Raw genomic sequence first — 57,671 nt, 5'->3', positions numbered from 1 at the left:
TAATCCTACTCCACCGCCTGCTCAAGAAGTTGTTATCGTAGCACAACCCGCAAGGTAACTGATTAATTAGCCACCTGTTTCTTATCCTGATTGAGTTCAAATAGATAGCCGTCCAGATCGGGAAAGTATACCTGTACAATGCCATCAAAGCGACCTTGCCGATGGTAAGGTATATTTTTTGATTTCAAGTACTGCTCCGACAAAGGCGCTAGCGAACCAAAACTACCCGGCTTTGTGCTCCAGCAGGTGTTTCGACGGTTACTGTATACCGGCCAGGCGCTAATCCACGCAGGCTTAAGGTTCGGCTATAATCGCCAGGAGCCAGGTTAAGCTCATTGATTACCTTGACTTGCTGGCCGAGCAGATTTGCTAAGGATAACGTGACTGATCCTCGTTCGGACTGCGTAAAATCAACGACCAGCGTTTCGGTGGTTGGATTAGGATAAACACGCAACCCCATTGAGGCAGGCTCTGTTGTTGCCGTCACAATGGAGTTTGTCGTTGATTCGATAGTTTTTAAAATCCAGTTGTTTGGGTCAATAACTACGTTCGTGACTACTCCTTTGCCGGATATTGTAAATGTTTGGTCGGCCTGATCATTGAAGACAGTCACCGTTGTATCACCCGCAGCCGACTGAACCAGCATTTGAACGGGCATCGTAAACGAAGCCGGATTGCTAGATTTTGTGTTGCTTTGTTGTAAGCGCACCGTAACGGATTTGCCTCCGCCAGTAATGGTTGCCTTGTAAGTCGGATAGCCTTCGCCGTAAATCCATTGTTTAAAGAAATACGCTAGATCTTTGCCGGAGACTTGTTGAGCAACCGCCTGAAAATCTTCTGTAACGGCGGTATTGTAAGCCAATGCGGGTGTAGCGGCATACGTTCGTAACGTGCGATAAAAGGTACTATCGCCCACTATACCTCGAAGCATGTGTAACACGACTGCCCCTTTTGCATAAGTCCTATTACTATTGAAAATATTATTCACGTTACTGATGTCCTGGACATAAATACTACCGGTTGCCAGGCGGGCCGCTGACATAAACGAATTCATATAGGATTGATACCCGGCCGGGCCATTGGTAGACTCTGTATATACGGCTTCGCCATACGAAGCAAAACCTTCATTAAGCCAGATATTCTGCCAGTCACGGCAGGTGATTTTATCGCCAAACCATTGGTGAGCAAGCTCATGGGCAATCACGGTAGGAATGAGCGATCGGATTTCCATCGATGTAATGGTTTGATGTTCCATTCCTCCGTTTCCATAGGCAAATTGAGCGTGGCCATATTTCTCCCGCAGAAATGGATAAGGCCCAAATCGGTTGGTAAGCAGTTGGAGCATACTGGGTGTCAGCGCGAGATTTGTCTGCACACTGGCCAGATTTTCGGGATAGATATAGTGCGTAACAGGCATTGTCTGACTCCCATACGTAAAAGGCGTGTCGTATTGCGCATAGTTTGACACCGCTATCGAAATCAGGTATTGGGCAATTGGGTAGCTGTTTTTCCAAAAGTAAGTTTTGGTACCGTCAGCGTTGCTTGTCGTACTAACCAATTTGCCATTGGAAACGGAGACGAACTGCGCTGGAGCAGTAATACGTACAGAGGAGGAGTCAGCTTTATCGGCAGGGGTATCTCGGCAGGGAAACCAATCAGGAGCGCCATAAGGCTCACTTAAACTCCAGATAACAGGATCACTAGTTGTCTCGTGTTTGTCAAATTTGAAACTTCCCTGAGCACTGCTATTTGGAACACCTTGATAAAATACTGTTATCGTCAATGCTTGTCCAGTCGCGAGCGGTTGAGAAGGCGTAATGGTTAACTTATTTTGAGCGTGCTGAAACGTCAGTTTCTGGTTACCCACTTTTACGGAATCAACTCGCAGCCCTTCACCCGTTGTGGCAGTGGTTGAATTTAGGTCCAGGAAAAAACTGTTCAGTGTAGCTACTGTGCTCTTCAGGGTTATGGTTGCAGCACCTCGCAGACTGGCAGGAGAAGTGGTTAGGCGAAGATCGAGACCATAATATGTAACGTCGATAGACGCATCACCGGGGTAAGCGAGTCTTGCTTTAGGGTTGGATGCTAGCTGGCCGAAATAGCGTATTTTCCCAGCCTGGCAGAATTGCCAACCCTGCGTATCGAACTGGGCAAAAGAGATCAGCGGCAAAAAAAATAGAAGGCAGAAGGATATGTTTTTCATGAAGTTGTGTCCGTATTGACTTAACCACTAAAGCCGCAGTTGGTTAAGCGTCTTCATCATCTTCTTCGGGGCTTAGGAAGGCTGGCAATTTAGGTGTATCCTCTGTTTTTGCTTTTAAGGCTTCCAGCTTTTTCTGATCGGCTTCGGGTAACTGAAGTTGCCAGCCCATCGAACTGGCCAGTTGATACATCATGTACTGAATCTGATTGTTGGCAATTTTAGGCAGGTCGCTCTGCATGGCCCGATCGTTCATGGCCTGTTTGGCTTCTTCTAAAATTTGCGTGTAATCAGCTCCGCTAAAGTGGTTGAGAATACCGGCCTGAATATCGTAGAATTTGTAATCGGTATCGATGGATAGAATTTCGGGTTGGGGAAAGGCTTCGATAATCAATTTCTTTTCACCGTTATCAGGTGCCCGAAATCGTACCTTGGCAAAATCGAACCCTACTAATACTTTCGACTTGGCGATGACCATCGCTTTTTTAGGGTCGTTCAGGAGATACAATATCTTTTTCTGATCCTGATAATTGTAAATTTCCGAGAAATAGCCTTCAGCCATAACGACCTTAAACACTTTTTCGATGCGTTCCAACAAGAGAACAGAATCCCGCTGCACTTCGGTCGTGCCCGTATTTTTGCGCAATGCATTGGCCAGAGCAACACCGCCACCTGCTCCAACGAGTAATAGTAAAATGATGGTTAAGAAATCCATGTAGATGGTTAGTGCATCACTGCTTGTACAGTGACTGATTTGGGCGCTTTACTAATCAAATCAGCCAACTGCTGGACATAATCTTTTTTTAGATGCTCGTATTGTCGAACTCCTAGGCTATCATTGGACTGCCTGGAGCGGTCAATTGCATTGTCGACATCGCTCATCAACCGAAGAAGATGCTCAAAGGCTTTCATATAGTTTTGTGTCAGTTCCTGTTCGTTCATTGTATTTGAATCGTTAGAAAGCCTTTCGAGTGTTGTACAAAGGTATCGTCCGGTTTAGTCAATGAGTAACGCGTCATCCATTGCTCTCTGTCTTGCTTTGTTTTATGGGCGAAATCTGGGTGATTTTCAGGGTATACAATCACAAAATAAGCATCAAGGCCCTCTCGTTCCCACTTGTCAGACCATAAATTATCCAATACATGGTGGTGAAGATTATAAAGCTGATACGGAATAAAGCTGACCAGATCAATGTCTTTCGGATTTTGCTTCAGGGTTACAAAACTCCCATTTATCCACTGAACAAAGTCTTGGCCAATTTCGCTTCGTAGCAATTTATTATATTTTAGCCATTCATTAAAAAGTTGCGGCCGGGTATTCGAACTAGAAAATGGCGCCACAAATCTCTCATAGAAAATAGACGTAGTGACTTCTATTGCTTCGTTGGGAGTTAGTAGGCCGTTGTCAGTGAAACTCAGTACTGTTTCCATAAATGCACAAGAAGGTGCCTAATTTTGGCACCTTCTTGACATGAAAAACCATACAAAGTAACTTACTTCGCGTAAGCCACAGCCCGCATTTCCCGAATAACGGTTACTTTAATTTGACCCGGATACTGCATTTCTTTCTCGATTTTCTGTGAGATTTCGTACGAAAGAACTCCGGCGCGTTCGTCAGAAACGTGATCGGCATCTACCATAATCCGCAGTTCACGACCAGCCTGAATAGCGTAACACTTGGTCACGCCGGGGAAGTTGCCCGCCAATTCTTCAAGTTCTTTCAGGCGCTTGATATACGACTCCATCATTTCGCGACGGGCACCCGGACGCGAGCCAGATACAGCATCGCAAACCTGAACGATCGGCGAAATCATACTGGTCATCTCAATTTCGTCGTGGTGAGCACCAATGGCGTTAATGACTTCAGGATTCTCCTTATATTTTTTGGCCAATTCCATACCCAGAATAGCGTGGGGGAGTTCGGCTTCTTCGGGCCATACTTTGCCGATATCGTGGAGCAAGCCTGCGCGTTTGGCTAATTTCGCATTTAGCCCTAACTCCGCAGCCATAGTGGCGCAAAGCTTGGCTACTTCGCGCGAGTGCTGAAGCAGATTCTGACCGTAACTCGATCGGAAACGCATCCGGCCTACCATTTTAATCAGTTCGGGATGGAGTCCGTGTATACCAAGGTCAATAACCGTGCGCTCACCAATCTCCACAATTTCATCTTCGATGTTCTTGCGAGTCTTGGCTACAATCTCTTCAATTCGGGCGGGGTGTATGCGACCATCCTGTACCAGACGGTGTAACGATAGACGGGCAATTTCACGTCGGACAGGGTCAAAACCCGAAATAATGATGGCTTCAGGCGTATCATCAACAATGATTTCGACACCCGTGGCTGCTTCTAAAGCGCGAATATTACGGCCTTCGCGCCCAATTACTTTACCTTTAACATCATCTGATTCGATGTTAAAAACCGACACACAGTTTTCAATAGCATGTTCGGTAGCAGTGCGCTGAATGGTTTCGATGACGACCTTCTTGGCCTCCTTGGTGGCGGTCAATTTGGCTTCTTCAACGATATTTTTAATGTAAGAAGAGGCACGGGTTTCAGCCTCAGCCTTGAGGGTGTCAATTAGTTGCTCTCTGGCCTGATCGGCTGAAAGGCCAGCAATTTTTTCGAGTTGAGCCACCTGGTCGGCCAGCATCCGTTCGGCTTCCTGCTGTCGACGATCAACGTCTTCACGACGCTTATTAAGGGCCTCTATTTGCTGTGAAAGGCTATTTTTCTGCTGACCCAGCTCGTTGCGTTGCTGATTTAATTCACCTTCACGATTGCGTTGCTGATCGGCCTGTTGAGCGAGCTGTTGTTCCCGTTGTTTGAGCTTACTCTCGTTTTGTAAAAGTAGATTTCGCTTCTGATTAGTTGTTTCTTCAAACTCTGTTTTCAGCTTCAGATATTTCTCTTTAGCCTCCAGCATTCGTTCTTTCTTAATCGTTTCGGCCTGTAATTCAGCATTTTTTAAAATGGATGCTGCTTTCTCTTCCGCTTCTTTTTCGTGCTTTCCACGAACCGTTGCCATCATCTGACGGCCAATCACTATACCAATACCACCCCCTACGAGGGTAGCAAGAATTGTTAACCAAATGTCCATCGGACTATATCGTTAGGGTTGAACAAATAAACCATCAACCTGCTGCGATACGAGTACCGAATTAGTAATGAATAATTTATAATGTAGAATGTAAAATGGTTTTTGTGTGAAAACTGACCTTATTAACGTTCATTGTACATTACTCATTATTCATTGGATCAACCCGTAATGACCGGCGTGACGACCTGGTCTAATTGAGTTATTTTGTCAAACACCATTTGTTGTAATCGCTGCATCTGTCGTTCTCCTCTGAGCTTGGTAACCAAGCAGTCGAAGGCTATCATTGCCAGAGCTTCCTGCGTTTCAGCAAAGCCCTTTTCCCGGTATTGTTTCAGTTCCTCCTGAATCAGCTTGGCGGCTTCGCGCACAACGGCTTCTGCTTCCGGCTCTACATACAATTTGTAGACACGGTCGGCAATTTTTACGCGAATTGGCAGTTCTTCCATCGCTGCAGTCGGCTCAGATGGGGATTACTCCCCGGAGCCAATTTGGGTTTATGACAAACTACTCAAATGAGCAATGTACCGTTCTATTTCCCGGATATACTCGTCGAGTTGTTGTTTTAATTCAGCATTCGTATCTATATCAGACAAGTTGTCTTGTACAATTATACCACTATCTTTTGAATTTGGTGTATTTTTTTCCTGAATAGGTGGTTTTTTCATAGCTTGTTTAGCACTCTTTGCTCCAATCCAAAGCTTGCCGGAAGAACCGTATTTTCTCTTTTAAGTAGCCTTACAGGCTTATTTATGGCGATGTAACTAGCTGTAAGAAAGTTGAATGCCTGCGTGAGTTACTCTGCTTTGGTAATGTTATTTTACCTTACAGGCACAAGTTTACCAAGTGAATTAGACTGGAGCAGGTTTGTGTTTATTCTTTTATTTTTTGGCATCTCATGCCCGTTATTGTATTACTAATTGACGTTCTGTTGACAAATGCAGCTTAGATGGCTGCATTCGAAATACTTAGCTGGATTGTCTTCGAGCTTTACTTTATCGTGGCCTTTCCTGAATAGAAGGCTCTGCTTCTTGTGCTATTCATGCGCCACATATTTTTCTCCTGATTTAATGGCAATGGGGAGCGTGTTTTCGGCAGGAGGTAGGGGGCAGGAGTACTCTGGGTTATAAGCGCAATAGGGATTATAAGCCGAGTTGAAATCCAAAATAGCCCGATTCGCGCTCATTTGGTTTGGGTTTAACTCCAGATAACGACCACCCCCATAGGTCTCTTTGTCAGAAGTAGCATCCCGAAACAGAATCGAATAGGTATTCTCGAGTTTTACGATTAGTAACCTACAGGTTTCGCCATTCAAGCTAAAGACAGCATGGGCGAATTTGTCGTAAACCTCTTCTTTTCCATCACTCATATGAACCACCAATTTCTGCGTTTTATCGGCGAAGGGTTCTAACCGGGCTATGACCCGATAGGTTGGATCTGGAGCGTAATAGCGCAGCCCCGTAAAGGCTGCTTTGTCTTTAATTGGTGATTCGCCATCGGTACGAAAGAACTGGTCTTTCTTGGTACGTTCAGCATCAATTTGCTGGCGGTATGTCTCGGGCTTAATGGACTCATCTAACCCATCGGCAGAAGTAATACTTCCCCCATCAAAAAAACTATAGTATAGCGCAATGAGAACAACCAGAAAGAGCCCTGTAAGGAAAAACTTATTTTTTAACATAATCTCTGGAAATAAATGACTAGTAACCGATTAGTAAATGGAAGTATAGTATATATACCGCAGCGTTTTAAGAAACAAACATTTTTTGTGAAGTAATTTCCCTCATTCCATAGCGAAAAAATAATTTTAATAATAAAGAATTCATAATCTTTTTGTACTAAATAGAGAATAAAGGTGAACTCTTAGTTGAAATTCTCTCATGTGTAGATTGTAGCGCTTTTAGGTACTTATACTTATGGTAGTTTTTAATATATTTATGATCGTCAACTAAACATTCGAGTTTTACCGTATCTTACTCAGTGAATGGCACAACTTCACGAATTAAAAACATTTACATCCGGAAACGGTAATCTGACCGTTTTTGAAGGCATTATTCCAGGTACTATTCAGCGTGTATTTTACATTTACGCAGCCGGCAAAGCGGCTCGTGCGGGCCATCGGCACATAAAGTCCTGGAATGCCCTGATCTGTTTAAGTGGCAGTTGCCGGGTATACAACCATAATGGGCGCGAAGAAACAACATTTGAGTTAACAAACCCACGTCAGTGTCTGGTTCTGGAACCCGAAGATTGGCATATTATGGATGAGTTTTCGCCTGATGCCATCCTGCTAGTGGTTTCGAATGAGCTATACGATAAAGACGATTACATCTACGAGCCTTATCCGAATAGTAGGCAGATCGACAAAGCGATTATGGCCGATTCGCAATGATTCCTTTTTTGGATCTTACGCATGTAAATAAACCTCATCAGTTGGCTATTCAAGCAGCTGCTGAGCGAGTTATAGCCTCGGGTTGGTATATTCTAGGGCGTGAAGTCGAGGCATTTGAACGCCAGTTTGCCGATTACTGCCAAACAAAACATTGCATTGGTGTTGCCAACGGGCTCGATGCGCTGACATTGGTGCTGAAAGCGTGGGACTTTCCGGCGGGTAGCGAAGTAATCGTCGCATCAAATGCGTATATCGCGTCGGTACTTAGTATTACGCATGCCGGACTGACGCCTGTATTTGTAGAGCCCGACCCATATACTTACCTACTCGATCCGGTCAAAATTGAACAAGTCATAACTGAAAAGACGAAGGCTATTCTGCCAGTTCATTTATACGGACGTTGTTGTGACATGGGGTCAATCAATTCACTGGCGAAACAGTATAAACTCAAGGTGCTCGAAGATGCGGCCCAGGCGCATGGGGCTACTTATGCTGGTAAGCGGGCGGGTGATCTTGGCGATGCTGCTGGCTGGAGTTTTTACCCAAGTAAAAACTTAGGAGCTTTAGGCGATGCCGGGGCTATTACCACGAACGATGATGCATTGGCCGATCGGCTTCGAGCCTGGCGAAACTATGGCTCTTCACAGAAATACATCACCGATTATAGAGGCCATAATAGTCGATTAGATGAGCTACAGGCTGCCATACTTTCGGCGAAACTACCATATCTCGAACGTGAAAATTCCCGTAGGCGAACCATAGCCAGATATTACTTGGAGGGTATTCGAAACACCGACATACGGCTACCTCCAGCCGATCAGCTCGATCAGGATGTCTGGCATTTATTTGTAATTCGACACCCCCAGCGTGACGATTTACGAACCTACCTGCGTGATCGGGGTATTGGTACAGATGTCCATTACCCGATTCCTCCGCATTATCAGAAAGCTTATGAATCGTATGCGCACTTAGTGCTCCCAATTTCCGAGCAACTGCATAAGGAGGTCCTCAGTTTACCGCTCAATCCTTCATTGACTGACACTGAGGTGAATTATATTATTGATGCGATTAATGAATTTAATAAAGAGATCTTAATGAGCGAAAGAGTGCAAGAGTGAAAGAGCGTTTGGTTGATGTAGCCATTTTACTCTTTTGCTCTTGCACTCCGCCCCGGCGGCCCGGTTTCGCTCTTTCACCATATGAACCTGTCTGTTGTCATTCCCGTCTATAACAGTGAGCGAACGATTGGTCCGTTGGTTGATCGATTGCAGACGTGTTTGGCTGGGCAAGTGTTTGAAATTGTACTCGTCAATGATGGCAGTGCCGACGGTTCAGAGATGCTTTGCCAACAACTGGAGGCCAGGTTTACAAACGTTAAGTTCGTGTCGCTCCGTCGAAATTTTGGGGAGTTTAATGCCGTTTTGTGTGGCCTCAACCATACGCATGGCCAATATGTCGTTATCATCGACGATGATTTTCAAAATCCACCCGAAGCGATCCTGACGCTTGTGGAATATGCCGAAACGAATGGGCACGACGTAGTTTATAGTCGCTATGCGCAAAAGCAGCATCACTGGTTCCGAAATCTGGGAAGTTGGTTGGTTAACACGTTAACCACTTATTCGATTGGTAAACCCCGAAACCTGTATTTATCAAGTTTTAAGTTGATTCGGCGTGAGGTGGTTGCGGAAATTGTTCGTTATCGCGGACCATACCCCTACATTGACGGCCTTATTTTTCGGGTGACGCGTAACGTTGGCAGCGTTGAGGTACCGCATAATGCCCGTGTTGAAGGACGCTCAAGCTATACTTTTCGAAAATTAGTTGGCTTAACCCTGAATGTATTTATTGGGTATTCTCTATGGCCAATTCGCGTGTTTACGGTGGTTGGCCTAGTTCTGTTTGGTTTGGGTTTACTTGTGGGTCTGGCCTTGTTAATAGGTTGGCTAGTCAGTGCATTCGTCATACCAGGCTGGAGTATTGTACTATGGGCCATTGTCACTGGCCTGGGTTTGCAACTGCTTTTTCTGGGCGTATTGGGCGAATATCTTGGCAAATTATTCATGGCTTATAGTGGGTTGCCGCCGTATGTAGAAAAAAAGCAAGCTGTGGCAACGCCCTCTGCCCCGACCCCTTTGACCCCATCTCCTAAACTATGATTGGCCGTTCAGAAGAATATGCGAAAATGTTCGAGCTGGAAGGCCAATTGTGGTGGTACCGAAACCTTCACGAGCGTGTTGTCGCAGCTCTTGAGCGTCAGTTTGGTGATCGCCGGGATATTCAAATTCTGGATGCAGGCTGTGGCACAGGTGGGATGCTCGATTTCTTACGTCGGCGGGGCTACACACAGCTTCGTGGCATTGATGGATCGACAGATGCGGTGGCGTTTTGCAACGAGCGTGGCTTCTCGGTTACGTTTTTGGATTTGACGACACTTGCCAGCTTTGAGCCTGAAATTCAATACGACGCCGTTATCTGCAACGATGTATTTTGCTACTTTACCGAATCCGAGTTGCCACCGCTTTTGTCGGCGGTAGCCCGCCGGTTAAAATCTGAAGGTATTTTGGTGAGCAATAATAATGCGTTTTCTGTATTTGAGGGGCAGCACGATATTGCTGTTGGCATACTACGACGGTTTGTTCTGGCCGATTTTGAGCAGCTAATGCCGCCAGCCGGATTAAAAATACAACAGGCAACGTATTGGAGCTTTGTGTTATCGCCCATGATTTTGCTTATGCGCAGCTGGCAACGACTGCAACTGCGACTCGGCTGGCAAAAGCCCGAAAATGCCCAGTCGGATGTGTACTTGCCTAGCCCCTGGCTTAACGAAACGCTGTATCAAATTGTCCAAACCGAACAAAAATTCCTGAGCCGAACCCCATTTGGTAGTTCGCTGTTTATGGTAGTCAGTAGTCAGCACCCATCTGTCAAGTAAAACCGACAGCCGACGACTATCGACTAATTACCGCGCGGGCGACCCCGTATCGACTTCTATGTTTACTGGTATTGTTGAAACAACTGGCCGTGTATCGGCAATTGAAGCAGAAGGTACAAACCTGACTTTTCGTATTGAATCGTCGATGGCTTCTGAGTTAAAAATTGATCAAAGCGTAAGCCATAATGGCGTTTGTCTGACGGTAACGAGTGTGAGCGACGGAAGTTATACCGTTACAGCGGTTGACGAGACTCTTAAAAAAACCAATTTAGGAAAGATTAAAACGGGCGATCGGGTCAATCTGGAACGATGTATGCCAGCTAATGGCCGTTTTGACGGACACATTGTACAAGGGCACGTCGACCAGACCGGAATTTGTACAAATATTCAGGATTTAAATGGTAGCTGGCTATTCGACTTTCGGTATGAACCCGACACAGCGGGCAATGTAACCGTCGAAAAAGGGTCCATTTGTATTAATGGCGTTAGTTTAACCGTTTTTAACTCGCAAACTGATCAGTTTCGGGTAACTATCATTCCATACACCCATGAGCATACCACATTTAGTGATCTCAAGGTCGGTGATGTGGTTAATCTGGAATTCGATATTATCGGGAAGTACATTAAAAAAATGCTTGGCGGCTATCAATAACCAGTTTAGGATTCTTTTCTTTGTACTATTCAGCTTACCCTATCACTAATTCACGAACTCCCGAATGACTAAAATCAGCACCCGCTCCTTTTCTGACCTGCTGATTAACGTTGGCATTATTGCGGCCCTGATGGCTGTTTTATTTCTGGCCTTCTTCTTTGTGTATCTGCCTTTTACGACCAACCACGGGCAAACGATCACCGTGCCGGATGTTACAAAACTGAGCTTCGATGAGATGCAAAACCTTCTGGAAGATCGCGACCTTCGGTACGAAGTCAGTGACTGCACGTTTGTGGCGGGAGCACAGCCGCTGACGGTCATTCAGCAGTATCCACGGGCTAACGCCAAGGTGAAAGAAGGCCGTAAAATCTATGTGACACTCGTAAAACGGGTAGCGCCTATGGTGGCAATGCCACAGCTAGAGAGCCTGACCTTTCGTAGCGCAGAACTGAATTTACAATCGTTGGGATTAGCGATAGGCGAACGAATCTATGTGCCCGATGTCGCCAAAAATGCGGTGCTTCGGCAATTGTACAACGGTAAACAAATTGCCCCCGGAACCCCCGTTCCGAAAGGAGCTAAGATTGATCTTGAAATTGGTGATGGGCTCGGAAGTACGATGTTTGAGATTCCAAACGTTGTAGGATTACCCCTCGACGAAGCGGAAGCGGCTATTCGTGGTTCTAATTTGAAAGTTGGCACGAAAATTTCCGTTGATGATCCAGAGAAGGAAGTTGGAACCGTTGTGAAACAGCGACCCGAAGCCCGATCCGGCGAACGTATCCGCGTTGGCGAAACAATGGATTTGTGGATCGTGGGGCCAATTGAGCCAGACCAATAAAAAACTTTCGGCACGAATGCCCAATGGGAATTGCTTTACTTAATCAATCGCACACAGGAATTGTTCAACGGCTTTTGCGTAGCTTTTTGCTGATTATCTGTACTTTACAGACGTTATTAGCAAGTGCGCAAACATCATTGCAACTACCATTTTTTGATGATTTTGCCACCCAGGCAGCTCGAGCTGGTTCTGAAGTGCCCGATCCTGCGCGCTGGGTACCGGGTAAGGGTGTGTACATCAATAATACAATGGCGATCGATCAGCCTACCATTAATGTGGCAACATTTGATGGGCTTAAGGATAATGGACAGCCTTATGTTAGTAACGATCCGCTGAACCAGGGATATACCGACACACTTCAATCGAAACCCATTAATCTGGCCGGCTTATCGGCAGCGAGTGGTGTATATCTCACTTTTTATTGGCAGGCCAAAGGGCTCGGGGAGTTACCCGATCCTGGCGATACACTGTCTACACCACAGGGAAGCCCTCCAATTCTTCTACCCGGCGATTCCCTTTTACTCCAGTTTAAGGATGTAAACGGTGTCTGGAAAACGGTATGGGGAAAAGTGGGTGGCAATGCCGATAGCACGTTTAACTGGGCGTCTGTTCAAATTACGGATGCTGCTTATTTCTATGATGGCTTCACGTTTCAGTTCAGCTCGTTTGGCCGACGCTCCGGCCCATTCGATACCTGGAATGTTGACTATGTTTACCTGGATAAAAACAGGAATCCTAGTAGCCCCTTTTTTAAATCAATGATCGATGTGGCCACTCAAAAGCTACTTACCCCGCTTTTGAAACGCTATACGGCTATGCCGATGTCGCAGTATAAAGTAAACGGCGCTAGCGCAAGGGAACTTGCCGATACGGTTCGATTTGTAATCAGAAACTTGATCGATGCACCTAACCCAATTTCGTCTCGCTTCAGAGTCCGTGATGAAATATCGGGGAGTATATTACAGGATACCGTAACAGTTCCTATATCCGTTCTTGGTTTGCAGCAGAGAAATGTACACCCGTACTTCAAGAATAAAGTTGATATTACAAAAGAAAAAGCGGTGTTACGCTACGAGCTAGATCTGGAAACGAGTGATGACCAGAATGTAATTTTTCAGCGTGACCCCAAGACGCTTCTGCGGAATGATACGATCTCAGCCGTAGCGGCCCTCGACAATTACTACGCCTACGATGATGGCGCCTGGGAGTATGCGCAGCAAATCAGGCAGCGAGAACAGATTGCCGTGCGTTTTATTCTGAACAAGCCTGATACCGTTGGGAGCGTTCGGGCGTGTATTGTCCCGTTTACGACGAATCAGAATGGCCAACCTTTTGTGCTTACGGTATATGCGAATCAGAATGGTAAGCCAGGTATTGCCCTGTACCAACAGTCGTTTTCGATGCAGTATCCTACCACGCGTAATGGATTCGTAGATTATAAATTTACCCGGGGTGTTATTGTAAAGGATACGTTTTATGTTGGTTATCAGCAAATTAGTAGTAGCGATACCACGCTTTTGCGGCTAGGATTTGATAAGAATAGCCCGTTTGGTGAAAATATTTTCTACAACGGTGGAACAAACTGGGAGCAGAATCTACAGAAAGCCGCTTCGGGGGCTACCGCTTCTTCCTTACAAGTGCAGGGCGCCTTTATGCTCAGGCCCGTAATGGGTGGGAAGCTGGCTGTTGTAACGGCTACCGAACCGGAAGCTGCGGTTCCCCTTCGAACGTATCCGAATCCAACAACGGGCATTATTCAGTGGGACGACCCGCGTCTGACTCGCATAGAAGTGCTAAATACTATGGGCAGGCTGGTGCATGTACTTGAACCAGAACGCGGGCAGCAAACGTTAGACTTGAGTTATCTGCCCGATGGCCTGTATTTAATTCGGCTTTTTGCCAAACAGCAGACAACCGTGCAAAAGTTAATCATTCAACATTAAACCCGTCAATCGTCGTTAATTATCAACCTTTACTAGCCAACGACTAACAACTATTGACTACCAATTAATCATGGACATTACCGTACAGGAATTAAAAGAACGACTCGAAAAAGGAGAGAAGTTAAATCTGTTTGACGTTCGCGAACCCGACGAATACGAAGACGACAACATTGGCGCAACGCTTATTCCGTTGGGCGATTTGCCGTATCGCTTAGATGAACTTGACGGTCTGCAGGACGAAGAAGTAATTGTGCATTGCCGGTCAGGGAAACGAAGTGGTATGGCACAACAGATTCTGGAACAGAATGGCTTTAACAATGTCCGCAATGTAATTGGTGGAATGCTGGCCTACCGGGCACAGTAAGATTATAATGTATGATGTAGGATATATGATCTATCTCTCTCAACATATCATATATCCTACATCATACATAGCTAAGAATCCTCTCTTTATCACTAGGGCTAACCCATTGGTAATTTCCCTGATTACGGAACCAGGTTAGCTGCCGTTTGGCATAGCGTCGAGAGTTACGTTTTAGCAGGCGAACCATCTCCTCGTAATCATATTGGCCGTCCAGATACGGGAAAACTTCCTGATAGCCAACGGTCTGAAGCGCCGGTAAATGGCGATAAGGTACAAGGGAGGCTACTTCATCGAGCAGCCCTGCCGCAAGCATAGCGTCCATTCGGGCATCAATTCGGGTATACAACTCTTCACGTGGCCGCTCAAGAGCAATTAGTACGGATCGAAAAGGTCGTTCGGTAGGTTGTTGCCGACGGAATGACGAATAAGGCTGCCCAGTTGTTAGGCAAACTTCAAGTGCCCGTGTCACGCGAATTGGATTCTGTAAATCTGCCGTTTGGGCATATACGGGGTCGAGTTCTCGTAATTCTTCCTGTAGTACAGCTAATCCTTCCTGTTGTAGTCGATTGAATAAATGTTCGCGAAGGACGGGTTCGACAGACGGAATATCATCAAGGCCAAAGCAAACCGCATTGATATACAGGCCTGTACCTCCCGATAAAATAACGACGTCTGTTCCCTGAAATAATTCGTTTAGCAAAGCAAGGCATTCGCGTTCGTACCGTCCGGCATTAACCGGATCGACAATTGAATGCGAATTGACGAAATGATGGCGTACTCCGTCCATCTCTTCGAGAGTGGGTTTAGCGGTACCAATGCTGAGCTCACGATAGAGTTGTCTGGAGTCAGCCGAAACTACATCGGTCTGAAGAGTTTTAGCCAATTGAACACATAAAGCGGTTTTACCAACAGCCGTAGGGCCAGCTATAACAAGCAGTGTTTTCAAACGTTGTCCAGATTAGAAATCCGACAAAATTACATTATCTCTGGTTGCCTTCGAAAGCGCGGCCCACTCCCTCATTTTTTTAGAAAAAAAATCCATTTAGTATTCTCATTCGTTAATAGCTATACGTGAGAATATTGTTAGGCAACTTGTGTCAGCGGATATGAGCTAAACGACTACTTCCAGGCCTCTTTTTATCGGTTGGTTAGATGATAAAACTTAGGGGCTAAAACGATAGTATCATCTGGGTGAGGAACCGATATCTTTATCGATTGTAACTCACGCTTGCTAAGCGTTAAGTAGTGCCGGATTAACCTATTTCGGTTTGAATTTTTCGCTTGGTTATCCAGATTGATTAGCAGATAGTTACACAAACTATTTCTATTTGTATCGTTACTAAAAACAGTTTGTGTTATAGATTAATTACAAATATCTATATTTGCTCATATTGTTGCAAGTGCCTTTTAATCAATGCTTTACCTACCAAAAGGTTAGTGAAAAAACCTCTCATGAATAAACAGTTGACTACTCAAAAAAACATTGATGCTACCCAATTAGCGCTCAAAAAAACCTTAGATATTATTTGCGGAAAATGGCGATTGTATATCATTTATCAATTAGGTACAGAAGCTCGCCGATATGGTGAATTACGACGAATGATTCCTGATGTGAGTGAAAAAGTTTTGATTCAGGAACTGAAAGCATTGGTTAGTCTGGGCGTGATTGAAAAGAAGGCGTTTAATGAAGTACCTCCTCGTGTTGAATATAGCCTGACCGCAAAAGGCCAAAAAGTTTTACCAACACTGTTGGACCTGACATCAATAGGTGAAACTTTTCTAGAGCCTTAGTTAAATCAACTTTTTTCGACTTCGTGTCGTTGATGATAAACACACGGCAATTGGAGTCAATGAATAGTAAGCTATGTTGTTTTTTAGTGATCGTCCTGGGACTGACCCAATTGGCTGGTAAACACCTGGCTGTGGACAATCAGCAACATACTGATAAGACGGTAGTTACAATTCAACAAGCACATCCCTTATTGTCTGGCAATTCTGGTCATTGGGCTCCTTCCTATACGAAGACATTACGATTCAATGTATACAATTTCAACGTAACTGCGGCCGATAGCGGGCGTGTGCGCGATGTGATTGTGAAAGCGTATAGGGGGGAGTTGCTCTTAACGAACTTTCGTGTTCGGGTTGATGGCGCTGTTGTTGGGGCTGAAGTCGCAGACTTAGACAATAATCGGTTTCCTGAGCTGTATGTGTATAGTACCAGTGATGGCAGTGGCTCATTTGGGCGTGTTTATGCCTGGCAATTCCTACCCGAACGAAAAGCGGATATTATTGTACCGAACTGGCGTGCGGCATCAGTTGAGGGCTATATGGGGCACGATAGCCTATGGGTTGAACGAGATATTCTTTGTCGAAAATACCCCATTTATCAATCGGGCGATGCAAACGCAGAACCCTCTGGCGGTTATAAAATGGTTCGCTATCGACTTAAGCCTGTCAATACAAGCTTCGCACTCGTAGCTGAATAAAAAATGTATTCGTGGGCTTCAGCCCGTGTATAAGTTGGATTTATACAAGGGCTGAAGTACATGAGTATCACTAAAACACTTTAAACCCGAGCGAGAGGGTTGCAATGCCCAGGAACCCCTTGATGCCCGTGTCTTTATATACGCCACCAACGGGAGCGGCATAGCGTAGGTCGACATCTAAGAAAGGGACAGGCGTATAACCTACACCGACTTCTAATGCGTACGTAAAATCTTTCACTTCTAAATTCTGCGCTTCGTATTTGTTGAGCAGGTTTGTTGTGCCCGTACTGGCCGGAATATCCGTTTTGGGGAAAGATACGCTTGAGTTGGCGTTAATGGCGCCCGAAGTAGTTCGGGTGGCGGTAGCTTTCTGCACAAAAATAAAGTTTGGCCCAGCATAGCCTCGGAGTTTCCCGCCCATCCAGCGTTTCCCGATCAGCACGGGAACATCAACCGCCTGCAATACCGACTCCGATACAACATTCAGAGTTGCATTGAGTATGCCTGGTTGAACAGTGATGGGGAGCGCATTGGCTAAAGTAGAGCTAGCGTTTACATCGATGGTAAGAGCGCCTACCTGTTTCAGCACGAATCGATTGTACGTGACTTCAGCCTGAATAAAAAAGCTGCTGAAGTTTTTCCGTGCCCACAAGCCACCTGAATAGCCATAGCCGATACCATTATTTTTATTTTCCAGGTTAGGAACTTGAATGCTCCCCACCGTTTGGCCAGGAATGGTTGTGTAGCCGTGGGTAAACGTGGCTCCGCCTTTGATGCCAAATTCAATAGATCGAACGGTATTCTGAGCAAAGGCTGCCGACGCACTCAACAGAAGTAGCGTGGCCAATAAAAGTTGACGTAGTTTCATGAGTGAGTTTATTGTTGCAACAGTACACGACGATAGTTGGCTGGATTAACCTGTGGAACTGTCGAGCCGTATTTTGTATTGATTCCTTTAATGATTTCGTTGGCCATAAGTGCATACCCGGCAGGGGTTAAGTGAATGCCATCGAGACTAAATACGCCCCCCTGAATAAAGCTGGAACTGTAACTGACGCCGTTTTGGGTAAAACCGGTTGCTGCCTGACTTAACACCGTGTTTGGATCAACATAGGCAGCACCTTTAGCGTCTGCCTGAGCTTTCATGATACCATTGTAGGCAGTAATCGCCGTATTCAGCGCCGTTACTTCATCAGCATCCAGTACATACTGGGTAGGTAATGGATTGGTAGCGCTAAGACCATAAGGGCCAGTTTTTGTTCCAACGGCTGTACTGCCAATTTTAGCGTATTCCAGAGCGTTTGGAATCATCAGCAAATCGCCAGTCTTCGTCGCGCGAACACCCTGGGCTGTTTGGATCACTAAAGCTGTAATCGCTGGCGAAGGATTATTAAGAACTAAGTTGATTTGTGCTACGGCCAAAGGCACCGTTATCGTCGAAAAATATGGCGTTATGATAATGTTGGGAATACCCATAACAACGCCTTTGCGACCACCTTCGGCTAATTTGTTCATTGCAGCGGTGAAGTTTGTGGTGAACAGGTCAGCAGGCGTAAGGGGTGTAACACCACCACTTGTTGCATAACCAAGCGCATCATTGTTCCCTAACCAGCAGGAGTAGAACGTAGCTCCACTCAGGTTATCGCTCATATACTGGAAGTAGGTAGTTGCTGGATTCGCTACTAGTCGTTCGAAGTATTGATTCCCTTGTGTGGAGCCGTAACCAACTGTCAGTATATCCGATACCCGAATACCCGGAACCCCCAAATTCTGATTCGCATCCGTGAATTTGGTTAGTAATGGAGAACCGCCTGCTGTATTTCCCCCTCGTGCGGCACCGGGTGCTACCTGCGCAATAGACGTGATCAGGGTGGTTGGATCAGACAAAGAGGGCACGCGAATAAGTTTCAGATAACCAGAACCGGCGGCCTGAGCTTCGGTAAAGAGCGGTTGCACAAAACTGCCTCCACCAACAGTTGTAAACTGACCTGCCAGAATGCTGGGGTACGAATTAAGCTGGCTGTCGCGATAAAGACCGCCATCGGCATAGCCAGCTGTTAATGAGTTACCCACGGCCACATACTTTGTGAAATCGGCACTGCCTTTGGTTGGGGTCGGGGTTACAACACCGGCATTCGGATCAATGTCATTATTCGTGCAGGCAGTTAGCCCAACCACCGTGGTCAGCACTAACCCCCACCGAAACCTATTCTTGACTTTCATTAGTGTATATAGGTTGGTTGAAAGAAAGATAAAATTGTAAAAAAAGAACGCAAAAGTAGTGGCTTTCTGTTACCCCATGCCCATTTAATCGTCAAATCGTTACCAGAAGGCGAGAGGCTCTTAAACAAACCTTAAACCCAATCTGTTGTTTGTCAAGAATGAGTTGGCGTTATTGCCGACCATTATACATGTTTCATTAAAACTATACTAAGCCAATGGGTCTATTATCATTTTTTAAGGGAGTAGGCGAAAAGATTTTTCACAAAGACGAGGTGGTTCCACAACCAGCAGAAGCTGAAAAAGTTGAACCCGTTCGCGCTCAGGCTCTGCTTGATCACGTAAAGCAGCTGGGACTTGCTTACAATAGCTTGACGGTTAAAACAAAAGGAGATACCGTTACCATAACAGGTTCTGTAAAAACGCAGGAAGATGCTGAGAAGATCGCGCTGGCCGTTGGTAACGTTGAAGGCGTATCGGCTGTTGATAACCAACTGGTTGTTGATGCACCAGCCCCAGAAGGTAAATTCTACACAGTAAAATCGGGCGATTCGTTGTCGAAAATCGCTAAAGAAGTATATGGCGATCCGATGAAATATGGCATTATTTTCGAAGCGAATAAGCCAATGCTGAAAGATCCCGATCTGATCTATCCTGATCAGGTATTACGGATTCCTCAATTGTAGAATTATTGAGTGATAAAGTTTTAGGGTTATTGAGTGATAAAGTTTTGGGGTTCAACGTCCGCTTTATTACTCAATAACCCTATTACGTTTATTGGCCATAACATTTAGCTCTATGAACGGTTCTATTGGTCTCAACTCAACGAAGAACTCATGGCCGTTCATTTATTGTCATATCTGAAAGAACAGTTCACCCCAGCCGTAGTCGATCAATTGGGGAGTGAACTAAGCGAATCATCGGCTAGTACGCTTAAAGCGATTAATGGCGTGCTACCAACCCTTTTAGGAGGACTCACACGGCATATTCAGGCCACAGGTGGAAGTTCATCCATCGTTTCGTTTCTGGATAAAGAGGATTATGGAAAAACGCCCCTTGATGTGAGCCAGTCGATTAGTGAACATCTCATTAATTCGAAAACAACAGCTAACAGTCGTGATTTTCTGGATCATATTTTTGACGATAAGCTTCCTCGCGTTATTGAACTCATTGGTATATACAGTGGTACGAAACCGCAATCGGTATACACGATTCTGACTCAGGCAGGCATAATACTAATGGGCGTGTTAGGCCGTCAGGAGCAGGAAAAAGGACTGAGCGCCGAAAATCTGCAAACGCTGCTACTGGGGCAAGCTACCGAATTCAGACAGGCATTACCGAGTGGGCTTGACGGGATTGGGAGCCTTTTAGGTTTTAACGATCTGGTTACCCCTACAGGACCACAAACTGAAGTTCAAGGGACTGATAATCTTAGCGGAACGATTATCAATCCGAACATTCCTAAAAGCACCGAAGGGGAAAGGCGACATGAAAACGTGCGCTGGCTCCGTTGGGCACTCATTGCCATTGCCTTACTAGTCGGTTTTATGTTTGTACAGCAATGCCGAGAAAACCAGAACAGTGTTGATGGAATCAGCACGGACTCAACGGCCCGTGTCGAATCCGATGCGGTTGAAGACACATCGGCAGCCACCAAGGCAAGCATACGGCAAGCGCACGGACAAGTATCGGACTCAACAGTACCCGGTCCGCTTGGTATTCGTGACTCTACGAAGATGAAGCGGTAAGAAATAGGTACCTATCCTGCGTTCATCACTACGCCAAAAAAGTGAGTGAATCTGTCCATAGGTTGGTCGGTAAGTGTGCCAGGATTGGTTAACTTGCCGATCAATTTGCCGCTGTGGCAGTTCGCTAACTTGCTTATCTTTTATGTTTGTTGACGCCATTGAACGCGTTGATTTATTTACCCGACCGCTGCATTCAATTGTCAGACTCTACGGTCATGATGGCATTATACCCGGCACGGCTACTCTTTTTTTTGTGAACCAGGAAGGCTATGCGATCACCTGCAAACACGTTGCGGATTTAGTGGCTGAAGCCGACTCTATTTTTCGACACTATCAGGAGTTTCAGGGGGCACGTCGGAATGTGCTGAAAGAAAAAAATGCCGCTTATTTGGTTAGTCAGCTGGAAACGAAATTTAAACTCAGTGTCGATACGATTATTCGCATACGGAATAATTTTGTTGGCTGCGTTGATCAATTTCAGCAATTGCACATCGAACGCCACCCCACTCAGGATTTAGCCCTGTTACGTTTTGAAGGCTATAATCGATTACTGTATCGATCGCACGCTACGTTTCTGGGCGATACAAGTCGAATCAAACCGGGTCGTAGTTTGTGCCGGTTGGGGTATCCTTTTCCAGAGTTTACGAATTTTCGCTACAACCCATCAGTCGACGATATTGAGTGGAATACATTAGGGCGCACCAATTCCCCTTCTTTTCCCATTGATGGTATTGTAACCCGATTAGTTGGCGATGCAAACAGTGTTACGGGTATTGAAATGAGTACGCCCGGCTTACGTGGCCAAAGTGGTGGCCCTTTATTCGATAGTAACGGTTTGATTTATGGCATGCAGTCGGCTACGAGCCATTTGCACCTTGGTTTCGATATTGAAGATCATGAAGTGCTGGTGAACGGACGAAAACGAAGAGTGTCTAATTACCCGTTTTTAAACGTCGGGAAGTGCGTTCATGTTGACGTTATTAAAGCCTTTTTACGCGAGAAAGGCGTAACGTTTTATGAAGGATAGCAAGCTGCTCTACTAATTATATTACGTAAGACTTTGGGGCGTTGGCTGTATCTTTGCGCGGTCAACGCTTTTTTTATGACTCAACCCGACGCTCAACAGGCAACCCAAATCGCTCTTTCGGCTGATGCTCGTGCGCTGCTCAAACAATTAATAGCGACTCCATCGTTTAGCCGACAGGAAGAGCATACCGCAACATTAATCGAAGCGTTTTTGCGGGAAAAACAAATTCCATTCAATCGACTGAAAAATAACGTCTGGGCGCAGAATTATCACTTCGATCCTGATAAGCCAACTCTGTTACTGAATTCGCATCATGATACGGTTAAGGTAAATCCATCCTGGACACTCGATCCGTTTGAACCACTTGAGCGCGACGATAAGCTGTTTGGGTTGGGAAGTAACGATGCTGGCGGTTGTCTGGTGTCGTTGTTAGCTACTTTCGCTTACTTCTACGATCGGCCTGGCATGCGCTATAACATTGTGATGGCAGCGACCGCCGAAGAGGAAATTTCGGGTCGTGATGGACTGGAATTGTTATTGCCTGAACTTCCGCCGATTAGCTTTGCTATTGTAGGTGAACCCACCGAAATGCAGTTGGCCATCGCCGAAAAGGGGTTACTCGTACTTGATTGCACGGCTCATGGCGTGAGCGGTCATGCGGCACGTAATGAGGGAGATAATGCCATTTATAAAGCAATTCGGGATATAAATTGGCTTACTACCTACCAATTCCCGAAAGTTTCACCAACGCTTGGCCCCATTAAACTATCCGTAACCATTATCAATGCGGGAACGCAGCATAATGTTGTTCCGGATACCTGCACCTTTACAATCGATGTACGCGTAACCGAGCAGTATACCCTCGAAGAGGTTGTTGATACGATCCGGGAAAATATTGAGGCTGAGGTAAAACCTCGCTCAATTCGGCTGAAACCGTCCTCAATTCCAGTCGATCATCCTATTGTGCAGGCCGGGCTTGCATTAGGACGTCATACTTACGGTTCACCAACAACGTCTGATCAGGCCGTGCTAAACTGCCCGTCGCTCAAATGCGGACCGGGCCATTCGGGACGGTCGCATTCGGCTGACGAGTTTATTTATATTCGGGAAATTACAGAAGGAGTAACGGGTTACATCCAGATGCTGGAGCAGGTGATCTGAACAGGTAAGCGGAGTCTAATTGTCATACAACGCGGTGCTGCACAACGTGTGGAGCTTATCGCGAGTCCGCAATAGCCGCATTTTGATCGCACTTTCCGACATGTGAAGTTGCTCACTAATGGCTTTGATGGACAATCCGTCTTCGTACTTGAGTCTTAACAGGTTGGTTTCCTGTATCGATAAATCCTTCATCTTACACTCCATGAGTTGCCACTGGGTGGTAGTAGGCGAATCGGGTTCGACCGCTATGTTCAGTGTTGCATCAGATAGCAGCTCAACTGACATTCGTTTACGTTGCCGAAGCTGGTCGAGGCAATGATTATGAGCAACTGAAAAAAGCCAGGTAGCCAATGATGAGCGATTTTGGAAGGTCTTCAGTTTAAAGAACACCTTAACAAAAATATCCTGCGTAAAGTCTTTTGACGCTTCCGGGTCTTGGGTCATTGACAGACACTTCAGATAGACTTTGCCAACATACCGATTATAGATGGCTTCGAATGCATCTTTTTCCTTCGAGCTTTGGCAAAAAGTCGTGAAGTTTTTCTCTGCTAAATAAGCATTTTCCATGGTGTAATGAAGAAGTTAAGCGCTATATAGCGTAGCAGGCCAGAGTAGCCTGTACGCTATATAACTTTAAGGTACGGTAGGTAAATAAACAGATGGTAAGTATTACGAAGGCTGCTCGACTACAGGAACGAGGTCTGTAAATTAGAACAGATCGAATCCTCAAAGGTCAACTTCTGTCCTTACAAAGTCCGGTGATTTTATATCAAAAACCGGTACTTCTGTCCCAAATGCCTCATCATCATTACATAAAGTAATGATCTATTCTATATTTTCTTTGTTAGTGTATAGTAAATGTACTTCTCTCGGCTTTTGATTTAATTTGTACGAGCGAACGCGGAGGGAGACATTTTATACACTTTTCGGAATGAACGAGCAAAGTAAGAGGGATCTTCGAAACCAACCAGATAAGCTGTTTCGGATACAGAATGGCCTTCGCGTAGAAATTGAGCCGCTCGTTTCAATCGATAATTACGAATGAACTCGCCCGTTGAGGTATCGACCAGCGCCCTTAATTTCCGGTGTAAATTCATGCGGCTCATGCCACTTGCTAACGTGAGTTCTTCGGCGCCAAACGTGGGTTCATCCAGACGTTCCTCAACTAGTTGGCAGAGTTTTTCAATAAGTGGATCGGTAGGCGCAGGAGCCTCCTCAACTGGAGCAGTACTGGTAAGACTGGCTAATACCCATTGTTGTAACTGATGACGCTGCTCCAAAAGATTGCGGATGCGTAGCTGCAACTCCTGAATATGAAATGGCTTGGCGATATAAGCGTCGGCTCCTAAAGCCAAACCTTCCAGCCGTTCATTAACGGCAGCTTTCGCAGTCAATAAAAGAACTGGAATATGATTGGTCCGGGAATCTTCTTTCAGTTTCTTACAGAGGGTATACCCATCCATACCAGGCATCATAATATCACTGATAATTAAATCGGGAACCAGACTGATTGCCTGTTCCCAGCCTGCCAGGCCATTTTCAGCCTGATGGATCGAATAAGAATCCAATAAGTTATTAACAATAAAATCTCGTAACACCTCGCTATCTTCGACGACAAGTATAGATGAGGTTTTATCTGTTGGTTTCCTTTTTGAACCACGTTTTATAACAGGCTCAACTTCTGTGCTAATAGATTGTATAACAGATTCAATCGCTGTAGTTGATGAGACAGAAAGCTCGGTGGTAACGGATCGATAGGGTAAACGAACGATGAACGTGGTTCCTGAGTTTACGGTGCTATTTACCTGAATTGTACCAGATTGAAACTCAACTAATTCTTTCACTAAAGCCAGGCCAATTCCCGAACCTTCTTGCTGCAAATAATACGCTTGCCCAGACTTTAATAGCTCTACCTGGTTGTTTTTTGCCTGATAAAATCGATCGAAAATATACGGTAGGTTTTCGGCCGCAATGCCAATGCCATTGTCAGAAACGGATAACTGAATCCAGGAAACGTCTGTCGGCTCCTTATTTTTAGGAATAGACTTCGCTAAAGGCTGCGGGCTAATAGCTAAGTCGACACGTACTTTGCCACCTACAGGCGTAAATTTCAAGGCATTAACGGTCAGATTATTGATAATTCGTTCCAGTTTCTCCATGTCAAACCAGTACTGCGGAGACATGTCTTCGGCCTGAAACGTTAGTTCAATGCTCTTTGCCTTTGCCTGCGGCTCTAGTGCGGAAACGAGCCTATGGACAAAAGACTTAAGATCACCGAGGCTTTCGTTTAATTGAAGACCATTGGCCTCGGCTTTCGACAGATCAATTAACTGGTTAACCAGTTCCAGTATTTGCCCTGCATTTTGGTTGATTAAGTTAAGTTGATATTGATCATCGTAGGTGTGAAGCCGCTTCTTCAAGGTTTCTACGGGTCCCAGAATTAAGGTGAGTGGCGTTCTGAATTCGTGCGCAATATTGGTAAAGAATCGGGCTTTCATTAAGTCAACGGCCTTAAGTTGCCTGGTTTCCTGTTTGGTCAGATAGGCGTTGACCAGCATATAACCTAAGGCGGCTATACCAGCAATGTATAGCAAAATTGCCCACCAGGTGGCCCACCAGGGCGGACGAATTATGAGTGTAATCTCCCGAATATGTTTGCTCCAGATACCGGATGTATTCGATGTATTTAATTTCAGCGTATATTCTCCCCAGCGTAAATCGGTGTATTGAACGATAGGTTCACGCGGTTCAATCCATTGCTGATCTAAGCCAACTAACTGATAACGATACCGGATTTTTCCCTGATGATTGTACTGCATAGCCGCAAAATCAATCGTTATAAAGTTCTGATTATAAGGTAAATCAAGGTAGTTAATAGCTTGAACAGGCAGCGAATCGGTTAGTGGCCCAGGGGAGATTGACTGATTGTTTAGTTGAATGTCCGTGATTTGGGTAAGCGGTTGGTACGTATCGTCGTGTAATAGGGAAGGGTAGAAGGACGTGATTCCACCCAGGCCCCCCATCAGGATGCGGTCGTTTGGGAGGTGCAAGAAGTGAAACCGGTTGAATTCGTTTTCCAGAAGACCGTCTTCTTTTTTATAAACGCAGGTCTGAAAAGATCGGCGGTCCATGCGGCAAAGCCCCTGGTTAGTGCCAATCCATAAAAAGCCTTTTTTATCAGGAATTGCCGAATAGATTACATTATTGGGCAAGCCTGTTTTGGTGGAAAACCGGCGGCAAGTACCCGTTCGCTTATCAAACCGGCACAGACCATTCCCAAACGTGCCCACCCATAAAATGGTTGGATCAAGAGGATCATCAAAAAGACAAAATAGTTGGTTGCTACTCAGCGAATTTGGATTGGCTGGTTGATTTTTGTAGGAACGAATCTGCCCACTAATCCGATCGATCCGATAAAGCCCTTGCGTATTTGTAGCCAGCCATATTGCCTGTTTGTCAATCACTACCTGAAGTATAGTGCCGTCTACTCCCAGCGACGAACGAGGTTGCTGCTTCAAACTGTCGGGTGGGTTTGCTGCTCGAATGGGATGTTGAAACGAAACCCACCTGCCATTTTCATACCACATCGCCAACGATTGCGTTACTGCCCAAACACGGCCTGAGGGATCAGTTGCCATGGGTACTATTAAATCCAGCCAGGTAGAGTTTGCCAATAGATGAGCTGGAAAAGGGATCGGACTAACTTGCTTCGTGTTCAGGTCAAGCTGATAAAAGTGTCTGTCGCCCATATTGAACCACAGCTTTTTTGCTTTATCAATGGTGTAACGAAAAAAGTATGGATAGGCCTCACGAGACATTTTCGGTAATTGGGATGTTGGTACGCCTAACTCACGATGAAATAGATCTTCGTAAAAATTGAACTGATAGGGAGCAGCCTGAAACACACCGGCATTGAGGTTGTATTTAAATACACCGACTTCATTAGTACCTGCCCATAATACATTAGACTGATCGATGAACAGACTTTCAAAGCCTACTCCTTTGGGCAATTTTGCCAATACACTTATGCCCTTTGCTTCGCTGTAGTGAAAGAGTATGCCATATTGATAAAAGTATTCATTCCCTTCCGTATCTGTTACGAAAGAAACCTGGAACTGTTTTACTTTATCGGCTTCGTGGCCAGGTAAGGCAAACGATCGTGTACGGCCCGACTGAGGATCGAGCAACAGTACAGAACTGTCTAATAAGATGAACAATTCTCCACTAGGTCGTATGCTGATTCCTTTAACATTATTGTTGGGAAGGGGGTAGTATACGAAACGGTTTGTTTTCGGGTCGAGTCTGTACAAACCATTGGTAGCGCATGTCCAAATGATTCCTTGTTTGTCTTGCACGAAAATACCTGCACCGGCAAAAGTGCTTGAGGGCAAGGGGTCTTGATACTGATAGAGCTGTACTCGATACGTATCCGGCTCAATGCAGATAATTCTGTTTGAACGAAGGGAAATCCATAAACGACCTTGCTGATCAACGTAATGATGATGAATGTGGTCTTGGCCAAGCTGTTGCTTAAAAAAAGGTTGCCTCGAAAAATTGACAAATTTCTCCGTGACGGGGTCGATTATATCAATATCATTATAGTCACTGAATACCCAGATGCGTCCCTGTTTATCGAAACCCAGGCCAGAAAGGCTTAAAGAAGAAATACCCGGTTTGCCATCTGTAGTAGGCTGAAATACTTTAAACTGCTTTCCATCATAACGGCATAGGCCATCACGAGTAGCCATCCAGATAAAGCCCTGACGGTCCTGTACAATACCCGGAACAAAGGCTTGCGGTAAACCTTGTTCACTCGTTATGGCTTCAGGCTTGGGTAATGTAATGCTCTGCCCATATACCGATACCGCGTTTTTGCCAACTAATGTTAGAAAAAACAGGATCAGGAAGAGGGCGATTTGTCGATAATAAGGCAAAGCTGGGCAGAGTTATCTAGTCAAGTAAAAATAGCTCGCTATTTTATTCTGACGAGTGATTAGCGAGAGAATCAATTATAAATCATTACTGATTCTTACCAGAAAATGGATGCTGAAAGCGATTGTTGTCGTTCGATTATATCATGTAGTCGGAAAATCGCTCTAAGATACAACGGATCAATCTGTGGGCCGAAATAGACTTTGTGGTTTGTACCGTTTTGGTTGATTAATCTCATCAGAGAGATAGTTTTTACTTACTTTTAAGACCTAAATTAACCTATTCCTATGCGTTTGTCTCGTGCTTTTACTGGATTATTAATTTCCGTTGCCTTAACCCGTCTCACCGCTCAACCGACGGTTAAACCAGCTCCACGTCAACTTGCCTGGCAACCGCTCGAAACCACAGCCTTTCTGCATTTCACAGTAAATACATTTACGGATAAAGAGTGGGGGGATGGCACCGAAAGTCCGGCTATTTTCAATCCAACTAAACTGGATGCCCGACAGTGGATCAAGGCACTGAAAGAAGCTGGCTTTAAAATGGCCATCATTACGGCAAAACACCACGATGGTTTCTGCCTGTGGCCCTCGAAAATGACTGAGCATTCGGTGAAAAATAGCCCCTGGAAGAACGGAAAAGGAGACGTCGTGCGTGAGGTGGCCGATGCCTGTCGTGAATTCGGGTTGAAATTTGGGGTGTATCTCTCACCCTGGGATCGGCATGAACCGCGTTATGGAACAGCTGCTTACAACGATTACTATAAGAGCCAATTACGCGAGCTATTAACTAATTACGGCCCTATTTCGGAAGTCTGGTTCGATGGGGCAAAGGGCGAAAATGCTAAAGACATGACCTACGATTTTGCGGGTTATTGGGCATTAGTTCGTGAGCTGCAACCCAATGCCGTCATGTTTTCGGATGCAGGTCCCGATGTTCGCTGGGTGGGTAACGAAGCCGGGAACGCGGGTGAAACCTGTTGGTCGACCATCAATACGGACGGGTTGGCTCCTGGCGTGGCTGATCCGAAATACCTGAACCGGGGCGATGCGACGGGCAAGCAGTGGGTGCCAGCCGAGACAGACGTATCAATCCGACCAGGTTGGTTTTATCATCCCAAAGAAGATGAAAAGGTGCGCTCGGGGAAAAATCTGGTTAACCTCTATTATCAGTCAGTTGGGCGAAATAGCTTGTTGTTGTTGAATGTGCCGCCTAATCGAGAGGGGCTTTTTTCTGCGCCAGATCTGGCAAGTTTGAAAGAGTTTCGCAGTATTCTGGATGAGACGTTTAAGCAGAATCTGGTAGCAAAACAGCCCAAACTAACCGATAAACAGCTTGGTACTTTCACCACGCTGACCGCCAATCAACCGATCACGATTGACCTGAATGGCGAAAAGACCTTTGATCGCGTATCGATTCAGGAGAACGTCGCCAATGGCCAACGCATTGCCAGTGGCCGGGTCGAGTATTGGGATGGTTCGGAATGGAAAGCGCTCCAGACATTCACAACGGTAGGGTATAAACGACTACTGCGATTCCCAGCGGTGAAATCATCGAAGCTCCGTTTGTTTATAACCAACGCCAATGGCCCCATAGAACTGGCCGAAGTAGGCGTATATAAAGCATCGGCGCGGGAATAACAGCAGCTGAACGATAGCGCGATCTTGATCGCGCTATCGTTCAGCTAGATTGCTTCTAAATTATCCTGATTGAGTAGGGCAAATAAACTTTCAGAATTACCTTGCGTTAAGCATGTAAAGAAAGGGGCTTCATGAAATCAATGGTTGCTTTTTTGCTGGCAGGCCTAATTCTGGGAAACAGTTTGTTGCCCGGTTTTGGTATTGAGCAGTCGACCAAACTGGTTGAGCTGATTCAGCATTATAAGCACCATATAGAATCAGATCATAACCTAAGTTTTATTGATTTCATGGCGATGCATTATGGTGAAAACTCAGCTCACCAGAAGCATCCTAATCACAGCCACCACAATCTGCCGTCAACAGGGCATATGATTACTGGCTTTACAATCAATTATCTTCAGTTAACTAGTCGGGCCTATCTACCGGCAGTGCTTTCTTCCCAAACGGTGCTTTCGCGGTATACAAATCTGTATTCGTTTCTATCCGTTTTCTCACTGATTAATCCACCCAGACAATAGATCTGCGTACCTGTAGGCCAAACTGTGCCCATTCGGGTCGATAAAACGACTTGTTCTAGTCTGTTTACGTTTCCTGTTTTCCATCCTGGTACTTTATCGATTCGCCTGAAACGACCAGTTCGCTACGTCGGTCTGGCTGGCCCAATCGATTCCTGTCTATTGCTGGTCACTACGGCCTGCTTTGAGGCTATTATTATCCGACATATTTACGGTAGTCGCTATGCTGAACGCCATTATTCATTTTTCTATTCATAATAAACTCGTCATTGGGTTTCTGACGCTAGCCCTGGTGATATGGGGTGGCTGGTCGGCTACTCAGTTGCCGATTGATGCTGTTCCCGATATTACTAACAATCAGGTGCAGGTTATCACCAATAGCCCGTCGCTGGCGGCTGAGGATATTGAACGACTCGTTACATTTCCGGTCGAGGTTGGCCTGTCGAACATTCCTGGCTTGATTGAAATTCGGTCGTTTTCTCGCTTCGGCCTATCCATCGTAACAGTTGTATTTAGCGATGCAACCGATGTGTACTGGGCTCGTCAGCAGATCGCGGAGCGGCTGCAAAACGTAACGACACAGATTCCACCGGGTGTGGGTATGCCAGTGATGGCACCTGTTACTACAGGACTGGGCGAGATTTTTCAATATACAGTTGTGCCCAGGAAGGGCTATGAACATAAATATTCCCTAACTGATCTGCGAACTATTCAGGACTGGATTATCCGTCGGGGGCTGCTTGGCACTCCCGGTGTAGCCGATGTTAGTGGTTTCGGAGGACTTGTTAAACAGTACGAAATTGCCGTTGACCCCGACCGGCTTCGTAGCATGGGTGTCACGATCAACGACCTGTTTACGGCCCTGCAACAAAACAACCAGAATACGGGTGGAGCGTACATTGACAAAAAGCCCAATGCGTTCTTTATCCGATCTGATGGGCTGATTGGCTCCGCCGATGACATCGCCAATATCGTGATTCGGCTAAATGACCAGCAATTACCAGTTCGCGTGCGTGATGTTACAGAGGTGGGTCTGGGATCGGCGGTGCGATATGGGGCGGTAACGCGCAATGGTCAGGGTGAAGCCGTTGGCGCCATTGTGATGATGATTAAGGGAGGAAATTCATCAGAAGTAATCCGGGCGGTAAAACGAAAGATTGCCGAAATCAGCAAAACACTACCGGAAGGAGTGGCCATCGTTCCGTTTCTGGATCGTACCAAGATGGTTACCAGTGCTATAGGTACAGTAGAGCGTAACCTATTGGAAGGAGCAACCATTGTCATTTTTGTTCTGGTATTGCTATTAGGCAACTGGCGAGCGGGCGTGGTGGTAGCCTCCGTAATTCCATTGGCCTTGCTATTTGCTATTGCGATGATGAATCTTTTCGGCGTTTCGGGTAACCTGATGAGCCTCGGCGCTATTGACTTTGGGTTGATTGTCGATGGGGCGGTAATCATTGTAGAAGCCACCTTGCATCATTTGCACAAACGAACGAGCGAAGCCAGGGCGCCGACCGGAAGGCTAGATACCACTCTTTCTCAGGCCGAAATGGACGATGAAGTATTTGGGGCTGCCTCCCGGATTCGATCATCGGCTGCTTTTGGAGAAATCATTATTCTAATTGTGTACCTGCCTATTCTGGCGCTGTCGGGCGTGGAAGGGAAAATGTTCCGACCGATGGCGTTGACGGTAGCGTTTGCCATTCTGGGCGCATTTATCCTGTCATTAACCTATGTGCCCATGATCTCGGCCTTGTTACTGGATAAGAAAGTCGCCCATAAAATTACGTTTTCAGATAGGCTGATGAAGCAAATTCAGCGGTTCTACGAGCCTGTTCTGCTTCGTTCGTTGCGCTATCGACTGCCCATTTTATTGAGCGCTGTCGGGTTGTTGGTACTGACTGGCATTTTGTTCAGTCGTATGGGCGGTGAATTTATTCCGCAGCTCGACGAGGGTGATTTTGCGATCGATACCCGAACATTAACCGGCAGTTCGCTATCCGAAACCGTCGATGCGACCCTCAAGGCTGAGCAAATTTTGTTAAAGCAGTTTCCTGAGGTAGAGCAGGTTGTTGCTAAAATTGGATCGGGCGAAATACCAACTGATCCTATGCCAATTGAAGCCGCCGATCTGATGGCTATTCTGAAACCGAAAGATCAATGGACTTCAGCCAGTACACGCGATGAATTAGCCAATCGAATGGCTAAAGCCTTGTCGGTGGTTCCGGGCGTCACATTTGGGTTTCAGCAACCGGTGCAGATGCGATTTAATGAACTGATGACCGGAGCGAGACAGGATGTCGCGTTGAAAATCTATGGCGATGATCTTAATCAACTGGAAAAACTGGCTGGCCGGGTTAGTACCATTATTCGGAAGATCGATGGAGCTAAAGACCTGTATGTAGAGCAAATAGCAGGGCAGGCACAGATTTTAATTAAACTGGATCGGAATCAGATCGCGCGCTTCGGGCTAAACATCACCGATGTGAACCGGACAATCAATACGGCTTTGGCGGGGCAATCGGCAGGGTTGGTTTTCGAAGGTGAGAAACGCTTCGATCTGGTTGTGCGACTAGCCGCGGCTAAACGGCAGAACCTTGAGGATATTCGGACTATTTATATAGCTACCCCAACCGGGCAGCAGATCCCTTTATCCGAAGTCGCGACGGTGACGATGGAACAGGAGCCTGGCCAGATTCAGCGCGACGACACACACCGACGCATCACGCTGGGCTTTAATGTTCGCGAACGAGATGTGGAAAGTATCGTGACTGAACTTCGGCAAAAAGTGGATCAGCAGGTAAAGTTTCCGGCGGGTTATTATGTAACGTATGGCGGACAGTTTCAGAACCTGGTCGATGCCAAGCAACGATTAAGCATTGCTGTGCCAATTGCGTTGGCGTTAATTTTTGCGCTTCTCTTTTTTACGTTCGATTCTGTCCGTCAGAGTCTCCTGATTTTTATGGCGATTCCGTTGGCCGCTATCGGCGGAGTCTTCGCGTTGCTGCTGCGTGGTATGCCATTCAGCATTTCGGCAGGAGTTGGCTTTATTGCTCTCTTCGGCGTATCGGTGCTGAACGGTATCGTTCTAATTGCCGAATTCAATCGCTTACGGCATGAGGAAGGCTTAACCGATATGACAGAGATTATTCGGAAAGGCGCAGAGATTCGCCTGCGACCTGTAATCATGACTGCCCTTGTTGCTTCGTTTGGGTTCATTCCGATGGCGGTTTCTAACTCGGCAGGGGCCGAAGTCCAGAAACCCTTGGCTACGGTGGTCATTGGCGGCCTGCTCACCGCAACCCTGTTAACGCTGATTGTGCTACCAATCCTGTATTCACTCATGGAGAAAAAATCGCTTGATAATGAGGCTAAGAAGTCTTCTCAAAAAGCGCCTTCTGTTGCAACGATTATCCTATTGTTACTAGCCATATCGACAACTGGGTTTGCGCAAATGGCTCCCTTGAAAGCCATTACGCTTGAAGAGGCATTGCAACAAGCCACAACCCAAAATGCGCAACTACGGCTGGCCGGATTGGGTGTAAGTCAGCAGCAGGCCCTGCGCCGAACGGCTTACGATGCTGGTCGGTTCTCGGTGGTTGGTATGCTGGGTCAGTACAACAGCCGTCGGTTCGATAACAACCTGACAGTAACGCAGTCTATTCCGAATCCCACGCTTATGCGCCGATTGGCGGACTTGAACGACCAGACTGTGTCAGCGCGCCAGATGGAGGTGCTTGTTACTCAAAACGATGTGAAATACCAGGTGAAATCGACCTATTATGATCTGGTCTATCTTCAGCAGAAAACGCGTTTGTATCGCCAGCAAGATACCATTCTGGCGGAGTTTGTCAAGGCTGCCAATTTGCGGTACCGGGTAGGCGAAACCGGGAGTCTTGAAAAAGCGACCGCCGAAAGCCAACTAGCCGATCAGCGCGTACGATTGGCCCAGAACGAAAGTAATCAGACGGCCGGGCGAACGCGGTTGCAAACGTTGCTGTATCGGACAGAACCAGTTCATATTCCAGATCAGGTGTTGCTTAAACTGACGTTGGCCCTTCCAACGGATAGTAGTGCTCTGGCGCAAAACCCACTTTTACGTCAGTTACAGCAACAGATTCGGGTTGCTCAGGAAGCCCGTTCTGTCGAGCAGGCGCGACTCAAGCCGGATTTTCTGGTCGGTCTTTTCTCACAAACACTTATAGGAAGCCAGTTGATAGACGGGCAGGAATTGTATTTCGGTGCGGGACACCGATTTTATGGTGGGCAAATTGGCGTAACATTCCCATTAGTAAGTGGAGCTGGTCGGGCTCGGGTCGAAGCTGCCCGCGTTAGCGAACAACTCGCACAAACGCAATTACAAAGTCAGCGACTGGCCCTGCAACAACAAATAACACAGGCCGTGACTCAGTATGGTCAATTTCGCGATGCGTTAACGTATTACGAAGAAAACGGACTGGCGCAGGCAGACCTCATTCAGACGAACGCTCGGCGAGCATTTGGCAGTGGCGATATCGGCTATGTCGAATTTTCACTGGCAATTCAGCAGGTGCTCACCATTCGCCTGAATCACTTGGATTTACTGAATCAATACAATCAATCGGTTTTATACATTAACTACCTGGCTGGTAATCCATAAGCCTTCGCCATTGTGTATACTTATATGACTTTCATTCAATTACCCATTCGTCATTTCCGGCTCTTTCTGCTGTTAATCAGTCTGCTAACTGGTAACTTGGCTTGCCAGTCTACTGAAAAAACAGAGGCCGATACAGCGGTCGAAAAAAACACTGAGGCTGCTACCGCCACTGACTCTACCGAAAAATCGAACGATACCGTTCGGGTAGCGCTAACACAGGCTCAATACACGGTCGCGGGTATCCAGCTTGGAGAGCCTAGTTTACGTACCTTAAGTACGACATTGAAAGTGAACGGCTCGCTCGATGTACCGGCTCAGAATCAGGTATCGGTTTCGGTTCCATTTGGGGGTTATATCCGAAAAATCAATCTGGAGCCCGGTATGCGCATTAGCAAAGGGCAAACATTGGTGGTGCTCGAAAATCCGGAATACATTCAGTTTCAGCAGGAGTATCTGGATACAAAAGCAAAACTGGAATACGCTGATCTGGAGTTTGCTCGTCAGCAGGAATTAAGCCGCGAGAACGTCAATGCGCTGAAGGTATTTCAGCAGATTCGTGCCAATCGTCAGAGCTTGCAGGCTCAGTTGGCGGGTATGACGCAACGGCTGGCTTTATTGCATATTAATCCTGCTACGCTTACGCCTGCCACGCTCACTCGTACGATTAACGTTCCGTCGCCCGTATCGGGTTTTGTAACTGATGTGCCCGTCAATAATGGTCGTTTTATTAATCCTGCCGATGTGCTAGTGCAAATTACTGATCTGATGCACCCGCATGTTCGATTGAGTATTTTCGAGAAAGATATTAGTCGCATTCATGTAGGGCAGGTTATTCGATTTGGCATGGGTGGCGACGCCAGTTTGATGCACCGGGGCGAAATTTTCCTGATTGGTAAATCGATCGCTGCCGATCGAACCATTTCGGTGCTGGCACACCCTGATGGCTACGCCAGTGATTTTATTCCGGGGGGCTATATTTCTGCGCAAATCAATGTGAAAACTCAGCCTTTATCGGCCCTGCCCGAAGAGGCTATTATTAGTTTTGGGGGCAAAAACTACATCTATATCCTGGAGAAAAAAGAAATGAATCCTACTACCTATCAGTTTCGACAAGTGGAGGTAAAGCCCGATCTACGGGATAATGGCTATGTCGCAATCACTCTTTCGGCTGATATCAATCCTAAACAAACTCCAATTGTAGTAAAAGGAGCCTATAGTTTATTGGCCAAGTTAAACAACAGTGAAGAGTAGTAGGTATTGCAGCAGTACCATGGTGTCGGGTTCTAAAACCCGATACTGTAAGGTTCTCAAAACCTCATGAAGACCTATAGGTTTCTCGGAAAACGACTAGTAAAGAGGAATCGATCAACAAATGCCGTATTTTGGCGGTTAATTTCCTCATCTATTAATCAGTTGTAGCCGCCCGGCGGCACATTTCCTTTATGCTATATCCGCTGACGTTCGAAACCATTTTTAAAGACAAAATCTGGGGAGGCCAGAAGATCAAAACGATTCTGGAGAAAGACTTCTCGCCATTACCCAACTGTGGAGAAACCTGGGAGGTTTCTGATGTAGAAGGCAATGTATCGATTGTAAAACAAGGTAGTTTGCAGGGAAAATCGCTGCACGAATTGGTGGAGCAATACAAAGGTGAGCTGGTTGGAAAGCATGTGTATGAGCAATACGGTAATCGGTTCCCGTTGCTGGTAAAATTCATCGACGCCAACGATGACCTCTCTATTCAGGTTCACCCGAACGATGAGCTGGCTAAACAGCGTGGAACCGGCTTCGGTAAAACCGAGATGTGGTATATTATGCAGGCCGACGAGGGCGCGAAACTCAATTCGGGCTTTAATCGGGAAGTGACTAAAGACGAGTACGTGAAAGCCGTAGCCGACAATACGATTCAGGATTTATTGAACATTGAGCCTGCGAAACCCGGCGATGTATTTTTCCTGCCAGCTGGTCGGGTTCACTACATTGGTAAAGGCCTTTTGCTGGCTGAAATTCAACAAACATCAGATACGACCTACCGTATTTATGACTTTGATCGGGTAGATGCGACGACTGGACAAAAGCGTGAACTGCATACCGATCTGGCTGTCGATGCCATCGATTACCATCACTATGACCATTACAAAACACAGTACGAAAAGAAGCAGAACGAGAGCGTTAACGCTGTAAAAAGCGACTATTTTATAACCAACGTACTGAATTTCAATGAAGAAGTCGCACAAGATTACTCGCGCATCGACTCGTTCGTGATTTTGATTTGTGTAGAAGGAGGCCTCACCATTGAAACGTCTGGGGGCTATAGTCAATCACTCAAAATGGGTGAATGCGCTCTGATTCCGGCATCTATCAATAATGTAACCCTCATCCCTGACGGTGATATGACCGTTTTGGAAACGTATGTGCCTTAATGTCTGAACCAGGATTTATAGGATTTAAATGATTTCCAGGATTAGAGTTAATCGTACGTAATCTTTTAATCTTGTAAAATCATTTAAATCCTACGAATCCTGGTTCAGATAAAATGCGCTATTGCCTTGCCCTTGACCTCAAAGATGATCCGGCTCTGATTGCCGAATACGAACAATACCACAAAAAGCTCCAGCCTGCCATTGAAGCCAGTATTCGTGATTACGGCATTACGGAAATGGAAATTTACCGGATCGGGAATCGACTGTTTATGATTATGGAAACGGACGAAACCTTCTCGTTTGAGATCAAAGCGGCCGCCGATGCCTCCAATCCAAAAGTGCAGGAATGGGAGAATTTAATGTGGAGCTATCAGCAATCTCTACCCATGGCAAAGCCCGGAGAAAAGTGGGTGCTCATGAAACAGATTTTCCAGATGTGAGTGTCAATCTGGCGCGGGTATCCACCCGTGCTTTCTTATCTCGTCAGCATTTGCTGACGCAAAAACTAGTAAGCCGAACATTCGGGTCAGCAAATGCTGACAAAATGAATAGGCACAGGTAAATACCCGCGCCAGTTGCAAAAAAATTCGAGCTTCCAAAAGCTCGAATTTTTTTGTCAAAGAATGTAAAATTAACTTGACATATTGAATAGTTAGCTTTACGTTTGATGTGTCAAGCAAACTTTACATATCGATGAAAACAAAATGGCTTTTCCCGCATCAATTCCGGCTTATTGGCTGGATTATTTTCGTGCCGTCAGCTATCCTCGGGCTGGCGACCTTATATGCTGATTTTAAGATTAGTTGGTTAACTGCCAGTTGGTTAAGTGAGTCAATTACCATAACGTCCAAAGATTCGATAACGCACCTTATGGACAATCAGGATTTAACTGATGAAGTAGCCGCTATTGGCGTTATTTTCGGTCTATTACTAATTGCTTTCTCGCGAGAGAAGGTTGAAGATGAAATGATTGGGCAATTGCGTCTCGAAGCGTTGCAGTGGAGCGTTTACGTCAACTATATAATTCTGGCAATTGCTATTCTGACAGTTTACGATACCATATTTCTTAATGTAATGGTCTATAATATGTTTACAATGCTGGTAGTCTTCATTCTCCGGTTTCGCTGGCTTATCTATCGGAATAATCATACGTTGTTGGCTTTATGAAAAACCGGCTTAAAGTTGAACGGGCCGAGCAGAATCTATCACAGGCCGACTTGGCCGATCGCATTGGGGTGAGTCGGCAAACGATTAACTCGATTGAAACGGGCCGCTATGTTCCTTCTACGATTTTGTCACTGAAACTGGCACAGGTGTTTGGTAAATCGGTGGAGCATATCTTTACGCTCGAAGAGACCGATTGATAATATGCCAAACCTGTATATCATGGCTGGCCCGAATGGAGCCGGAAAAACAACCGCTGCTTACACGCTGCTACCTGAAGTCATGAAGATTAAGGAGTTCGTCAATGCGGATGAAATAGCAAGAGGATTATCCCCATTTAATGTGGAAGCCGTAGCGTTTGAGGCTGCGCGGATCATGTTGCAACGTATTGAGCAACTTATGAGTCAAGGGGTTGATTTTGCGATTGAAACAACGTTGTCTACGCGCTCATACGTACAAACTATTCGTCGTGCCCAGCAACTCGACTATTCTGTAAGCCTTTACTATTTCTGGATACCATCGGCAGAAGTATCAAAGGAACGAGTGGCGATGCGTGTGTCTCGGGGAGGCCATAACATTCCAGCCGATGTGATTGAACGTAGATATGCCAGGAGTCTGGTAAACCTAACTAAACTATATATTCCAGTCTGTGATTACGTTGTTATTTTCAATAACGCAGGCATTGTTTCAGATCTGATAGCAACGGGCGGAATTGATAGCGAGATGCTTGTGTTAAATAAAGACATTTGGGAAGCCATTCGGAACCATGGAAATAAATCAGACAAAGACGAGGCCAAGTAACGACGAAGTTTTAGCTGGTGTCCGACGAGCCGTTCAGAAAGTAGTCGATCAGGCAAAGCGTAATGATGAAGAACTGGTTATCGCTCACAACGGCAAACCTGTGCGCGTTAAAGCCCGCGACCTGTAAGGCCATCGTTACTAAATACATTCCCCAAACGCCCTCCTTCAACGGGCGTTTTTTGTTGTTACTCAGTACGGTATATCGCTATCTTTACAGGTATCAACTCCATCAATACGTCACTTTTATGAAACACTGGCTTTACGCATTGCTCGCGTTTGCGTTCATCGTTCCGGCTCAGGCACAATCCACTACGCCCAGCAATTTTGTTCGGGAGAATTACCAGAAAACGGAATACAAAATTCCAATGCGTGACGGCACCAAGCTCCACACCACTGTCTACGTTCCGAAAGATGCCTCTGCAAGCACGAAATACCCATTTATGATGCAGCGGACGTGCTATAGCGTGGCACCTTACGGGCCCGATACCTATCCGGCGCAGGTTGGCCCGTCGGGAACGCTCATGCGCGACAAGTTTATCTTTGTCTATCAGGATGTTCGGGGGCGATGGGCCTCGGAAGGGACTTGGACCAATATGACGCCAACCGTTACCGATCAGCAACCAGCTCCCGTAATGAAAGGTAAAAAGAGTGTCACGAAACCAGTGAATACAACTCTGGTCGATGAAAGCTCGGATACCTACGACACCATCGAGTGGCTGCTCAAAAACATTCCGAACAACAACGGTCGGGTGGGGCAGTGGGGCATTAGCTATCCTGGTTTTTACACCATTGCAGGCGCTGTAGCTGCTCACCCCGCGTTGAAAGCTTCATCGCCACAAGCGCCTATTTCAGACTTTTTCTTTGACGATTTTCACCATAACGGCGCGTTTATTCAGGCGTATCTGTTCACATTTCCTGTGTTTGGTATTCAGCACCCGCAGCCCACAACGCAGGCTTGGTACAACAACGATTTTATCAATACGAAATCAAAAGACGGCTTTCAGTGGCAGTTAGACCTTGGCCCGCTCAAAAACGTCGATAAATACTACAAGAATAACTTCTACTGGCAGGAAACGATCAATCATCCGAACTACGACGAGTTCTGGCAGAAACGGAGCATTATTCCGCACCTGAAGAACATTAACCATGCGCTAATGACTGTCGGTGGCTGGTTCGATGCAGAAGATTTGCCTGGACCGCTGAACATCTACAAAACCGTTGAGAAAAATAATCCGGGTACGTATAATACGCTGGTGATGGGGCCGTTCGGGCATGGTCGGTGGTCGCATGAAACGGGGCATACGCTGCATAGTAATATCTACTTTGGCGATAGCATCGCAACGTTTTACCAGCGGAATATCGAGGCTAAATTCTTTACGCATTTCCTGAAAGGGCCGGGCGATGGCAAGACTGGGTTGCCCGAAGCCTATCTGTTCAATACGGGTCGTAATGAGTGGAAAACATTCGATAAATGGCCTGCTGCCAATGCGCAATCGATGCAGTTTTTCCTAGCTAGTTCTGGCCAACTAGCCCAACAGGCGGGCAATGGGTATTCGGAGTTTATCAGTGATCCGATGAAGCCTGTACCGTATACTGAAGACATTACGACAACCCAGGGTTTTACGCCCTTCAACTACATGTCGGAGGATCAGCGGTTTGCGGGTCGTCGCCCTGATGTATTAGTGTTCCAAACCGATGTGCTGACGGAAGACTTAACATTGGGTGGCGAAATTATGGCCAAGTTGAAAGTGAGTACTACCGGAACTGACGCCGATTGGGTGGTGAAACTGATTGATGTGTATCCTGCTGATGAACCGAATCATCCCTATATGCCGAACAAGAACATTACCCTCGGAAATTATGAGCAAATGGTTCGCTCCGAAGTAATGCGGGGGCGATTTCGTAATTCATTCGAAAAGCCTGAACCGTTTAAACCGGGCGAAGTGACCGATGTAAACTTCCGCTTGCAGGATGTTTTGCACACATTTAAAAAAGGCCACCGGGTCATGATTCAGGTGCAAAGTACCTGGTTCCCACTTATCGACCGTAACCCACAGAAATATGTGGATAACATCTTTAAAGCCGACGAAAAAGACTTTCAGAAAGCCACGCATCGGGTATATGATAGCTCAGTTATTGAGGTGCAGGTCCTGAAATAAGACAAACTGACGAGTTATTCTGTTGTATTTTTTGTCATCTCGACGCCAGGAGAGATCTTAAAATTTCCACCTTGAGATCTCTCCTGGCGTCGAGATGACAAAAAAGTCAAACGCCTTTTAATCAGAAACTTATGAAAGCAATCTGGAACGGCCAAACAATTGCCGAAAGCAACGACACGGTTGTAGTCGAAAACAACCATTATTTCCCTAAAGAATCGGTAAACCCTGAATTTCTGACCGATAGCCAAACGCATACGACTTGCCCATGGAAAGGGCTGGCTTCGTATTATTCGTTGACTGTTGACGGCAAGACCAATGCTGATGCGGCCTGGTATTATCCTGATCCGAAACCGGCTGCGAATCAGATTAAAGATCGGGTAGCGTTCTGGAAGGGAGTTCAGGTAATCGAATGATTCAGATTGAGAAGCTAACTAAACGATTTGCCTCACACGTAGCGGTCGATGGTGTTTCGCTAAGTATTGGGCCTGGAGAGACATTAGTTCTGCTCGGAACAAGCGGTTGCGGAAAAACCACAACGCTTAAAATGATCAACCGCCTGATCGAACCAACCAGTGGCTCAATCAGAGTGGCGGGTATTGATGTTCAGCAACAAATCGGGTCTGAACTTCGTCGCCAGATTGGCTATGTCATTCAGGATGGAGGCTTGTTTCCACACTATACTATTGCTGAAGCCATTGCTACAGTTCCGAAGCTGCTCAATTGGGAGCCCACCGACATCCAGAAGCGAACCCACGAATTGATCGACAAACTGCAATTGCCAAAATCAACGCTGACTCGCTATCCGTCTGAACTCAGTGGCGGCCAGCGTCAGCGGGTTGGGCTGGCGCGTGCGCTGGCGGCAAAACCACCCGTTGTATTGATGGATGAGCCATTTGGTGCGTTAGATCCATTCACGCGTAAACATGTTCGGCGCGAGTTGTTTGGGCTAAGTGAATTGAAAGAAACAACGGTCGTACTCGTTACGCACGACGTAAATGAGGCTCTCGAACTGGCCGATCGTATTGCGTTGATGGACAAGGGGCGCATTGTGCAAATTGGCTCACCAGATGAGTTGCTAAAACGACCCGTTAACGATTTCGTTCGGGATTTTCTGGACGATAAACCACACCGGTTGCATGACTGACTTCTTCTCGTTCATTCGCGATCATGCCGATAAATTGCTGGAACAAACCCTGACCCATATTGGTCTGACGTTTGTATCGCTGTTGCTGGCGCTGCTGATTGGGTTGCCGCTTGGTATTCTGATTTCGCGACAAACCAAATTGGCGAGCAGCGTGCTGGGTGTGGCTGGGATATTGCAAACAGTGCCCAGTGTTGCACTTTTAGGTTTCCTGATTCCGTTGCTCGGTATTGGCATTGGGCCTGCATTGGTGGCTTTGTTTCTGTATGCGTTATTGCCGATTATTCGAAATACGTATGTCGGCATTACAGAAGTTAGCCCGTTGGTGAAAGAAGCAGCCAAGGGTGTCGGTATGACGGATAATCAGATTTTGGCCAAAGTCGAATTGCCGTTGGCGTTGCCTGTCATTTTCGCGGGTGTTCGTACAGCAACGGTTATCAACGTTGGCGTAGCTACGCTGGCAGCTTACGTAGCAGCCGGTGGACTCGGCGAGTTTATCTTCAGTGGTATTGCCTTAAGCAACGTAAATATGATGCTGGCGGGAGCCATTCCGGCCGCATTACTGGCTGTTGGTTTTGATTTTGGCTTGGCTCAATTGCAGCGGCTATCGGTTCGGAAATTGCGCATAGGGGCTTTGGTTTTTGTGATTTTACTCCCTTTTCTGTCGGCGTTTTATTTAGTACCGGGTAAACAGGATAAATTAATTGCCGGGTTTGCTCATGAATTCTATGGGCGTGCCGATGGCTATCCCGGCTTGCAAAAAACGTATGGTCTTCAATTACGCCCCCGGTTAATTGACCAGAATTTGATGTACGAAGCCATTCATCAGGGTCAGGTTGACATCATTAGTGGTTATTCGACGGATGGACGGATTAAGGCATTCAATTTACTTGTTCTAGACGATAATCGGCATGCGTTTCCACCGTACGCAGCAGCCCCCGTTATTCGACAAGCAACGCTAAATCGATACCCAGAACTAGACCCAACGCTGAATAAGCTGGCCGGAAAACTAACCGATTCTGTAATGACAGCGCTGAACTATCAGGCCGATTATCAAAAACAATCGCCAGAAGTTATTGCCACTAATTTTTTGAAGCAGGTTGGTTTGTATAACGTTCCTAAAATGGGGGAGCGAACGGCAACAGTTGTGATGGGCTCGAAGGTGTTTACGGAGCAATATATTCTGGCCGAAATTTATCGTCAACTGATCGAAGGACAAACCTCGTTACGTGTCGTTACCAAAACGGGGTTAGGCGGCACGCAAATCTGTTTTGATGCCCTCCGAACGGGTTCCATTGACTTTTATCCTGAATACACCGGCACGGGGTTGCTTGTGATTTTACAACCATCAGCCACTGTACTACAACAGTTACCCATGCAAACCGATTCGGTCTATCAGTTTGTGGAACGGCAGTTTCGGGAGAAGTATCAAGTAGATTGGCTGAAGCCACTGGGTTTCAATAATAGCTATTGCTTGATGATGCGACGGGAGCAAGCGAAACAATTAGGTATTCTGTCGATTGAGGATTTGGTACAGTATCTTGCAAAAAAATGAAAGTGAACGTTCGATTGAATGTTGGAGAATAAAAATAGAATTCTATGTTCGACCCCTTCAGGGTCGTATATTTATAGAGGTGCCATTTTACTATAAACATGCGACCCTGAAGGGGTCGAACAAAAGAAATTAACTACTGAAAAAACATGAAATCAGAAGCTCTTTTTGCGCAATTGAAGACGTTTCTACGCAATGTCATTCGGGGTATTGTGAAGGTTGACGTTGTCTAGATTAGCTGTTTTGTATCCTCACAGAACGAGGATAAAGTTTTACCCTACAACCGATCTGCCAGCAATGTCAGCCACGCTTCTTTTGTCTTATTTTCAGCGAGTAGCTGTTTGGCGCGAAGGTGCAGCAAATCAGGTAAATACTGACAGCCGTTTCGGGCTTCGTCGATTAACTCGTTCAATACACCTGAAGTCCGAAAGGCGTGTACTTCTTCGCGTGTGGGCATCGCTAGAAAGCTCCCTAATTTCCCCAGATCATTTCCCGTTAAAATCGCGCTATTGCGAATGGCGGACGGAATCTGGTCGATTCCCATACCCATTTGGGGTCGACTAACTGTAAAGAGCGCATCGGCATTTGCCCGACTGTACCAATCGCCACCAAGCCGACCCACTAAATCGACGCTTGCCTGATCAATGCCGCCGGTCTCGTTGAAAATTGTTTCCTGAAAATGCGCCAGCACAACTTCGCAGATAACCAAATAGCCCGTTCCGGGCGAATCGGCGGCTGATTGGGGATTTGTATTGATAATTTGCCTGACAACACATTCATACGCAGCAGGCGATTCGGCAACTCTTGGCGGACGAACCCGCTCAGACGGGATGGCTGTAAATCCCGCCTTCTCGAACTCGTTGACATCTCGTTCAAATTCAGCGCTAGCCAACGAAGCCTGTTCAACCATGGCGTAATTCACGATATTGATCACCACTTCACCCACTTCTTCCAGATTGAGCAGCGTATGTTTTTTGTGACCATGCCGATTAACGGTCGGGGCAAAAATGAGCGTGGACGGATTATAACCGAAGAGATTAAAGAAGCTAAATGGACTTAGGTTAACATTTCCTTTGGCATCTATTGTACTCGCAAACGCAATTGGGCGCGGGCCAATGGTGCTAATCATGTAGCGATAGAACTCATTGGGCTTTAAGTTAGTAGGGTTGACGGTTATCATGAATAAATCGTTCCGGTTACGTCGCCCAAATCTACGCGAACGCCGTTCAAAAAGCCCCAGCCGCGTAGAGTTATTGTGTCGCCGTTGGCCAAAAATGTTCGGGTTATGGTTTCTGACAGATGTAGCGGCCGTTCACCATTCCAGCTTAGTTCAAGCAGTGACCCATAGCTGCCCGGTGTATTGCCCGAAATGGTACCAGTTGCCAATACATCGCCAATATTCAGGTTGCAACCACCAACGGTATGATGCGCAATCATCTGGGCGAAATTCCAATACAAATACTGGGTATTAGAGCGACAGATACAGATTTTCTCCCCGTCAGCGGGCTGAAACCAAACTTCCAGTTCAAGGCTAAAGTGTTTTTCACCAGTGGTTTGTAAATAGGGTAGGGGTGTTGGGTCCTGCTTAGTTCCAGCTACGCGAAAAGGTTCCAGTTCATCAAACGGCAAGACCCAGGCCGATAGGCTCGAAGCAAAATTTTTGCCCAGAAAGGGCCCTAATGGCTGGTACTCCCATCGCTGAATATCGCGTGCCGACCAGTCGTTAAATAGCGCAACTCCGAAAATATAGTCTTCGGCTTCTGCTACAGAAATCGATTCGCCAAGCGAATTACTCTTGCCAATAATCAGCCCTAACTCAAGCTCAAAATCCAATGCTTCCGATGGGCCAAATACAGGCTTGCCCTCGTGCAAAAACTGGCCTTTGGGTCGGCGGATAGGTGTTCCTGAGACAACGATTGACGATGCCCGACCGTGATAAGCAACGGGCAATTGTTTGTAGTTTGGCAAAAGCGGGTCGCTTGTGGGGCGAAACATGCGCCCTACGTTTTCGGCGTGATGAACGCCTGCGTAAAAATCCGTATAGTCGCCAATGCGCACGGGCAAGTGCATCTGCACGCGTGATTCGTGGATGAAAATCTGGTCATGAACATCCGAAAAAGCGGGTGTACCGCTGCTTAATAACTCATTAAGTCGCTGACGGATAGCTCGGTGTGCTGGTTTGCCTAAGGCGATAAAATCGTTTAGTACCGGTTGGGCAAATACGGTAGGATCAATTTTAAGATCATTGAAATAACCCAACAGGGCAACTACCTCGAGATCGAGAATGTAGTCGCCCTGTTTTAGGCCCACACGCGGGCTGGCAATGTCGTAACTGAAGATGCCGTACATGGTGTAAAAGACTGAAAGAGCGAAAGAATGAAAGAGCGGAAAAGTTGACGCAATTTTCCGCTCTTTCATTCTTTCACTCTTGACTAATATTCGTATAAATCGAATCCATAATCCGCACAAAGTGCTGGTAGTCTTCCTCGCTTAAATCACCCCAGCCTTTCCGTCGCATCGCCGATACTACGGGCAGAACCTCGCTGTATTTGGCTTCGCCGGCTTCGGTTAGATAAACCAGAAACTTGCGCCGATCGGTATCCGCCATGCGCCGTTCGGTTAGCCCTTTTTGACTGAGCAGGTCAATAATACGGGTTACGGTTGGCGCATCCTTAGTCGTCATTTCCGAAATCGTATTCTGACTGATGCCGGGATTTCGATAAAGGTGATCAATTATAACCCACTGATCAACAGTTAAATCAAAGCCAGCATCGGTAAATTGCTTTTGTAGGGCATTTCGAATTTTCTTGATTGTGGTGTCAATCTTGAAGAAATAGGCACGCGAATCGGATGGGTGCGTCACAGTTTAATGGATAATGATTATTAGGCCTAAATGGATATGTAAGTAGTTCAAAATTATTCATTATTCATCATACATTATTAATGATTAGCAGTTCTTCCAGTGTGGCTTCAATCTGAGGCACGGATTGATAGAGCTGCTCATACGACTCAATGACGAAATACTGCTCCTGAAAATGGTCAATTATATAGGGCGTCTTCAGAAGCGTTTGCACATCATAAGGTACGCGCCTGGGTTCGGTGCTGAACAAACTATACGTTGTTTCACCAACCGACGATAAGATGCCACCCCCATAAATACGCAGTTCATTACTTTCCCGAATCAGCCCAAACTCAACTGTGTACCAATACAGCCGCGAAATCATAGCAATAGCTTCTTCACTCTCGATATGGTGCAGGGCAATCTGACTCAACGCTTCCAGAAAGTCGCAAAAAGCCTGATTCGACAACATCGGAACGTGCCCGAACGTATCATGGAACATGTCGGGTTCGGGCAGGTACTCCAGTTGGTCGCGTTGACGGAGCCAGGTCGTAGCCGGAAAACACCGATTTGCCATCAGCTCGAAGAACTCCCGATTTGGAATTAAGCCTTCTACACCGCATACTCGCCAGTCCGTTAAAGCCTGTAACCGTGGGTTCAAATCCTGCTCAAAATCAGGAATGCGATCAGCCCGGAAACCCGTTGCCGAAATGCCGTCCAGATACGCCTGGCTAGCTTTCCCCGGCAATTGTGCCATCTGCCGTTCGAATAATAATCGCCAAACAGCCTGTTCGTCAGGGGTGTATGTGTATGTCTGGTTCATGATTAATTAGTGAATGATAGATTAATTGAATGATTGAATAGGCTCATATGCAACCTATTCAATCATTCAATTAATCTATCATTCAAAATTTAAAGTGTTCCCCTTAATGCCTGCTCTCGCTCGATGGCTTCGAACAGGGCTTTGAAGTTGCCTTTCCCGAACGATTTGGCTCCTTTGCGCTGGATGATCTCGAAGAATAGGGTTGGGCGTGGGCAGATCGGTTTTGTGAAAATCTGGAGCAGATAGCCTTCATCATCGCGATCGGCCAGAATGCCGAGAGGACGTAGCGTCGCTATTTCTTCATCAATCTGACCGATTCGATCTGCCAGATCATCGTAATAAGCATCAGGAACGGTCAGAAACTCAACACCACGGTCGCGCAGAGTCAGTACAGTTTCGACAATGTTATCGGTAGCCACGGCAATATGCTGAATACCGGGACCTCCATAAAAATCCAGATACTCTTCAATCTGTGACTTCTTTTTGCCTTCGGCGGGTTCGTTGATCGGGAATTTTACCCGCCCGTTGCCGTTGCTCATGACCTTGCTCATCAGGGCCGTATACTCTGTTGAAATATCTTTATCATCGAACGAAACCAGTTGCTGAAAGCCCATCACATCGTGGTAGAAGTCCATCCAATGGTTCATTTCGTGCCAGCCTACATTGCCCACCATATGGTCGACGTAGTTAAGCCCGGCATCGCTTGGTTGATAAGCTGGTGTCCAGGGTTCATAACCGGGCAGGAAAACACCATCGTAGTTATTTCGCTCAACAAATACATGAAGTGTATCGCCATAAGCATGAATACCTGAACGGATTACATAGCCGTGACTGTCCTGACAACGAGTAGGTTCCATATAAACCCTGGCTCCCCGACGCACGGTTTCGTCAAATGCATGAGTCGCATTATCAACCCATAACGCAACTACCCGAACACCATCACCGTGTCGATCTATGTGGTGCCCGATCTCACTTTCGCCATAAAGCGGAGATGTCAGAACAAGCCGGATTTTCCCCTGCTGGACCACATACGATTCGCGGTCGCGTGTACCTGTTGCCAAACCCGCATGAGCTACAGGTTGGAAACCGAAAGCTGTCTGGAAATAATGCGCCGATTGTCGGGCGTTGCCCACGTACAACTCAATATAATCCGTACCGTTGAGAGGCAGAAAATCGGCTGTTGTTTTTGGTTCTACTAGTTCGAGCGTTTCCATTGTTTGTTGATGTTTTGGGTAGTGTGGACCTCTGGTCCGCATAGTTAATCATTCAGTTGAAAATCAGTAGTCTGTAACTGTGCGGACCAGAGGTCCGCGTTACTCCACCCACGATTTATAATACGTTCCGTCATCGAGTTGAACGGCCTGTTCTGTTAGCATGAGTGGCCGAAACGTATCGACCATGACCGCGTATTCCTGCGTTTCTTTTTTGCCAATACTGCGTTCCATCGCACCCGGCGCCGGGCCGTGTGGAATACCGCCAGGGTGTAGCGTAATGTGCCCCTGAGCTATGTCGTTGCGACTCATGAAATCGCCATCTACGTAATAAATGACCTCGTCGGAATCAATATTTGAATGATTGTAAGGGGCAGGAATAGCCAGTGGGTGATAGTCATACAGGCGTGGTGCAAACGAGCAAACCACGAACGAATCTGTCTGAAAAGTTTGATGGACTGGCGGTGGCTGATGCACTCGTCCCGTAATCGGTTCGAAGTTGAAAATGGAGAATCCGTACGGATAATTGTAACCATCCCAACCGACAACATCGAACGGATGCGATGCGTAGACCAGTGCATGTAACGACCCCTGTTTCTTTATTTTTAGCAGGAAATCGCCGGTTTCATCGTATGTTTCCAAATTGCCTGGACGAATAATGTCACGTTCGCAAAAGGGCGCATGTTCGAGCAATTGACCGAATTGGTTGCGGTACCGTTTAGGCGTGTAAATCGGCGAATGCGACTCCACATAGAGCAGTCGCGGTTGGTCGCCACCATTATCGTCGGTATCGAAGTCAATCTGATAAATCACCCCGCGTGGAATAACCAGGTAATCGCCGTATTGAAAGGGTAGCGTACCAAACAAGGTTCGCAGTTTTCCCGATCCCCGATGGACAAACAGTAACTCGTCGGCATCGGCGTTTTTATAGAAATAAGTTGTCAGCGATTGGCGGGGTGCTGCTAGTCCAAAAATCAAGTCGTTATTAACGAGTAGCGGAACCCGACTTTCTAAAAAATCATCATTGGGCGCAATGTTAAAACCGATGAGCTTGCGTGCCAGCATATTTTTTTGGACAGCCAATTTGGGCGTCATATCCACACTTTCTAACACCTCGCGCACCATCGTTGGACGATGAGTATGGTACAGCAATGACGACATACCTTCGAAGCCAATTGTCCCGAACAATTGCTCATAGTAGAACGCGTCCTTATGACTCTGCCCGTTCACTACAAGGCCGTTCGGCTTCGTAAACTGCGTATGTCGCTTAGATGGAATCTGGCCGAGAGTATGATAGAAAGGCATGACCTTATTTTATTGTTAAGACAATTATTGTTTGGCGTACAATTATAACGACAACTACATGAAATAGTATATTGTTTAGAAAAAATTTTATTAAAATGTGTTATATGCTATAAAATGGTATCGTAATCCAGTCTAATGGGCTGGTTAACTTAGATAATGTATAATGCGTTATGGAGCTGTAAGGATTTTGCTATACATACTGGCCTGGAAATAAATACAGCCGATAAGGCTATCGAGAATAGATAAATCCACGATAACCGTATCGGCTGTTGATAGGGTAAAGCAAACTTGTTTATGGACAGATTATGGCTATAAATGAGCCCTCAATGTAGTTGTCACCAACCTGGCCACCAATAAGTTTACCTTCAATTGTAGTGGCCGTCACTTTTGTTATTTGGACCATGCATCCGAAAAAAGAGGTTGTTGAACCTTGTCCATCCCAGAAGTAAGGTCCCTCACCCCAATAGGTTCCAACGGCTAATGTAGAAATGTTAAATTCAATTGGTGGTATTGTGAAGTCACTGCAAGCAACATTCTTATTGTAGAATTGAATGTTATAGGTTTTTCCCGTGAATATGTCTTTTTTACACAAAATTTTTGTCGGGATAAACGCTTTTTGATAAAGTGTAGCTTGAACTGGCTGATCCTTTATCGTAGTGACCCAAGCCCTATAGTCGACTTTTGTGCCATTTTCGGCAGTGACCGTATACGTAAGAAGATGATCCTGAAAATTCTGTGCTACACCTGATTTTGGAGATATAATTGCCTTATCAGACACTATAATTGTTGGTGTCAGACTTGTTAGATCAGTACCTGTTGGTACAACAGCGACAACGGTCTTATTTGTAGTATCAATACTTGCTACTACAGCAGGTGATAAACTGTTGAAAATAAAGCTTCTGACAAATTTAGAGGAACTCTTGGGGAGATTAACTTGAACTGTGTACGATTGACGTTCACCATTCTCGGCAGTAACCGTGTAAACGATAGATTTACTAAAATCCTGTACTACTCCTGAAGCAGGAGAAACTGTAGCTCTGTTAGATATAGTAATGGTTGGAGTTAGTTTTGTTAAGTCAGTACCTGGAGCTACAGTTGCTGTAATAACCCGATTTACACTATCTATAGCCGCCTTTATACTAGGTACGAGGCCAGGAAAGGTAAAACTGATAATACTCTTGGCCGAACTTTTCAACACCGTAATTTGGGCTGTATAAACGCGGGTTGTGCCATCTTCGGCAGAAACTGTATAGGAAACAGGCTTGCTAAAATCCTGGGCTACACCCGAGGCCGGTGTTATCGTTGCTTTAGACGATAGACTGATAGTTGGGGCTAACTTACTAATGTCGGTTCCGATTGGTAAAGTAGCTGTAATAGTTTGCTGAGTACTATCCAGTGATGCATTGACAATAGGAGACAAAGTATTAAATGAAAAAGAACGAATGCTCTTTGCCGAGCTTCTAACTGGTTCTGGGTCCTTTTTAGAACAGGAAACAATAAAAAATAGCACCAAGAAATATAGGTAAGATTTTATAGGCATACAATAACTTGATTGGAATTAGTGATATGTGTGGACGATAGAAATACTTGTTAGTAACTTTAATTGCTAGAATAAACCTTTTATTTAGTACCTAGGCGATATGAACAGCTTGCTTATCCGCTTTATAGGGCTTGTCTATTTGTTAAAATGGGATTTTATGAATTGACAAAGCAAATAAACGTACTACTAGGTACCTTTTGATAGGTAGCCGCCAAGCTTTTACCTAATTTTGACCTGTCTAAACATTATTGTCTAACAATTGAAATGCAACCTACGCTTTTGATTCTGGCAGCCGGTATGGGCAGCCGTTATGGTGGTATCAAGCAGCTCGACCAGTTTGGGCCAAATGGTGAAACCATTATAGATTATTCACTTTTCGACGCAATTCGGGCTGGCTTCGGCAAGGTTGTGTTTATTATCCGTGAGGAACTTCGGTCCGATTTTGAGGAGGTTTTTGGTAAAAAACTAGCTGGTAAAATTGAGGTTGATTATGCTATTCAGGCACTTAACTCGTACGTTCCGTCAGAATTAGGCGCAGTGAATCGCACCAAACCCTGGGGTACAGGTCATGCCATGTTGTGTGCTAAAAACCATACGAGCACACCCTTTGCAGTTATCAATGCCGATGACTTTTACGGTCTGGAAGCGTTTCAATTGATCAGCGATTTTCTGACAACCGATACGGACGATCAACTGCATGCGATGGTTGGTTACGAGGTAAAAAATACCCTCTCCGAAAATGGCTCGGTATCTCGGGGTGTATGCGAAGTGGCCGAAAACGGAAATCTGATCTCGGTAATCGAGCGGACTAAAATCTATGAGATGGATTCGAATGGTAAAAAGATTGTCTTTGAAGAAGGCGAGTCGTTAACTCCCTTATCGCCAGATACACCCGTTTCGATGAATTTCTGGGGATTCAAGCCAAGTGTGTTTCCATTAGTACTTCATCAGTTTGAAAGCTACGCCATTGCCAATATCGACTCGCCCAAAGCTGAGTTTTATATTCCAACGGTAATGACAAATCTGATTGAAACCGATACGGGACATTGCAAAGTGTTCCGTAGCCGTTCGGAATGGTTCGGTGTGACTTACCCAGACGATAAGCCAACCGTACAGGCTGCTTTGAAACAGTTGCACGATAATGGCGCTTATCCAGATAAATTGTGGTAAGCTGATGGCGCGAGGCTCTTGCCTTGTGCCATCAAGCAAAAACGAATAAGGCCGCTTTGTCAATCTGACAAAGCGGCCTTATTCGTTACATTTTATGGGTTGTCTATTTTTCGTTGGAATTACTTCTTCGTTACCCGAACGGCAATCCGGCGATTCTCTGCCCGGCCCGCTTCGGTATCGTTTGACGCCACAGGATGTTCGGGTCCGTACCCTTCAGCGGCAAGCCGTGATTTATCGATTCCCAGTTGCACCAGTTCGGCCATAACCACGTCGGCCCGTTCCTGCGAGAGTTTTTTGTTCAGGGTAGCGCTGCCCGTATTGTCTGTATAGCCGCCAATCTTGATGTTAACTTCAGGGAACGCTTTTAGAATCTCAGCAATGTTTTTCACTTCGTCTTTCGAGTCGGGCTTCAGACTCGCTTTACCAGTTTCGAACAACAATCGGCCGAAATTGAACCAGGTTGTTTTGTCAACAGGCTTGCTCTTATCTTCGATAAACTTTACGAGTTGATTCTCAATGCCGTTTTCCGGAATGTTCAGTTCAACACCCGATGGCAGTTTTCGTTTGAAGAAAGCCCCCAATTTGGCGGTCACATCTGCGGCAGCATTGCCCGCCGAATCAACGGCCGCTTCCAGATCGTTACCTGCCGAATCAGCCATAGTACTCATATCTGAGACAGTGCTATCGACGGTAGCAGTAACACCCTCGGCTGCCCCTGTAACGACTTCTTTTTCGTTCCCACAACCACGCAGGATGTAGAACAGAGCCGCTGCACCCAATACTAGCAACAGCCACGGCAACCAGCGCTTGCCACCACCTGACGAATTATCATCATCTTCGGAATAAGCAGGTGTGACTGGTTTGATCACGCGTGTAGCTGGTTCATTCATTGTCGATGCCAGGTTGCTCGTTTTGCCGAACAAATCACCTGGCACTCCCAGTCCTGGAATCGTACTGAGTAACGTGCCTAAGCCTGATGGCAGCGCAGACTGGACGTTTGTTAATTGGCCTCCAAGCAAACCAGCTAGTCCCGAAACACCTATACCGTCGTCGCTTAATTTTTTCCCCAGGACACTAAGAAGTACCGGAGCCGCTATATCCATCAAGGATGAAGCGGATACTGTTTTAAGGCCGCTATAGGAAGCAATCGATCCCGCAATGCTGCCTACTTTATCGCCAAATAAACGTTTGATAATGCTGGCACCCATCGTTAACAGACCGCTGGATTGATGACTGCTGGCTAACAGATTGCTTAGCTGGCCAGCAATACCACCAATTGGCGCAATTATCCCTCCCGATGCCTGATTGGGCGACATAACTTCGCCGACCAAATCCATGATTAAGCTTGCTCCGCCGGGTTCAGATGATTTCTGAATCAGGCTACCCAGGATTGTGGGCAATGCGCCGTCAAAGGCTTTCTGGGTATTATTCGGGCTTTCACCAAGCATATGACTAACCTGGCTCACGACACTGTCGCTGAGGTAACTTTTTGCTAAATCCAACAGATTTTCTGCCATGTTACTAGCTGGTTTTTAAGGTTTGGTTTACCGTTGATAGACGAAAAATATCGCTCCTTTTGTACATTATCAGGCAGATAGTAACTGCCTTTTGGTTGCGACAAGGGATTAGACGGGGTAAGTTTTTTTCGTCACCTCAGCGGCTGGAATTTCCATTATTTGCGGTCTGAATTGCAGGCATAAAAAAATCCCCGTTGTTGTTTAGAGTTTAAACGGACAACGGGGATTTACTCTTGATGCACGCTTGACCTAGCTGGTGCGTTCCGGGAATTTCTCAACAATTCGCTCGGCTTCTTTTTGTAATTGAGCGGCAATCCGTGCGGGATCACCAACGGCATTTTGGACAGAGCCTCGCCATACTAGCTTACGCGTACGAGCATCAACCATATCGACAACCAATGTGCCCGCCTTATACTGTTGCTGGGTGTATTGCGTGCCGCCCCAGCCCCACCAACCGGGTCCCCAACCTCGGTAACCCCAACGTCCCCAGCCTAAGTAGGGGCCGTAAACAGGTGAAGGAGTTGCCACTGTCTGTGTTTTATTCTCGACAAAGAAGTGATAGCCAATTAACAGGTCGGGGTTGTTCGCGTTTTCCTGCAATCCTTTCGCCTGTAAAACACTGGCCATCGTATTTTCGACATTTTCAGTAGCTAACTGATTATAATACAATGGATTTTGGCCTGCCTTGACGTCACTATCCATCCAGGTGAATGTTTTGTATTTGCTGAAGTCAGTCCGGCTGCTACTGTCGACGGCTACACGGGGCGAACAAGCGTATATAGCGGTCAGTAGGCCGAAAATCATTAATAAGCGTTTCATAACGTTCGTTGTTTAGTTTTAACCTACTTAACGAATAGGGTTATGAAAAGTTTGCTTTTAATGAGGCAGACTTACTGAAGAACCGGGTGTTTTTTGTGCCAGTCTGTAGCGTCCTGATACGCTTTGGCAACAGCTAACACTTTACCTTCTTCGAACAATTGTCCCATAAAGGTGATGCTGGTTGGTAAGTTTTGTTTGTTAAATCCGTTGGGTAAAACGACGCAGGGATGGCCCGTGAGGTTTGTTAAGGTCAGATTGCTACCTGAGTACACGGGTGATACATACACGTCAATTTTAGCCGCTTTCAATTGGGCCGCCATTTCATTGATGAGTTTGGTACGAGCCCGGTTCGCCTGAATATATTCTACCGCTGGTACAAATCGTGCGGAGCGGAACGAGTTCGGCCAGGCACCTTTTCCTTGTCGAACCATCAGGTCGTCGCGCCCTGAACGGGTCAACTCATCGAAGGCTGCCGCTGCTTCAACCGTGAGTAGAAACGAAATCCGGCCGGGAGGTACACTCGTTGGTAAATCGAACGGAACCAACTCGGCTCCCAGCGTACGGAGTGTTTGCAGGGTTAGTGAATCATTGGCGCGATTTGGGTAGTTGTTTTCAAAGGCCTTTTTCACGTAACCGATTCGTGTTCCTTTCAACGATGCAAGTGGTGCGTAGCGAAACGGAGCTGCTAGTATGGTTGGGTCGTTACCGTCGGGGCCATAAATGGCATTGAAAACCAAAGCGCAATCCTCAACTGAACGCGTAATCGGCCCAATTTTGTCCATACTCCAACTCAGTGCCATAGCACCATGCCGACTTACCCGCCCGAATGTTGGCCGAAGGCCAGTTGTGCCACAAACGGTAGATGGCGAAACAATAGAACCAAGCGTTTCGGTACCAATAGCGAAGGGAAGCAACCCAGCCGATACACTTGAAGCCGACCCAGCCGATGAACCGCTGGAGCCGTTGTTTGTATTCCATGGATTACGCGTCATGCCACCATACCAGACATCGCCCATTGCCAAAGCCCCCAATGTCATTTTGCCACATAATACAGCGCCTGCTTTTTCGAGTCGTTGAATAACGGTAGCGTCGAGGTCCAATGTCTGATCTTTATAGGGCATAGCGCCCCAGGTTGTCTTATAGCCTTTTTTAGCGAGGAGATCTTTGGCACCGTAAGGAATACCATGTAACGGTCCCCGGTATTTACCCGCTTTCAGTTCTTCGTCGGCTCGTTTTGCCTGACTAAGTGCTAAGTCTTCGGTTAACGTGATGACACAGTGTAATTTCGGATCGTACGTTTTAAGCCGACTTAGGAAGAACTTCGTCAGTTCGACAGATGAAATCTGTTTCGTTCGGATCAATTGACCCAACTGGCCAACAGTATAAAAAGCCAGTTCATCACGGTTAGCGGGCAAGGTGACTTTCCCCGGAGCCGATTCTTTAAAGGAGGAAGACCCCGTAGGCATTGTAAAGCCTGCCGGAAGTGGATTGAAATAGAGAGCTGGTGCAATGTTGTTAGGTAAGTCGATTTTGCGTAACGCTTCGTAGTTCTGGCGGGTGTTGTTTAGGTTACCGAGCATGGAATCGCGTTCGGCAGGGGTAAACTCCAGGTCAAATACACGCGATGCTACCTCAACCATTTCGGAGGTCAGCGGTTTTTTGGGGTCATCGTTGGTAATAAACGCACCAAACAGGAAGCTACCGATGCAGCAGCCAAAGAGGAGTAATCGTTGTTTCATTCGATTGGGCTATTGATGAGTGATAGCCCAAATTACAGCGATAGCTGCATTATTTTTCCCATTGCTGCAAAAAATCCTCGTGTAATTGGACAATCTGCGGTAGTAACAATTGACTTTCGTCGTTATCGAGAACATAATCGGCCAATTTGAGTCGTTCTTCATCGCTTACCTGACGGGCAATGATGTTCCGAATTTCGGCTTCAGAGCGGTGGGGGTCGCGTTTATGAATGCGCTCAATACGCAGGGCAACAGGAGCCTGCACAACGATGACCTTATCGAGCGTGTTATGGTCGCCAGCCGCTTTCATGATTGCGGCCTCCTTAATTACATAAGGCTTTCCTTGTTGCTGATACACCCAGGCAGCCGTGTCGGCAAATACGCGGGGGTGGATAACCCCATTGAGTGTTGCTAAGAGTTCAGGGTTGGCAAAGACTTGTGAAGCCACCCAGGCCCTGTTGTAATGGCCTGCTGCATCGTAGGCGCTTGAACCGAGTATTCGTTTAATATCGGCCTTCAGGATTGGGTCATGTTCAGTGAGCCATTTGGCGCGTTCATCGGCTTCATAAACAGGGGCACCTAGTGATTGAAAGACCTGGCAAACAACACTTTTACCCGAGCCAATTCCGCCCGTTACACCAATTTGAAGGGGAGCTTTCATAAGGTGAAAGAGTGAAAGAGT

At 46.2% G+C, this 57,671-nt stretch carries 56 protein-coding genes (1 of these 56 cut by a window edge); 30 read left to right on the top strand and 26 right to left on the bottom strand.

The genetic code is table 11. The annotated features are described in order from the left end of the window. Positions 1–58, top strand: partial view of a hypothetical protein gene (locus tag ACYVGR_RS26010; protein WP_460962294.1) — the 3' end only. Its footprint begins 461 nt before the window's first position; 58 of the gene's 519 nt are visible here — the last part of the coding sequence; the start codon falls outside the window, past its left edge; the stop codon is at positions 56–58. Positions 59–62: 4 nt separating this feature from the next. Here ACYVGR_RS26010 and ACYVGR_RS26005 read toward each other — a convergent pair whose 3' ends face one another. The 9 genes from ACYVGR_RS26005 to ACYVGR_RS25965 form a co-directional block, all read right to left on the bottom strand. Beyond that, the gene (locus ACYVGR_RS26005; RefSeq protein ID WP_460962292.1) at positions 63–188 is read right to left on the bottom strand and encodes a hypothetical protein; all 126 of its coding nucleotides are present in this window, start codon (positions 186–188) and stop codon (positions 63–65) included. Between the two features lie 20 nt (positions 189–208). Then, positions 209–2,203 (bottom strand): M1 family aminopeptidase, encoded by a 1,995-nt coding sequence (locus ACYVGR_RS26000; protein WP_460962290.1) that lies wholly within the window; start codon positions 2,201–2,203, stop codon positions 209–211. Positions 2,204–2,246: 43 nt separating this feature from the next. Beyond that, positions 2,247–2,915, bottom strand: coding sequence for a DUF4230 domain-containing protein (locus ACYVGR_RS25995; RefSeq protein WP_460962288.1), 669 nt, complete (start codon positions 2,913–2,915; stop codon positions 2,247–2,249). Between the two features lie 8 nt (positions 2,916–2,923). Further along, a complete protein-coding gene (locus tag ACYVGR_RS25990) occupies positions 2,924–3,142 on the bottom strand; it encodes a hypothetical protein (protein ID WP_460962286.1) in 219 nt (72 codons plus the stop codon). Next, complete coding sequence (locus ACYVGR_RS25985; protein WP_460962284.1) at positions 3,139–3,630, bottom strand: DUF6932 family protein; 492 nt, start codon at positions 3,628–3,630, stop codon at positions 3,139–3,141. Before ACYVGR_RS25985 ends, ACYVGR_RS25990 begins: the two co-directional genes overlap by 4 nt. 62 nt (positions 3,631–3,692) lie before the next feature. Beyond that, positions 3,693–5,297 carry a ribonuclease Y gene (gene rny / locus ACYVGR_RS25980; protein ID WP_460962282.1) on the bottom strand — a complete coding sequence of 535 codons (1,605 nt, stop codon included), beginning with the start codon at positions 5,295–5,297 and terminating at the stop codon, positions 3,693–3,695. A gap of 158 nt (positions 5,298–5,455) precedes the next feature. Next, positions 5,456–5,743, bottom strand: coding sequence for a cell division protein ZapA (locus ACYVGR_RS25975; protein ID WP_182460775.1), 288 nt, complete (start codon positions 5,741–5,743; stop codon positions 5,456–5,458). A gap of 48 nt (positions 5,744–5,791) precedes the next feature. Next, complete coding sequence (locus ACYVGR_RS25970; RefSeq protein WP_460962279.1) at positions 5,792–5,962, bottom strand: hypothetical protein; 171 nt, start codon at positions 5,960–5,962, stop codon at positions 5,792–5,794. Between the two features lie 368 nt (positions 5,963–6,330). Beyond that, positions 6,331–6,975 (bottom strand): DUF1684 domain-containing protein, encoded by a 645-nt coding sequence (locus ACYVGR_RS25965; RefSeq protein WP_460962277.1) that lies wholly within the window; start codon positions 6,973–6,975, stop codon positions 6,331–6,333. Positions 6,976–7,278: 303 nt separating this feature from the next. On the opposite strand from ACYVGR_RS25965, the gene ACYVGR_RS25960 reads away from it, so the two are divergent. The 8 genes from ACYVGR_RS25960 to ACYVGR_RS25925 all read left to right on the top strand — a co-directional run bounded on the left by ACYVGR_RS25960 (position 7,279) and on the right by ACYVGR_RS25925 (position 14,421). Next, positions 7,279–7,686 carry a sugar 3,4-ketoisomerase gene (locus ACYVGR_RS25960; RefSeq protein WP_460962275.1) on the top strand — a complete coding sequence of 136 codons (408 nt, stop codon included), beginning with the start codon at positions 7,279–7,281 and terminating at the stop codon, positions 7,684–7,686. After that, positions 7,683–8,804, top strand: coding sequence for a DegT/DnrJ/EryC1/StrS family aminotransferase (locus ACYVGR_RS25955; RefSeq protein WP_460962273.1), 1,122 nt, complete (start codon positions 7,683–7,685; stop codon positions 8,802–8,804). The genes ACYVGR_RS25960 and ACYVGR_RS25955 overlap by 4 nt, the downstream gene beginning before the upstream one ends. A gap of 81 nt (positions 8,805–8,885) precedes the next feature. After that, complete coding sequence (locus ACYVGR_RS25950) at positions 8,886–9,845, top strand: glycosyltransferase family 2 protein (protein WP_460962271.1); 960 nt, start codon at positions 8,886–8,888, stop codon at positions 9,843–9,845. Next, positions 9,842–10,621: a class I SAM-dependent DNA methyltransferase gene (locus tag ACYVGR_RS25945; RefSeq protein ID WP_460962269.1), complete on the top strand. Its 780-nt coding sequence runs from the start codon at positions 9,842–9,844 to the stop codon at positions 10,619–10,621. The genes ACYVGR_RS25950 and ACYVGR_RS25945 overlap by 4 nt, the downstream gene beginning before the upstream one ends. A 58-nt stretch (positions 10,622–10,679) precedes the next feature. Then, positions 10,680–11,273: a riboflavin synthase gene (locus tag ACYVGR_RS25940; RefSeq protein WP_460962267.1), complete on the top strand. Its 594-nt coding sequence runs from the start codon at positions 10,680–10,682 to the stop codon at positions 11,271–11,273. A 64-nt stretch (positions 11,274–11,337) separates the two neighbouring features. After that, positions 11,338–12,114, top strand: a complete 777-nt coding sequence (locus ACYVGR_RS25935) for a PASTA domain-containing protein (protein ID WP_182460782.1) — start codon at positions 11,338–11,340, stop codon at positions 12,112–12,114. Between the two features lie 23 nt (positions 12,115–12,137). Continuing rightward, positions 12,138–14,057, top strand: a complete 1,920-nt coding sequence (locus ACYVGR_RS25930; RefSeq protein WP_460962265.1) for a T9SS type A sorting domain-containing protein — start codon at positions 12,138–12,140, stop codon at positions 14,055–14,057. 70 nt (positions 14,058–14,127) lie between these two features. Further along, positions 14,128–14,421 (top strand): rhodanese-like domain-containing protein, encoded by a 294-nt coding sequence (locus ACYVGR_RS25925; RefSeq protein ID WP_460962263.1) that lies wholly within the window; start codon positions 14,128–14,130, stop codon positions 14,419–14,421. Between the two features lie 61 nt (positions 14,422–14,482). Here ACYVGR_RS25925 and miaA read toward each other — a convergent pair whose 3' ends face one another. Further along, on the bottom strand, positions 14,483–15,367 hold the full coding sequence (gene miaA / locus ACYVGR_RS25920) for a tRNA (adenosine(37)-N6)-dimethylallyltransferase MiaA (protein WP_460962261.1): 885 nt from the start codon (positions 15,365–15,367) through the stop codon (positions 14,483–14,485). 506 nt (positions 15,368–15,873) lie between these two features. Here miaA and ACYVGR_RS25915 point away from each other — a divergent pair. Continuing rightward, the gene (locus ACYVGR_RS25915) at positions 15,874–16,212 is read left to right on the top strand and encodes a winged helix-turn-helix transcriptional regulator (RefSeq protein WP_182460786.1); all 339 of its coding nucleotides are present in this window, start codon (positions 15,874–15,876) and stop codon (positions 16,210–16,212) included. Positions 16,213–16,271: 59 nt separating this feature from the next. Next, on the top strand, positions 16,272–16,907 hold the full coding sequence (locus tag ACYVGR_RS25910) for a PliI family lysozyme inhibitor of I-type lysozyme (protein ID WP_460962258.1): 636 nt from the start codon (positions 16,272–16,274) through the stop codon (positions 16,905–16,907). A 70-nt stretch (positions 16,908–16,977) separates the two neighbouring features. Here the strand turns inward: ACYVGR_RS25910 and ACYVGR_RS25905 are convergent, their stop codons facing one another. Continuing rightward, entirely contained in the window at positions 16,978–17,775 is a 798-nt protein-coding gene (locus ACYVGR_RS25905; RefSeq protein WP_460962256.1) for an outer membrane beta-barrel protein, read from the bottom strand. 8 nt (positions 17,776–17,783) lie between these two features. Then, the gene (locus tag ACYVGR_RS25900; protein WP_460962254.1) at positions 17,784–19,130 is read right to left on the bottom strand and encodes an SGNH/GDSL hydrolase family protein; all 1,347 of its coding nucleotides are present in this window, start codon (positions 19,128–19,130) and stop codon (positions 17,784–17,786) included. A gap of 215 nt (positions 19,131–19,345) precedes the next feature. Here ACYVGR_RS25900 and lysM point away from each other — a divergent pair, with 215 nt between their 5' ends. The 4 genes from lysM (at position 19,346) to ACYVGR_RS25880 (ending at position 23,063) form a co-directional block, all read left to right on the top strand. Next, entirely contained in the window at positions 19,346–19,813 is a 468-nt protein-coding gene (lysM, locus tag ACYVGR_RS25895) for a peptidoglycan-binding protein LysM (protein ID WP_460962252.1), read from the top strand. A gap of 150 nt (positions 19,814–19,963) precedes the next feature. Next, complete coding sequence (locus tag ACYVGR_RS25890) at positions 19,964–20,875, top strand: DUF937 domain-containing protein (protein WP_460962250.1); 912 nt, start codon at positions 19,964–19,966, stop codon at positions 20,873–20,875. A gap of 142 nt (positions 20,876–21,017) precedes the next feature. Further along, entirely contained in the window at positions 21,018–21,902 is an 885-nt protein-coding gene (locus ACYVGR_RS25885; protein ID WP_460962248.1) for a S1 family peptidase, read from the top strand. Between the two features lie 75 nt (positions 21,903–21,977). Next, positions 21,978–23,063 carry a M20 family metallo-hydrolase gene (locus ACYVGR_RS25880; RefSeq protein ID WP_460962246.1) on the top strand — a complete coding sequence of 362 codons (1,086 nt, stop codon included), beginning with the start codon at positions 21,978–21,980 and terminating at the stop codon, positions 23,061–23,063. A 15-nt stretch (positions 23,064–23,078) separates the two neighbouring features. On the opposite strand, the gene ACYVGR_RS25875 is transcribed toward ACYVGR_RS25880, so the two are convergent. Both ACYVGR_RS25875 and ACYVGR_RS25870 read right to left on the bottom strand, forming a co-directional pair. Continuing rightward, on the bottom strand, positions 23,079–23,630 hold the full coding sequence (locus ACYVGR_RS25875; protein ID WP_460962244.1) for an RNA polymerase sigma factor: 552 nt from the start codon (positions 23,628–23,630) through the stop codon (positions 23,079–23,081). A 314-nt stretch (positions 23,631–23,944) separates the two neighbouring features. Next, positions 23,945–27,997: a hybrid sensor histidine kinase/response regulator transcription factor gene (locus ACYVGR_RS25870; RefSeq protein ID WP_460962242.1), complete on the bottom strand. Its 4,053-nt coding sequence runs from the start codon at positions 27,995–27,997 to the stop codon at positions 23,945–23,947. A gap of 285 nt (positions 27,998–28,282) precedes the next feature. Here ACYVGR_RS25870 and ACYVGR_RS25865 point away from each other — a divergent pair, with 285 nt between their 5' ends. The 10 genes from ACYVGR_RS25865 (at position 28,283) to ACYVGR_RS25820 (ending at position 39,177) form a co-directional block, all read left to right on the top strand. After that, on the top strand, positions 28,283–29,635 hold the full coding sequence (locus tag ACYVGR_RS25865) for an alpha-L-fucosidase (protein ID WP_460962240.1): 1,353 nt from the start codon (positions 28,283–28,285) through the stop codon (positions 29,633–29,635). A gap of 131 nt (positions 29,636–29,766) precedes the next feature. After that, complete coding sequence (locus ACYVGR_RS25860; protein ID WP_460962238.1) at positions 29,767–30,153, top strand: hypothetical protein; 387 nt, start codon at positions 29,767–29,769, stop codon at positions 30,151–30,153. Between the two features lie 24 nt (positions 30,154–30,177). After that, positions 30,178–30,408 (top strand): hypothetical protein, encoded by a 231-nt coding sequence (locus ACYVGR_RS25855; protein ID WP_460962236.1) that lies wholly within the window; start codon positions 30,178–30,180, stop codon positions 30,406–30,408. Next, positions 30,374–34,789 carry a CusA/CzcA family heavy metal efflux RND transporter gene (locus ACYVGR_RS25850; RefSeq protein WP_460962234.1) on the top strand — a complete coding sequence of 1,472 codons (4,416 nt, stop codon included), beginning with the start codon at positions 30,374–30,376 and terminating at the stop codon, positions 34,787–34,789. The genes ACYVGR_RS25855 and ACYVGR_RS25850 overlap by 35 nt, the downstream gene beginning before the upstream one ends. A gap of 24 nt (positions 34,790–34,813) precedes the next feature. Continuing rightward, positions 34,814–36,040 carry an efflux RND transporter periplasmic adaptor subunit gene (locus tag ACYVGR_RS25845; protein WP_460962232.1) on the top strand — a complete coding sequence of 409 codons (1,227 nt, stop codon included), beginning with the start codon at positions 34,814–34,816 and terminating at the stop codon, positions 36,038–36,040. Positions 36,041–36,231: 191 nt separating this feature from the next. Next, positions 36,232–37,212 (top strand): type I phosphomannose isomerase catalytic subunit, encoded by a 981-nt coding sequence (locus tag ACYVGR_RS25840; RefSeq protein WP_460962230.1) that lies wholly within the window; start codon positions 36,232–36,234, stop codon positions 37,210–37,212. A gap of 113 nt (positions 37,213–37,325) precedes the next feature. Further along, on the top strand, positions 37,326–37,652 hold the full coding sequence (locus ACYVGR_RS25835; protein ID WP_460962228.1) for an L-rhamnose mutarotase: 327 nt from the start codon (positions 37,326–37,328) through the stop codon (positions 37,650–37,652). Between the two features lie 253 nt (positions 37,653–37,905). Continuing rightward, a complete protein-coding gene (locus ACYVGR_RS25830; RefSeq protein ID WP_460962226.1) occupies positions 37,906–38,379 on the top strand; it encodes a hypothetical protein in 474 nt (157 codons plus the stop codon). Next, a complete protein-coding gene (locus ACYVGR_RS25825) occupies positions 38,376–38,576 on the top strand; it encodes a helix-turn-helix transcriptional regulator (protein ID WP_182460803.1) in 201 nt (66 codons plus the stop codon). Before ACYVGR_RS25830 ends, ACYVGR_RS25825 begins: the two co-directional genes overlap by 4 nt. 4 nt (positions 38,577–38,580) lie before the next feature. Next, the gene (locus tag ACYVGR_RS25820) at positions 38,581–39,177 is read left to right on the top strand and encodes a zeta toxin family protein (protein ID WP_460962223.1); all 597 of its coding nucleotides are present in this window, start codon (positions 38,581–38,583) and stop codon (positions 39,175–39,177) included. Between the two features lie 10 nt (positions 39,178–39,187). Here the strand turns inward: ACYVGR_RS25820 and ACYVGR_RS25815 are convergent, their stop codons facing one another. Further along, the gene (locus tag ACYVGR_RS25815) at positions 39,188–39,310 is read right to left on the bottom strand and encodes a hypothetical protein (RefSeq protein ID WP_460962221.1); all 123 of its coding nucleotides are present in this window, start codon (positions 39,308–39,310) and stop codon (positions 39,188–39,190) included. Between the two features lie 112 nt (positions 39,311–39,422). Here ACYVGR_RS25815 and ACYVGR_RS25810 point away from each other — a divergent pair, with 112 nt between their 5' ends. The 4 genes from ACYVGR_RS25810 (at position 39,423) to ACYVGR_RS25795 (ending at position 44,032) form a co-directional block, all read left to right on the top strand. Continuing rightward, entirely contained in the window at positions 39,423–41,336 is a 1,914-nt protein-coding gene (locus ACYVGR_RS25810) for a CocE/NonD family hydrolase (protein WP_460962219.1), read from the top strand. Between the two features lie 131 nt (positions 41,337–41,467). Beyond that, positions 41,468–41,749: a DUF427 domain-containing protein gene (locus tag ACYVGR_RS25805; RefSeq protein ID WP_460962217.1), complete on the top strand. Its 282-nt coding sequence runs from the start codon at positions 41,468–41,470 to the stop codon at positions 41,747–41,749. Next, the gene (locus ACYVGR_RS25800) at positions 41,746–42,480 is read left to right on the top strand and encodes an ABC transporter ATP-binding protein (protein WP_460962215.1); all 735 of its coding nucleotides are present in this window, start codon (positions 41,746–41,748) and stop codon (positions 42,478–42,480) included. The genes ACYVGR_RS25805 and ACYVGR_RS25800 overlap by 4 nt, the downstream gene beginning before the upstream one ends. Next, entirely contained in the window at positions 42,473–44,032 is a 1,560-nt protein-coding gene (locus tag ACYVGR_RS25795; RefSeq protein ID WP_460962212.1) for an ABC transporter permease/substrate-binding protein, read from the top strand. The genes ACYVGR_RS25800 and ACYVGR_RS25795 overlap by 8 nt, the downstream gene beginning before the upstream one ends. Positions 44,033–44,306: 274 nt before the next feature. Here the strand turns inward: ACYVGR_RS25795 and ACYVGR_RS25790 are convergent, their stop codons facing one another. From ACYVGR_RS25790 to ACYVGR_RS25760, 7 genes are all read right to left on the bottom strand, one after another. Further along, positions 44,307–45,209 (bottom strand): flavin reductase family protein, encoded by a 903-nt coding sequence (locus tag ACYVGR_RS25790; protein WP_460962210.1) that lies wholly within the window; start codon positions 45,207–45,209, stop codon positions 44,307–44,309. Next, entirely contained in the window at positions 45,206–46,378 is a 1,173-nt protein-coding gene (gene fahA, locus ACYVGR_RS25785) for a fumarylacetoacetase (protein ID WP_460962208.1), read from the bottom strand. Before fahA ends, ACYVGR_RS25790 begins: the two co-directional genes overlap by 4 nt. Positions 46,379–46,451: 73 nt before the next feature. Next, entirely contained in the window at positions 46,452–46,892 is a 441-nt protein-coding gene (locus ACYVGR_RS25780; protein WP_460962206.1) for a MarR family winged helix-turn-helix transcriptional regulator, read from the bottom strand. 67 nt (positions 46,893–46,959) lie between these two features. After that, positions 46,960–47,691: a phenylalanine 4-monooxygenase gene (locus tag ACYVGR_RS25775; protein ID WP_460962204.1), complete on the bottom strand. Its 732-nt coding sequence runs from the start codon at positions 47,689–47,691 to the stop codon at positions 46,960–46,962. 89 nt (positions 47,692–47,780) lie between these two features. After that, entirely contained in the window at positions 47,781–48,905 is a 1,125-nt protein-coding gene (hppD, locus tag ACYVGR_RS25770; RefSeq protein WP_460962202.1) for a 4-hydroxyphenylpyruvate dioxygenase, read from the bottom strand. A 99-nt stretch (positions 48,906–49,004) separates the two neighbouring features. Continuing rightward, the gene (locus ACYVGR_RS25765; protein WP_460962200.1) at positions 49,005–50,207 is read right to left on the bottom strand and encodes a homogentisate 1,2-dioxygenase; all 1,203 of its coding nucleotides are present in this window, start codon (positions 50,205–50,207) and stop codon (positions 49,005–49,007) included. A 292-nt stretch (positions 50,208–50,499) separates the two neighbouring features. Beyond that, entirely contained in the window at positions 50,500–51,747 is a 1,248-nt protein-coding gene (locus ACYVGR_RS25760; protein ID WP_460962198.1) for a DUF5018 domain-containing protein, read from the bottom strand. A gap of 264 nt (positions 51,748–52,011) precedes the next feature. On the opposite strand from ACYVGR_RS25760, the gene ACYVGR_RS25755 reads away from it, so the two are divergent. Beyond that, complete coding sequence (locus ACYVGR_RS25755; RefSeq protein WP_460962196.1) at positions 52,012–52,917, top strand: nucleotidyltransferase family protein; 906 nt, start codon at positions 52,012–52,014, stop codon at positions 52,915–52,917. A gap of 119 nt (positions 52,918–53,036) precedes the next feature. Here the strand turns inward: ACYVGR_RS25755 and ACYVGR_RS25750 are convergent, their stop codons facing one another. From ACYVGR_RS25750 to coaE, 4 genes are all read right to left on the bottom strand, one after another. Further along, the gene (locus ACYVGR_RS25750) at positions 53,037–54,434 is read right to left on the bottom strand and encodes a DUF937 domain-containing protein (RefSeq protein WP_460962194.1); all 1,398 of its coding nucleotides are present in this window, start codon (positions 54,432–54,434) and stop codon (positions 53,037–53,039) included. Positions 54,435–54,683: 249 nt separating this feature from the next. Further along, complete coding sequence (locus tag ACYVGR_RS25745) at positions 54,684–55,253, bottom strand: DUF4136 domain-containing protein (RefSeq protein ID WP_460962192.1); 570 nt, start codon at positions 55,251–55,253, stop codon at positions 54,684–54,686. A 71-nt stretch (positions 55,254–55,324) separates the two neighbouring features. Continuing rightward, positions 55,325–56,992 (bottom strand): amidase, encoded by a 1,668-nt coding sequence (locus ACYVGR_RS25740; protein ID WP_460962190.1) that lies wholly within the window; start codon positions 56,990–56,992, stop codon positions 55,325–55,327. Positions 56,993–57,041: 49 nt separating this feature from the next. Then, positions 57,042–57,650 carry a dephospho-CoA kinase gene (coaE, locus tag ACYVGR_RS25735; RefSeq protein ID WP_460962187.1) on the bottom strand — a complete coding sequence of 203 codons (609 nt, stop codon included), beginning with the start codon at positions 57,648–57,650 and terminating at the stop codon, positions 57,042–57,044. Between the last annotated feature and the right edge of the window lie 21 nt (positions 57,651–57,671).

It is taken from the genome of Spirosoma litoris, assembly GCF_054776755.1.
The sequence above is the reverse complement of the archived record's forward strand: the minus strand, read 5'-3'. Positions and strand labels throughout refer to the sequence as shown.

Bases quoted from the DNA above. Each gene is read 5' to 3' on its own strand.
- ACYVGR_RS26000 (WP_460962290.1), bottom strand. From the start codon at position 2,203: ATGAAAAACATATCCTTCTGCCTTCTATTTTTTTTGCCGCTGATCTCT.
- ACYVGR_RS25995 (WP_460962288.1), bottom strand. From the start codon at position 2,915: ATGGATTTCTTAACCATCATTTTACTATTACTCGTTGGAGCAGGTGGC.
- ACYVGR_RS25990 (WP_460962286.1), bottom strand. From the start codon at position 3,142: ATGAACGAACAGGAACTGACACAAAACTATATGAAAGCCTTTGAGCAT.
- ACYVGR_RS25985 (WP_460962284.1), bottom strand. From the start codon at position 3,630: ATGGAAACAGTACTGAGTTTCACTGACAACGGCCTACTAACTCCCAAC.
- rny (WP_460962282.1), bottom strand. From the start codon at position 5,297: ATGGACATTTGGTTAACAATTCTTGCTACCCTCGTAGGGGGTGGTATT.
- ACYVGR_RS25975 (WP_182460775.1), bottom strand. From the start codon at position 5,743: ATGGAAGAACTGCCAATTCGCGTAAAAATTGCCGACCGTGTCTACAAA.
- ACYVGR_RS25970 (WP_460962279.1), bottom strand. From the start codon at position 5,962: ATGAAAAAACCACCTATTCAGGAAAAAAATACACCAAATTCAAAAGAT.
- ACYVGR_RS25965 (WP_460962277.1), bottom strand. From the start codon at position 6,975: ATGTTAAAAAATAAGTTTTTCCTTACAGGGCTCTTTCTGGTTGTTCTC.
- ACYVGR_RS25960 (WP_460962275.1), top strand. From the start codon at position 7,279: ATGGCACAACTTCACGAATTAAAAACATTTACATCCGGAAACGGTAAT.
- ACYVGR_RS25955 (WP_460962273.1), top strand. From the start codon at position 7,683: ATGATTCCTTTTTTGGATCTTACGCATGTAAATAAACCTCATCAGTTG.
- ACYVGR_RS25950 (WP_460962271.1), top strand. From the start codon at position 8,886: ATGAACCTGTCTGTTGTCATTCCCGTCTATAACAGTGAGCGAACGATT.
- ACYVGR_RS25945 (WP_460962269.1), top strand. From the start codon at position 9,842: ATGATTGGCCGTTCAGAAGAATATGCGAAAATGTTCGAGCTGGAAGGC.
- ACYVGR_RS25940 (WP_460962267.1), top strand. From the start codon at position 10,680: ATGTTTACTGGTATTGTTGAAACAACTGGCCGTGTATCGGCAATTGAA.
- ACYVGR_RS25935 (WP_182460782.1), top strand. From the start codon at position 11,338: ATGACTAAAATCAGCACCCGCTCCTTTTCTGACCTGCTGATTAACGTT.
- ACYVGR_RS25930 (WP_460962265.1), top strand. From the start codon at position 12,138: ATGGGAATTGCTTTACTTAATCAATCGCACACAGGAATTGTTCAACGG.
- ACYVGR_RS25925 (WP_460962263.1), top strand. From the start codon at position 14,128: ATGGACATTACCGTACAGGAATTAAAAGAACGACTCGAAAAAGGAGAG.
- ACYVGR_RS25915 (WP_182460786.1), top strand. From the start codon at position 15,874: ATGAATAAACAGTTGACTACTCAAAAAAACATTGATGCTACCCAATTA.
- ACYVGR_RS25910 (WP_460962258.1), top strand. From the start codon at position 16,272: ATGAATAGTAAGCTATGTTGTTTTTTAGTGATCGTCCTGGGACTGACC.
- ACYVGR_RS25905 (WP_460962256.1), bottom strand. From the start codon at position 17,775: ATGAAACTACGTCAACTTTTATTGGCCACGCTACTTCTGTTGAGTGCG.
- ACYVGR_RS25900 (WP_460962254.1), bottom strand. From the start codon at position 19,130: ATGAAAGTCAAGAATAGGTTTCGGTGGGGGTTAGTGCTGACCACGGTG.
- lysM (WP_460962252.1), top strand. From the start codon at position 19,346: ATGGGTCTATTATCATTTTTTAAGGGAGTAGGCGAAAAGATTTTTCAC.
- ACYVGR_RS25890 (WP_460962250.1), top strand. From the start codon at position 19,964: ATGGCCGTTCATTTATTGTCATATCTGAAAGAACAGTTCACCCCAGCC.
- ACYVGR_RS25885 (WP_460962248.1), top strand. From the start codon at position 21,018: ATGTTTGTTGACGCCATTGAACGCGTTGATTTATTTACCCGACCGCTG.
- ACYVGR_RS25880 (WP_460962246.1), top strand. From the start codon at position 21,978: ATGACTCAACCCGACGCTCAACAGGCAACCCAAATCGCTCTTTCGGCT.
- ACYVGR_RS25875 (WP_460962244.1), bottom strand. From the start codon at position 23,630: ATGGAAAATGCTTATTTAGCAGAGAAAAACTTCACGACTTTTTGCCAA.
- ACYVGR_RS25865 (WP_460962240.1), top strand. From the start codon at position 28,283: ATGCGTTTGTCTCGTGCTTTTACTGGATTATTAATTTCCGTTGCCTTA.
- ACYVGR_RS25860 (WP_460962238.1), top strand. From the start codon at position 29,767: ATGAAATCAATGGTTGCTTTTTTGCTGGCAGGCCTAATTCTGGGAAAC.
- ACYVGR_RS25850 (WP_460962234.1), top strand. From the start codon at position 30,374: ATGCTGAACGCCATTATTCATTTTTCTATTCATAATAAACTCGTCATT.
- ACYVGR_RS25845 (WP_460962232.1), top strand. From the start codon at position 34,814: ATGACTTTCATTCAATTACCCATTCGTCATTTCCGGCTCTTTCTGCTG.
- ACYVGR_RS25840 (WP_460962230.1), top strand. From the start codon at position 36,232: ATGCTATATCCGCTGACGTTCGAAACCATTTTTAAAGACAAAATCTGG.
- ACYVGR_RS25835 (WP_460962228.1), top strand. From the start codon at position 37,326: ATGCGCTATTGCCTTGCCCTTGACCTCAAAGATGATCCGGCTCTGATT.
- ACYVGR_RS25830 (WP_460962226.1), top strand. From the start codon at position 37,906: ATGAAAACAAAATGGCTTTTCCCGCATCAATTCCGGCTTATTGGCTGG.
- ACYVGR_RS25825 (WP_182460803.1), top strand. From the start codon at position 38,376: ATGAAAAACCGGCTTAAAGTTGAACGGGCCGAGCAGAATCTATCACAG.
- ACYVGR_RS25820 (WP_460962223.1), top strand. From the start codon at position 38,581: ATGCCAAACCTGTATATCATGGCTGGCCCGAATGGAGCCGGAAAAACA.
- ACYVGR_RS25815 (WP_460962221.1), bottom strand. From the start codon at position 39,310: ATGGCCTTACAGGTCGCGGGCTTTAACGCGCACAGGTTTGCCGTTGTG.
- ACYVGR_RS25810 (WP_460962219.1), top strand. From the start codon at position 39,423: ATGAAACACTGGCTTTACGCATTGCTCGCGTTTGCGTTCATCGTTCCG.
- ACYVGR_RS25805 (WP_460962217.1), top strand. From the start codon at position 41,468: ATGAAAGCAATCTGGAACGGCCAAACAATTGCCGAAAGCAACGACACG.
- ACYVGR_RS25800 (WP_460962215.1), top strand. From the start codon at position 41,746: ATGATTCAGATTGAGAAGCTAACTAAACGATTTGCCTCACACGTAGCG.
- ACYVGR_RS25795 (WP_460962212.1), top strand. From the start codon at position 42,473: ATGACTGACTTCTTCTCGTTCATTCGCGATCATGCCGATAAATTGCTG.
- ACYVGR_RS25790 (WP_460962210.1), bottom strand. From the start codon at position 45,209: ATGATAACCGTCAACCCTACTAACTTAAAGCCCAATGAGTTCTATCGC.
- fahA (WP_460962208.1), bottom strand. From the start codon at position 46,378: ATGTACGGCATCTTCAGTTACGACATTGCCAGCCCGCGTGTGGGCCTA.
- ACYVGR_RS25775 (WP_460962204.1), bottom strand. From the start codon at position 47,691: ATGAACCAGACATACACATACACCCCTGACGAACAGGCTGTTTGGCGA.
- hppD (WP_460962202.1), bottom strand. From the start codon at position 48,905: ATGGAAACGCTCGAACTAGTAGAACCAAAAACAACAGCCGATTTTCTG.
- ACYVGR_RS25765 (WP_460962200.1), bottom strand. From the start codon at position 50,207: ATGCCTTTCTATCATACTCTCGGCCAGATTCCATCTAAGCGACATACG.
- ACYVGR_RS25760 (WP_460962198.1), bottom strand. From the start codon at position 51,747: ATGCCTATAAAATCTTACCTATATTTCTTGGTGCTATTTTTTATTGTT.
- ACYVGR_RS25755 (WP_460962196.1), top strand. From the start codon at position 52,012: ATGCAACCTACGCTTTTGATTCTGGCAGCCGGTATGGGCAGCCGTTAT.
- ACYVGR_RS25750 (WP_460962194.1), bottom strand. From the start codon at position 54,434: ATGGCAGAAAATCTGTTGGATTTAGCAAAAAGTTACCTCAGCGACAGT.
- ACYVGR_RS25745 (WP_460962192.1), bottom strand. From the start codon at position 55,253: ATGAAACGCTTATTAATGATTTTCGGCCTACTGACCGCTATATACGCT.
- ACYVGR_RS25740 (WP_460962190.1), bottom strand. From the start codon at position 56,992: ATGAAACAACGATTACTCCTCTTTGGCTGCTGCATCGGTAGCTTCCTG.
- coaE (WP_460962187.1), bottom strand. From the start codon at position 57,650: ATGAAAGCTCCCCTTCAAATTGGTGTAACGGGCGGAATTGGCTCGGGT.